Annotated in this window: 52 protein-coding genes and 1 other RNA gene (2 of these 53 only partly in view); 16 read left to right on the forward strand and 37 right to left on the reverse strand. The window is 59.2% G+C overall.

What is annotated here, in order from left to right:
- Positions 1-173, reverse strand: partial view of a transporter substrate-binding domain-containing protein gene (locus ACA056_RS23690; protein WP_497268191.1) — the 5' portion only. It extends 967 nt beyond the left edge of the window; the window shows 173 of its 1,140 coding nt (coding positions 1-173); the start codon lies at positions 171-173; the stop codon falls past the left edge of the window.
- A gap of 142 nt (positions 174-315) precedes the next feature.
- Positions 316-573, reverse strand: coding sequence for a hypothetical protein (locus ACA056_RS23695; RefSeq protein ID WP_008147542.1), 258 nt, complete (start codon positions 571-573; stop codon positions 316-318).
- Positions 574-767: 194 nt separating this feature from the next.
- Here ACA056_RS23695 and bla point away from each other — a divergent pair, with 194 nt between their 5' ends.
- The 8 genes from bla to ACA056_RS23735 all read left to right on the forward strand — a co-directional run bounded on the left by bla (position 768) and on the right by ACA056_RS23735 (position 11,897).
- Positions 768-1,634 (forward strand): subclass B3 metallo-beta-lactamase, encoded by an 867-nt coding sequence (gene bla / locus ACA056_RS23700; RefSeq protein ID WP_497268193.1) that lies wholly within the window; start codon positions 768-770, stop codon positions 1,632-1,634.
- A 247-nt stretch (positions 1,635-1,881) separates the two neighbouring features.
- Positions 1,882-3,042, forward strand: coding sequence for an efflux RND transporter periplasmic adaptor subunit (locus ACA056_RS23705; RefSeq protein ID WP_497268195.1), 1,161 nt, complete (start codon positions 1,882-1,884; stop codon positions 3,040-3,042).
- The gene (locus ACA056_RS23710; RefSeq protein WP_497268197.1) at positions 3,039-6,140 is read left to right on the forward strand and encodes a multidrug efflux RND transporter permease subunit; all 3,102 of its coding nucleotides are present in this window, start codon (positions 3,039-3,041) and stop codon (positions 6,138-6,140) included. Before ACA056_RS23705 ends, ACA056_RS23710 begins: the two co-directional genes overlap by 4 nt.
- Positions 6,141-6,149: 9 nt before the next feature.
- Positions 6,150-6,827: a heavy metal response regulator transcription factor gene (locus ACA056_RS23715; protein ID WP_007916978.1), complete on the forward strand. Its 678-nt coding sequence runs from the start codon at positions 6,150-6,152 to the stop codon at positions 6,825-6,827.
- Positions 6,817-8,181, forward strand: coding sequence for a heavy metal sensor histidine kinase (locus tag ACA056_RS23720; protein ID WP_497268199.1), 1,365 nt, complete (start codon positions 6,817-6,819; stop codon positions 8,179-8,181). The genes ACA056_RS23715 and ACA056_RS23720 overlap by 11 nt, the downstream gene beginning before the upstream one ends.
- Positions 8,182-8,513: 332 nt before the next feature.
- Positions 8,514-8,738, forward strand: coding sequence for a hypothetical protein (locus tag ACA056_RS23725; protein ID WP_497268201.1), 225 nt, complete (start codon positions 8,514-8,516; stop codon positions 8,736-8,738).
- A 195-nt stretch (positions 8,739-8,933) separates the two neighbouring features.
- On the forward strand, positions 8,934-10,253 hold the full coding sequence (locus ACA056_RS23730; RefSeq protein WP_497268203.1) for an OprD family porin: 1,320 nt from the start codon (positions 8,934-8,936) through the stop codon (positions 10,251-10,253).
- 147 nt (positions 10,254-10,400) lie between these two features.
- Complete coding sequence (locus tag ACA056_RS23735; RefSeq protein ID WP_497268205.1) at positions 10,401-11,897, forward strand: diguanylate cyclase; 1,497 nt, start codon at positions 10,401-10,403, stop codon at positions 11,895-11,897.
- Between the two features lie 69 nt (positions 11,898-11,966).
- On the opposite strand, the gene lpxC is transcribed toward ACA056_RS23735, so the two are convergent.
- The 18 genes from lpxC to rsmI all read right to left on the reverse strand — a co-directional run bounded on the left by lpxC (position 11,967) and on the right by rsmI (position 31,472).
- The gene (gene lpxC / locus ACA056_RS23740) at positions 11,967-12,878 is read right to left on the reverse strand and encodes a UDP-3-O-acyl-N-acetylglucosamine deacetylase (protein WP_497268207.1); all 912 of its coding nucleotides are present in this window, start codon (positions 12,876-12,878) and stop codon (positions 11,967-11,969) included.
- 112 nt (positions 12,879-12,990) lie between these two features.
- On the reverse strand, positions 12,991-14,184 hold the full coding sequence (ftsZ, locus tag ACA056_RS23745; RefSeq protein ID WP_033061342.1) for a cell division protein FtsZ: 1,194 nt from the start codon (positions 14,182-14,184) through the stop codon (positions 12,991-12,993).
- Positions 14,185-14,255: 71 nt separating this feature from the next.
- The gene (gene ftsA, locus ACA056_RS23750; protein ID WP_033061341.1) at positions 14,256-15,515 is read right to left on the reverse strand and encodes a cell division protein FtsA; all 1,260 of its coding nucleotides are present in this window, start codon (positions 15,513-15,515) and stop codon (positions 14,256-14,258) included.
- A gap of 15 nt (positions 15,516-15,530) precedes the next feature.
- A complete protein-coding gene (locus ACA056_RS23755; RefSeq protein ID WP_497268210.1) occupies positions 15,531-16,400 on the reverse strand; it encodes a cell division protein FtsQ/DivIB in 870 nt (289 codons plus the stop codon).
- A gap of 4 nt (positions 16,401-16,404) precedes the next feature.
- Positions 16,405-17,373, reverse strand: coding sequence for a D-alanine--D-alanine ligase (locus ACA056_RS23760; RefSeq protein WP_129441379.1), 969 nt, complete (start codon positions 17,371-17,373; stop codon positions 16,405-16,407).
- Positions 17,370-18,830 (reverse strand): UDP-N-acetylmuramate--L-alanine ligase, encoded by a 1,461-nt coding sequence (murC, locus tag ACA056_RS23765; protein WP_497268212.1) that lies wholly within the window; start codon positions 18,828-18,830, stop codon positions 17,370-17,372. The genes ACA056_RS23760 and murC overlap by 4 nt, the downstream gene beginning before the upstream one ends.
- Positions 18,823-19,893: an undecaprenyldiphospho-muramoylpentapeptide beta-N-acetylglucosaminyltransferase gene (gene murG / locus ACA056_RS23770; RefSeq protein WP_497268214.1), complete on the reverse strand. Its 1,071-nt coding sequence runs from the start codon at positions 19,891-19,893 to the stop codon at positions 18,823-18,825. Before murG ends, murC begins: the two co-directional genes overlap by 8 nt.
- Positions 19,883-21,100, reverse strand: coding sequence for a putative lipid II flippase FtsW (ftsW, locus tag ACA056_RS23775; protein WP_403143978.1), 1,218 nt, complete (start codon positions 21,098-21,100; stop codon positions 19,883-19,885). The genes murG and ftsW overlap by 11 nt, the downstream gene beginning before the upstream one ends.
- Complete coding sequence (murD, locus tag ACA056_RS23780; protein WP_497268216.1) at positions 21,097-22,443, reverse strand: UDP-N-acetylmuramoyl-L-alanine--D-glutamate ligase; 1,347 nt, start codon at positions 22,441-22,443, stop codon at positions 21,097-21,099. Before murD ends, ftsW begins: the two co-directional genes overlap by 4 nt.
- A gap of 5 nt (positions 22,444-22,448) precedes the next feature.
- On the reverse strand, positions 22,449-23,531 hold the full coding sequence (gene mraY, locus ACA056_RS23785) for a phospho-N-acetylmuramoyl-pentapeptide-transferase (RefSeq protein ID WP_497268218.1): 1,083 nt from the start codon (positions 23,529-23,531) through the stop codon (positions 22,449-22,451).
- Complete coding sequence (locus ACA056_RS23790; protein WP_497268220.1) at positions 23,531-24,898, reverse strand: UDP-N-acetylmuramoyl-tripeptide--D-alanyl-D-alanine ligase; 1,368 nt, start codon at positions 24,896-24,898, stop codon at positions 23,531-23,533. Before ACA056_RS23790 ends, mraY begins: the two co-directional genes overlap by 1 nt.
- Positions 24,891-26,354: a UDP-N-acetylmuramoyl-L-alanyl-D-glutamate--2,6-diaminopimelate ligase gene (locus tag ACA056_RS23795; protein ID WP_497268222.1), complete on the reverse strand. Its 1,464-nt coding sequence runs from the start codon at positions 26,352-26,354 to the stop codon at positions 24,891-24,893. Before ACA056_RS23795 ends, ACA056_RS23790 begins: the two co-directional genes overlap by 8 nt.
- Positions 26,354-28,093 (reverse strand): peptidoglycan D,D-transpeptidase FtsI family protein, encoded by a 1,740-nt coding sequence (locus ACA056_RS23800; protein WP_497273591.1) that lies wholly within the window; start codon positions 28,091-28,093, stop codon positions 26,354-26,356. The genes ACA056_RS23795 and ACA056_RS23800 overlap by 1 nt, the downstream gene beginning before the upstream one ends.
- Positions 28,093-28,386 carry a cell division protein FtsL gene (gene ftsL, locus ACA056_RS23805; protein ID WP_033053422.1) on the reverse strand — a complete coding sequence of 98 codons (294 nt, stop codon included), beginning with the start codon at positions 28,384-28,386 and terminating at the stop codon, positions 28,093-28,095. The genes ACA056_RS23800 and ftsL overlap by 1 nt, the downstream gene beginning before the upstream one ends.
- A complete protein-coding gene (gene rsmH, locus ACA056_RS23810) occupies positions 28,383-29,330 on the reverse strand; it encodes a 16S rRNA (cytosine(1402)-N(4))-methyltransferase RsmH (RefSeq protein ID WP_046048256.1) in 948 nt (315 codons plus the stop codon). Before rsmH ends, ftsL begins: the two co-directional genes overlap by 4 nt.
- Entirely contained in the window at positions 29,327-29,782 is a 456-nt protein-coding gene (mraZ, locus tag ACA056_RS23815; RefSeq protein ID WP_008147486.1) for a division/cell wall cluster transcriptional repressor MraZ, read from the reverse strand. Before mraZ ends, rsmH begins: the two co-directional genes overlap by 4 nt.
- A gap of 355 nt (positions 29,783-30,137) precedes the next feature.
- Positions 30,138-30,491, reverse strand: an RNA gene (gene rnpB, locus ACA056_RS23820) — RNase P RNA component class A.
- A gap of 75 nt (positions 30,492-30,566) precedes the next feature.
- Positions 30,567-31,472, reverse strand: coding sequence for a 16S rRNA (cytidine(1402)-2'-O)-methyltransferase (gene rsmI, locus ACA056_RS23825; RefSeq protein ID WP_165353260.1), 906 nt, complete (start codon positions 31,470-31,472; stop codon positions 30,567-30,569).
- Positions 31,473-31,648: 176 nt separating this feature from the next.
- On the opposite strand from rsmI, the gene ACA056_RS23830 reads away from it, so the two are divergent.
- The 4 genes from ACA056_RS23830 (at position 31,649) to ACA056_RS23845 (ending at position 35,095) form a co-directional block, all read left to right on the forward strand.
- Complete coding sequence (locus ACA056_RS23830; protein WP_497268226.1) at positions 31,649-33,460, forward strand: penicillin-binding protein activator; 1,812 nt, start codon at positions 31,649-31,651, stop codon at positions 33,458-33,460.
- Entirely contained in the window at positions 33,460-33,822 is a 363-nt protein-coding gene (locus tag ACA056_RS23835) for a YraN family protein (protein WP_497268228.1), read from the forward strand. The genes ACA056_RS23830 and ACA056_RS23835 overlap by 1 nt, the downstream gene beginning before the upstream one ends.
- Positions 33,823-33,926: 104 nt before the next feature.
- Positions 33,927-34,520, forward strand: a complete 594-nt coding sequence (locus ACA056_RS23840; RefSeq protein WP_008025961.1) for a phosphoheptose isomerase — start codon at positions 33,927-33,929, stop codon at positions 34,518-34,520.
- Complete coding sequence (locus ACA056_RS23845) at positions 34,517-35,095, forward strand: BON domain-containing protein (RefSeq protein ID WP_008147477.1); 579 nt, start codon at positions 34,517-34,519, stop codon at positions 35,093-35,095. The genes ACA056_RS23840 and ACA056_RS23845 overlap by 4 nt, the downstream gene beginning before the upstream one ends.
- Positions 35,096-35,145: 50 nt before the next feature.
- Here the strand turns inward: ACA056_RS23845 and ACA056_RS23850 are convergent, their stop codons facing one another.
- From ACA056_RS23850 to rplM, 7 genes are all read right to left on the reverse strand, one after another.
- Positions 35,146-35,559 carry a ClpXP protease specificity-enhancing factor gene (locus ACA056_RS23850; RefSeq protein WP_008155980.1) on the reverse strand — a complete coding sequence of 138 codons (414 nt, stop codon included), beginning with the start codon at positions 35,557-35,559 and terminating at the stop codon, positions 35,146-35,148.
- A 16-nt stretch (positions 35,560-35,575) separates the two neighbouring features.
- The gene (locus tag ACA056_RS23855) at positions 35,576-36,193 is read right to left on the reverse strand and encodes a glutathione S-transferase N-terminal domain-containing protein (protein ID WP_008155978.1); all 618 of its coding nucleotides are present in this window, start codon (positions 36,191-36,193) and stop codon (positions 35,576-35,578) included.
- Positions 36,194-36,341: 148 nt separating this feature from the next.
- Positions 36,342-37,124, reverse strand: a complete 783-nt coding sequence (locus ACA056_RS23860; RefSeq protein WP_458511921.1) for a cytochrome c1 — start codon at positions 37,122-37,124, stop codon at positions 36,342-36,344.
- Positions 37,124-38,335, reverse strand: coding sequence for a cytochrome b (locus ACA056_RS23865; protein ID WP_497268232.1), 1,212 nt, complete (start codon positions 38,333-38,335; stop codon positions 37,124-37,126). The genes ACA056_RS23860 and ACA056_RS23865 overlap by 1 nt, the downstream gene beginning before the upstream one ends.
- Complete coding sequence (gene petA / locus ACA056_RS23870) at positions 38,335-38,928, reverse strand: ubiquinol-cytochrome c reductase iron-sulfur subunit (protein WP_497268234.1); 594 nt, start codon at positions 38,926-38,928, stop codon at positions 38,335-38,337. Before petA ends, ACA056_RS23865 begins: the two co-directional genes overlap by 1 nt.
- Positions 38,929-39,195: 267 nt before the next feature.
- Positions 39,196-39,588, reverse strand: a complete 393-nt coding sequence (rpsI, locus tag ACA056_RS23875; RefSeq protein ID WP_003216038.1) for a 30S ribosomal protein S9 — start codon at positions 39,586-39,588, stop codon at positions 39,196-39,198.
- Positions 39,589-39,602: 14 nt separating this feature from the next.
- Entirely contained in the window at positions 39,603-40,031 is a 429-nt protein-coding gene (gene rplM, locus ACA056_RS23880) for a 50S ribosomal protein L13 (RefSeq protein ID WP_007905295.1), read from the reverse strand.
- Between the two features lie 245 nt (positions 40,032-40,276).
- Between rplM and ACA056_RS23885 the strand changes: the two genes are divergently transcribed.
- Entirely contained in the window at positions 40,277-41,317 is a 1,041-nt protein-coding gene (locus tag ACA056_RS23885; RefSeq protein WP_497268237.1) for an NADP(H)-dependent aldo-keto reductase, read from the forward strand.
- 104 nt (positions 41,318-41,421) lie between these two features.
- Here ACA056_RS23885 and ACA056_RS23890 read toward each other — a convergent pair whose 3' ends face one another.
- Entirely contained in the window at positions 41,422-42,558 is a 1,137-nt protein-coding gene (locus tag ACA056_RS23890) for an acyl-CoA dehydrogenase family protein (RefSeq protein ID WP_150659111.1), read from the reverse strand.
- A 244-nt stretch (positions 42,559-42,802) separates the two neighbouring features.
- Here ACA056_RS23890 and ACA056_RS23895 point away from each other — a divergent pair, with 244 nt between their 5' ends.
- Entirely contained in the window at positions 42,803-43,699 is an 897-nt protein-coding gene (locus tag ACA056_RS23895) for a GlxA family transcriptional regulator (protein WP_173860460.1), read from the forward strand.
- Between the two features lie 223 nt (positions 43,700-43,922).
- On the opposite strand, the gene zapE is transcribed toward ACA056_RS23895, so the two are convergent.
- From zapE to ACA056_RS23910, 3 genes are all read right to left on the reverse strand, one after another.
- Positions 43,923-45,017, reverse strand: coding sequence for a cell division protein ZapE (gene zapE / locus ACA056_RS23900; RefSeq protein ID WP_046053405.1), 1,095 nt, complete (start codon positions 45,015-45,017; stop codon positions 43,923-43,925).
- Positions 45,018-45,108: 91 nt separating this feature from the next.
- Entirely contained in the window at positions 45,109-46,464 is a 1,356-nt protein-coding gene (locus tag ACA056_RS23905) for a tryptophan--tRNA ligase (RefSeq protein ID WP_497268240.1), read from the reverse strand.
- A gap of 24 nt (positions 46,465-46,488) precedes the next feature.
- A complete protein-coding gene (locus ACA056_RS23910; protein WP_497268242.1) occupies positions 46,489-47,118 on the reverse strand; it encodes an alpha/beta hydrolase in 630 nt (209 codons plus the stop codon).
- A gap of 144 nt (positions 47,119-47,262) precedes the next feature.
- Here ACA056_RS23910 and ACA056_RS23915 point away from each other — a divergent pair, with 144 nt between their 5' ends.
- Positions 47,263-47,697: a Z-ring associated ZapG family protein gene (locus ACA056_RS23915; protein ID WP_123365671.1), complete on the forward strand. Its 435-nt coding sequence runs from the start codon at positions 47,263-47,265 to the stop codon at positions 47,695-47,697.
- A 249-nt stretch (positions 47,698-47,946) separates the two neighbouring features.
- Here ACA056_RS23915 and ACA056_RS23920 read toward each other — a convergent pair whose 3' ends face one another.
- Both ACA056_RS23920 and ACA056_RS23925 read right to left on the reverse strand, forming a co-directional pair.
- Entirely contained in the window at positions 47,947-48,657 is a 711-nt protein-coding gene (locus ACA056_RS23920; protein ID WP_497268244.1) for a YiaD family glycine zipper/OmpA-like lipoprotein, read from the reverse strand.
- 117 nt (positions 48,658-48,774) lie between these two features.
- The gene (locus tag ACA056_RS23925; protein WP_046048274.1) at positions 48,775-49,419 is read right to left on the reverse strand and encodes an MBL fold metallo-hydrolase; all 645 of its coding nucleotides are present in this window, start codon (positions 49,417-49,419) and stop codon (positions 48,775-48,777) included.
- A gap of 232 nt (positions 49,420-49,651) precedes the next feature.
- Between ACA056_RS23925 and ACA056_RS23930 the strand changes: the two genes are divergently transcribed.
- Complete coding sequence (locus tag ACA056_RS23930) at positions 49,652-50,470, forward strand: PP2C family serine/threonine-protein phosphatase (RefSeq protein ID WP_497268246.1); 819 nt, start codon at positions 49,652-49,654, stop codon at positions 50,468-50,470.
- Between the two features lie 54 nt (positions 50,471-50,524).
- On the opposite strand, the gene ACA056_RS23935 is transcribed toward ACA056_RS23930, so the two are convergent.
- From ACA056_RS23935 to ACA056_RS23950, 4 genes are all read right to left on the reverse strand, one after another.
- On the reverse strand, positions 50,525-53,263 hold the full coding sequence (locus ACA056_RS23935) for a winged helix-turn-helix domain-containing protein (protein ID WP_497268248.1): 2,739 nt from the start codon (positions 53,261-53,263) through the stop codon (positions 50,525-50,527).
- A gap of 376 nt (positions 53,264-53,639) precedes the next feature.
- Complete coding sequence (locus ACA056_RS23940) at positions 53,640-55,004, reverse strand: DUF1329 domain-containing protein (RefSeq protein WP_497268250.1); 1,365 nt, start codon at positions 55,002-55,004, stop codon at positions 53,640-53,642.
- Positions 55,005-55,032: 28 nt separating this feature from the next.
- Entirely contained in the window at positions 55,033-56,970 is a 1,938-nt protein-coding gene (locus tag ACA056_RS23945) for a DUF1302 domain-containing protein (RefSeq protein ID WP_497268252.1), read from the reverse strand.
- A 336-nt stretch (positions 56,971-57,306) separates the two neighbouring features.
- Positions 57,307-57,671, reverse strand: partial view of a fatty acid--CoA ligase gene (locus tag ACA056_RS23950; protein WP_497268254.1) — the 3' portion only. 1,318 nt of this gene lie beyond the right edge of the window; the window shows 365 of its 1,683 coding nt (coding positions 1,319-1,683); its start codon lies beyond the right edge, outside the window; the stop codon is at positions 57,307-57,309.

A 57,671-nucleotide genomic window follows, 5' to 3' on the forward strand; every position in this document is an offset into this window, starting at 1 on the left:
GCATTGCCCAACTCGACGTTCAATCCGACCAGCTCACCCTTGTCGTTACGGCTCTCGAACGGCGGAACCAGCGCTTCGACACCGAAACGGATCTGTGGATCGGGCGCAAACGACATGCAGCCAGTGGTCAGGACCACTAGCGAAAGGAGAGAGAGGGGTTTTACCAGAGACATTTTGGCGGCCTTCATCAAAAATTCACGGGCATGAATCTTCGACGAGTGGCCACCGACTTTCCCAGAGGGCGAATCGCTCATCCTTGTGGGAACTGTCTCAATGACAGGAAGAACAATTACCGCTCAACAAAACGCCTGACAGTCAGCGTTTACCCATTGAGCGACGAGTGCCAGGAGGCGCTGCGCCGGGGGTCTTGGTATGGCCGTTCTTGGCGCCGTTCTTGTACCAGGGCTGGCTGGCGTTCTTTGCTGCAGCCAGGTCGCCCGGTTTGAACGGGAACTTGAACGCCGGGATCTCGGCTTTGGTTTCGCTGTCTGCGCTGGAGTCGACGCTGTCTGGCAGGTCTGCCTGGTCGTCGCTCAAAGCGTCGGCAACCGGCGGTTGTGTCGGGGAAGTCATGAAAGCTCCGGGTGATGCATAGAGTCGGGCCCGGTCAGCGAGCCGCGAAAGGCGGCAGTATACCTGTCTCGGGAGCCGCAAGCTTCAAGCCGTAAGCGAGTCCGTCGGGTTTTGTGGGAGGGGGCCAAATTTGTAACACTAATTTCTCGCTGCTACGATCGGTGCCCCCGATACCTGCTGAAAAAGGACTTCTCATGCGCCCTGTTAACGCCCTCGCTATCACCCTGTTGTTGTCGCCTCTCACTGCCTTGGCCGATAACACTCCCCTTGCCCAGTTAAAAGCGTACGAGGTCCCCCCGGCCTGGCTAACCCCGATTGCGCCCGTCCAAATCAGCGACAACGTCTGGCAAATCGGCACTGCCAGCCTGACCGTACTGCTGATCAAAACCAAAAACGGCGCGGTTCTGATCGATGGGGGGATGCCGCAACAGGCGAACCTGATCCTCGACAACATCAAACGCTTGGGAATGGATCCGACCGATGTGCGTTTCATCCTCCACAGCCATGCCCATACCGATCACGCGGGCCCTCTAGCCGCTTTGCGTCGGGCCACCGGTGCCACGTTGGTGAGCAACGCCGAATCTGCTGTGCTGCTACAACGCGGCGGTGCGGGTGACTTGCATTTTGGCGATGCCCTCACCTTCGCTCCGGTGCACACCGACCGCTTGGTACAGGACGGCGAGTCCATCAGTCTGGGCGACATGGCCTTCACCGTGCACTTCACCCCTGGCCATACGCCGGGCAGCATGAGCTGGACCTGGACGGACACGCGCGAAGGCAAACCGCTGCGTATCGCCTATGTCGACAGTCTTAGCGCGCCCGGCTACAAGCTTGCCAACAATTCGAGCTATCCCCGGCTGATAGAGGCATTCCGACAGAGCTTCACGACTATTCGTACCCTGCCCTGCGACTTGTTGCTGACGCCACACGCCGAGGCCAGCGGCTGGGACTACTCCAATACTGCCGCCTCCCACCGCGCGCCGCTGACCTGCGCCGCCTATGCGGATGCATCGGAGGGCAAGTTTGATCAACAGCTGGCGCAAGAATCCGCGGCACACTGATCACATGTCCGGCATCGGGCAGTGCCAGTTAAAAACTGTTACCTATGTGCTTGAACTGATTTGTTTCCTATGTGGGAGAGTCATACCGCTTCGCCGCCATCAAGAACAATCTGCCTGCCCACAAAAACCAGAGACAAAACTGACAGCGCCGTCAGTTAGCAGTCACTTTCCTGACGGGCTAAGAGGTTTATAAAGGAAGGTATAAACCTGACAAAACCCCGACCACTTAGCCCGGCGCCTCACTCGCATGCGAATTCAGAAAAAAACCGCCTTGATCGCAGGTCTGCTGATTGCCTTGGCAGCGCTGGGCGCGTGGTACCTCACCAAACCCGCCACGGCAAAACTGGCCGCTCCGACCGCCATCCCGGTGCGGGTCGTCAGCGTCACCGAAAAAGACGTCCCACGCTACATCAGCGGCATCGGCTCGGTGCTGTCGCTGCACAGCGTGGTAGTGCGTCCGCAAATCGACGGCATCCTCACCAAAATCCTGGTCAAGGAAGGCCAACTGGTGAACAAAGGCGACCTGTTGGCCACCATCGATGACCGCTCGATCCGCGCCAGCCTCGACCAGGCACGGGCGCAATTAGGCGAAAGCCAGGCGCAATTGCAAGTCGCGCTGGTCAACCTCAAGCGCTACAAGCTATTGAGCGTGGACGACGGCGTTTCCAAACAGACTTATGACCAGCAACAGGCGTTGGTCAACCAACTCAAAGCCACCGCCCAAGGTAACCAGGCCTCGATCGACGCCGCTCAAGTGCAGCTCTCCTACACACAGATTCACTCCCCGGTGACCGGTCGCGTCGGTATTCGCACGGTGGACGAAGGCAACTTCCTGCGTATGACCGACGCTCAAGGCCTGTTCACGGTGACCCAGATCGACCCGATCGCCGTGGAGTTCTCCCTGCCCCAGCAAATGCTGCCGACCCTGCAGGGGCTGATCAACGATCCGGAAGATGCTCAGGTGAAGGCCTACATCGGCGCCGATACCGACGGCGAAACCGGCAATCTGCTGGGTGAAGGTCATTTGACCCTGATCGACAACCAGATCAACGCCAACACCGGGACCATTCGCGCCAAAGCTGAATTCAACAACCCCAGGCAGAAACTCTGGCCGGGCCTGCTGGTGACGGTAAAAATCCAGACAGCGCTGGAAAAAGATGCGCTGGTGGTGCCGCCTACAGTCGTACAACGCGGGCTTGATCAACATTTCGTGTACCGGGTCAACGGCGACAAGGTCGAGACCGTCACCGTACAAATGGTCTATCAAGGCAGCGGCCAGGACATCATCAAAGGCGTTAAACCGGGCGACGTGCTGGTCAGCGACGGCCAGTCGCGGCTCAAGCCCGGTTCGACGGTGCACGTAGTGACTGACCCACCGCAAGTGGTCCAATCGGAGCCCAAACCATGAAGGGTCATGGCTCGATCTCTGCCTGGTGCATCGATCATCCGGTTGCGACGATTCTGCTGACCTTTGCACTGGTGCTGCTCGGTGTCATCGCCTTCCCGCGCCTGCCCATCGCACCGTTGCCGGAAGCAGAATTTCCGACCATTCAGGTGGCCGCGCAATTGCCCGGTGCCAGCCCGGAGACCATGGCTTCGTCGGTGGCCACGCCGCTTGAAGTGCAATTCAGCGCCATCCCCGGCGTGACCCAGATGACCTCGAGCAGCGCCCTTGGCTCGACCATTCTGACCCTGCAATTCACCCTCGACAAAAGCATCGACACCGCCGCTCAAGAAGTTCAGGCAGCCATCAACACCGCCGCCGGCAAACTACCGAAAGACATGCCGACCTTGCCGACCTGGAGGAAGGTCAATCCGGCCGACAGCCCGGTGCTGATCCTCAGCGTCAACTCGACCCAAATGCCCGGCACCGAACTCAGCGACTTGGTGGAAACCCTGCTCGCCCGTCAGATCAGTCAGATCGACGGCGTAGGACAAATTAACATCACCGGCCAGCAACGTCCGGCGATCCGCGTTCAAGCCTCGGCTGACAAACTGGCGGCCATTGGCCTGACGCTGGCGGACATTCGTCTGGCGATCCAGAGCACCAGCCTCAACCTGGCTAAAGGCGCGTTGTACGGCGAGTCGAGCATCTCGACGCTGTCGACCAACGACCAGTTGTTCCATCCTGAGGAATACAGCCAACTCATCGTTTCCTACAAGGACGGTGCCCCGGTTCACCTCAAGGATGTCGCCAAAGTCGTCAACGGTTCGGAAGATGCCTACGTGCAAGCGTGGGCTGGTGATAAGCCTGGGGTGAACCTGGTGATTTCCCGGCAGCCGGGCGCCAACATCGTCGAAACCGTGGATCGCATTCAGGCCGCCTTACCCGGCCTCGAAGCCATGCTGCCGGCTTCGGTGCAGGTCAAGGTGCTGGTCGACCGCACCCAGACCATCCGCGCCTCGTTGCATGAAGTGGAAATCACCCTGCTGATCGCGATCATGCTGGTGGTGGCGGTGATGGCGCTGTTCCTGCGCCAATGGTCGGCGACCCTGATCGTGTCCGCCGTGTTGGGTGTTTCGCTGATCGCCAGTTTCGCCCTGATGTACATCATGGGTTTCAGCCTGAACAACCTGACGCTGGTAGCGATCGTGGTGGCCGTGGGGTTTGTGGTCGACGATGCGATTGTGGTCGTGGAGAACATTCACCGTCACCTTGAGGCTGGTGACGGCATGCGCGAGGCGGCGATCAAGGGTGCCGGCGAGATTGGTTTCACCGTGGTCTCCATCAGCTTTTCGCTGGTGGCGGCGTTTATTCCGTTGCTGTTCATGGGCGGCGTGGTCGGGCGGCTGTTCAAGGAATTTGCCCTGACCGCCACCTCGACCATCATGATTTCGGTGGTGGTCTCACTGACTTTGGCGCCGACGCTCGCCGCGCTGTTCATGCGTGCACCGGTGCATCACGCCCACAGCAAACCTACGTTTGGCGAACGCTTGCTGGCAGGCTATGAAAAACTTCTGCGCCGCGCCCTCGCCCACCAGAAATTGATGATCGGTGTGTTCTGCCTGTCGCTGGGGCTCGCGATTGCCGGTTACATCTTTATCCCCAAGGGTTTCTTCCCGGTGCAGGACACCGGTTTTGTCCTCGGCACCACCGAAGCCGCTGCCGATATTTCCTACGGCGACATGGTGAAAAAACACCTGGCGATGGCCGAAATCGTCGCCGCGGATCCGGCGGTCGCGGCGTTTTCCCACTCGGTCGGCGTCTCCGGCAGCAACCAGACCATCGCCAACGGTCGCTTCTGGATCTCCCTGAAAAAGCGCGGCGACCGCGACGTCTCCGCCAGCCAGTTCATTGACCGGATTCGCCCGCAACTGATGAAAGTCCCGGGCATCGTGCTGTACCTGCGCGCCGGCCAGGACATCAACCTCAGCTCCGGCCCGAGCCGCGCCCAGTACCAATACGTGCTCAAGAGCAACGACGGCGCGACCCTTAGCACCTGGACCCAGCGCCTCACGGAAAAACTGCGCAGTAATCCGGCGTTCCGTGACATTTCCAACGACCTGCAACTGGGCGGCAGCATCACTCACATCAGCATCGACCGCAGCGCCGCCGCGCGTTTCGGCCTGACCGCCAGCGATGTCGATGAAGCGCTGTACGACGCCTTCGGCCAGCGGCAGATCAACGAATTCCAGACTCAGATCAACCAGTACAACGTGATTCTGGAACTGGATACCAAGCAGCGCGGCAAGGCTGAAAGCCTCAACTATTTCTACCTGCGCTCGCCCCTGAGCGGGGAAATGGTGCCGCTGTCGGCGCTGGCCAAATTCGATGCGCCCACCGTCGGTCCGCTGTCCATCGCCCATGATGGCATGTTCCCCGCCGCCAACCTGTCGTTCAACCTGGCGCCCGGTGTAGCGCTGGGCGATGCGGTGATCATGCTCAACCAGGCCAAGGCCGAAATCGGCATGCCGGCCGCCATGAGCGGCAACTTCCAGGGCGCGGCCCAGGCGTTCCAGAGTTCGCTGGCCAGCCAACCATGGTTGATCTTGGCGGCGCTGGTGGCGGTGTACATCATTCTCGGCGTGCTTTACGAGAACTTCGTCCATCCGCTGACCATCATCTCGACGCTGCCGTCGGCGGGGCTCGGCGCTGTGATCATGCTGTGGATTTGCGGGCAGGACTTTTCGATCATGGCGCTGATCGGGCTGGTGTTACTGATCGGGATCGTGAAGAAGAACGGCATCCTGATGATCGACTTCGCCCTCGAAGCGCAACGCAAGGGCGGGCTGCCGCCGGAAGAGGCGATCTACCAGGCCTGTATCACCCGCTTCCGGCCGATCATCATGACCACCCTCGCCGCCCTGCTCGGCGCGCTGCCATTGATGCTCGGTTACGGCACCGGCGCCGAATTGCGCCAGCCATTGGGGATCGCGGTGGTCGGCGGCTTGCTGGTGAGCCAGGCGCTGACGTTGTTCACCACTCCGGTCATATACTTGTGGCTTGAGCGGCTTTTCCATCAGCCCAAACCAGCTCCGATGCCGGCGCTGTCGACCACAGACTGAGGCGGGGTCATGCGCGTTCTGATTATCGAAGACGAAGAAAAAACCGCGGATTATCTGCACCGCGGCCTGACGGAACAGGGTTACACCGTGGACCTGGCGCGCGATGGCGTTGAAGGCCTGCACCTGGCGCTGGAAAGCGACTACGCGGTGATCGTCCTCGACGTCATGCTGCCGGGCCTCGACGGCTTCGGCGTACTGCGCGCGTTGCGTGCGCGCAAGCAAACCCCGGTGATCATGCTCACCGCCCGCGAACGTGTGGAAGATCGCATCAAAGGCCTGCGCGACGGTGCCGACGATTACCTCGGCAAACCGTTTTCCTTTCTGGAACTGGTGGCGCGCCTGCAAGCGCTGACCCGCCGCAGCGGCGGTCACGAACCGGTGCAGGTGAGCATCGCCGACCTGTGGATAGATTTGATCAGCCGTAAAGCCACCCGCGCCGGTACGCGCCTGGACCTGACCGCCAAGGAGTTCTCGCTGCTCAGCGTACTGGCGCGCCGTCAGGGTGAAATTCTTTCGAAAACCGCCATCGCCGAAATGGTCTGGGACATCAATTTCGACAGCGACGCCAACGTGGTCGAAGTCGCGATCAAACGCTTGCGGGCCAAGCTAGATGGGCCGTTCGACGAGAAACTGCTGCACACGATTCGTGGTATGGGTTATGTGCTGGAGAGCCGTGGTGTCCAGTAATTCGATTGCCCTGCGCCTGAGCGGGATGTTCACGCTGGTGGCGCTTTTGGTGTTTTTGTTGATCGGTTGGGCGTTGTACCAGCAGGTCGATAAAGGCTTGGGCCTGTTACCCGAGGCGGAGCTGGACGCGCGCTACAGCGTGCTCGAATCCACCGTCGGCCGTTACGGCACGCCTGAGCATTGGGTGAAGATCAACAACAAGCTCAAGCTGCTCGGCGAAGAAGACAAGCGCATCAGTTTCTGGATCATCAGCGGTGATCCGCACTACGAATACGGCAACCTGACGCCGCAGATCCGCGCCTTTGCCGAAGGTCCGCTGGGCATGCGCGACTTGAAACTGCCGGATCAGCCTTATCCGCTGAAAGTGCTGGTCAGTCAGTTCCCGGCCAAGGATCAACGCCCGCCGTTGCGCTTCATGATCGGCATCGACACCGAGACGTTTTTGCAGACTCAGCACCATTTGCTGATTGCCCTGATCAGCCTGGCGATCATCGGCGTGTTGCTGGCGTCGGCCCTCGGTTATTGGGTGGCGCGGATCGGTCTCAAGCCGCTGATCAAGTTGTCTCAGGAAGCCCAGCGACTGACACCGCCGTTGTTGTCCGGTCGCCTGCAACTGTCGCCGCTACCACCGGAACTGAATCAGTTCGTCAATTCGTTCAACTCGACACTGGAGCGGGTCGAACAGGCTTACTCACGCCTTGAGTCGTTCAATGCGGACGTGGCCCATGAACTGCGCTCGCCCCTGACCAACCTGATCGGCCAGACCCAAGTTGCGCTGACTCGCGGGCGATCCGCCGAACACTACTTTGAAGTGCTGCAATCGAACCTTGAGGAGCTTGAGCGGCTGCGCTCGATCATCAACGACATGCTATTCCTCGCCAGCGCCGACCAAGGCAGCAAAGCCACCAAACTGACCTCCACATCGCTGGCCGATGAAGTGGCCACGACCCTGGAGTATCTGGATTTCATCCTTGAAGACGCGCAGGTTCAGGTGCAAGTCAGTGGTGACGCGCAGGTGCGGATCGAGATTGCTCATCTGCGCCGGGCGTTGATCAACCTGCTGAGCAATGCGGTGCAGCACACCGAGCCTGGCCAGGTGATTGAGGTGCGGATCGAGGTTGAGGAGCATCAGGTCAGCATCGGGGTTGCGAACCCAGGGTCGCCGATTGCCGGCGAGCATTTGCCGCGGTTGTTTGAGCGTTTTTATCGGGTCGATGCGTCGCGCAGCAACAGTGGCAACAACCATGGGTTGGGGTTGGCGATCGTCAAGGCGATTGCGTTGATGCATGGCGGGGATGTGTTTGTGCGCAGTGATCACGGCATGAATACGTTTGGGATTCATCTTCCCGTCTGACAGAGTTCGACTCGAGATCCCCCTCACCCTAACCCTCTCCCAGAGGTAGAGGGGACTGACCGAGTTGTTCTTGGAGCTACATCGACCTGAACGCCCGAGCCGAACTCAGGTTCGAAAACTACGAAGATCGGCTCCCTTTCCCCCTCTCCCCTGTGGGGCGGTCCGACGTTTCGGGAGGGTTGGGGTGAGGGGGGGCCCTTTCGCAACAACGCAAAGCGCCACTGTTGCTTTAAGCGCAACAGTCCTTTCATGAATCCACTCTTTTTCCCCTCTCCAATCCCCCTTATCGTTGCCGCACCAAACAGCACTTGCCAAGCAAGAAGGTTTTAAAGATGTCCAACACTATGGGTATTGCCAGCGCTTTCGTTTTGTCCTCTTTGTTTCTGTCTCCGTTCGCCATCGCCGAAGAATCGCAGACGTTCGTCGCGAAAAATTCCGCACGCGCTGCTGCATTCGAACAGCATCAGAGCGAAATGACGGCCAAGGCTCAGGAAGCTGCGCAAACCCCTCAAGCATCAAGCACTCAAGCCCAGCCACGGATTGAGAAAGACAGCTGATTGTTAAGTATCGCTTTGTTTCCCTCGACACTTTTCATCGGCTCTTCCCTTTGAAAAGTTGTCTTCAAAGCCGCTGCTATCAGCGGCTTTTTTTCGTTGTGGTTTTAAACAGCTTCAGTTCGTCTCTCCTAACAAGAAACATTTTGAGTCTCAATACAATGAGGCTCTTAGTTGACCCAAGGAGCCTTACCGCTAGTGCGTTTCCCTCTTAGATTCAGCCCGTTATTCATTGCAATTACTGCAACGGTGGCGCCTGCTGCTCACGCCGTAGATGACTCAAACGCCGAAGGTTTCGTTGAAGGATCGAGCCTCAACCTCAACGCCCGTAACTACTACATGAACCGCAACCGCCTGCAGCAGGCGGATGACAACATTGAATGGGGCCAGGGTTTCCTCGGCACCTTCGAATCGGGTTACACCCAGGGCACCGTCGGTTTCGGCGTTGACGCCCACGCCATGCTCGGGCTCAAGCTCGACGGCGGTGGCGGTACCGACGGGTCGAGTATCCTGCCGATCAGCGATGGCAACGGCAAAGCGCCAGGTTCGTTCTCGACGGCGGGCGGCACGCTGAAAATGCGTGCCTTCGATACCGAACTGAAGGCCGGTGACTTGTTTCTCACCAACCCGGTGATCGCCGGCGGGGAAACCCGCATGCTGCCCCAGACCTTTCGCGGCGTCAGCCTGACCAACCACAGTCTCGACGGCTGGATGATTGAAGGTGGCCAGGCGAGTTTCACCAAGCCTTACAACCAGAGCGGACACACCCGAATCGGCACGTCCTACGGCAGCCTGGCCGACGGTGACGAAAGTAAGCACCTGAATTGGGCCGGCGTGGCCTGGAGCGGCCTGCCGGGGTTGACCAGCAGCCTCTATGCTTCCGAACTCAAGGACATCTGGAACCAGTACTACTACGATCTGGACTACACCTACGCGCTGAATGATCTGGTCAGCCTCAACCCGGGCCTGCACGCCTATCACACGCAAGATACCGGCGATGCGCTACTGGGCCACATCGACAACAACACCTACAGCCTGCATTTCACCGTCGGTGTGGGTAACCACAGCGTTACCGCCGCGTACCAGCGGGTCAACGGCAACACGCCGTTCGACTACATCAGCCAGGGCGACAGCGTCTACCTCGACAATTCCCAGCAGTATTCGGACTTCAACGGCCCGAACGAACGCTCATGGAAACTCAAGTACGCCTACGACTTTGTCGGGCTCGGTCTTCCCGGTCTGACCTCGGCGGTCTCTTACTCACGAGGTGAACTGGACTTGACCAAGGTCGATCCGGACAGCCCCGGTTATGCCTCGTGGTACAGCGCTGATGGCAAAAACGCCAGGCACTGGGAACGCGACATTGATCTCAAGTATGTGGTTCAGGGCGGCAAGGCCAAAAACCTGGCGCTGCGCCTGCAATGGGCGACCAACCGTGGAGGCAACGGCTACGGCGCGCTGGATCAGGACACCGATGAATACCGGGTGATCGTCGACTACCCGCTCAATGTCTTCTAAGCTTCAATAAGTAAAAGGCCAGCATGTTTTGCTGGCCTTTTTTTTATCCGGGATTTATACAGGCGCTCCGCACACAAACGGTTTCTGGGATTCTGCCTGAGTCTTGCAAAACACTTTCATAACGCCTCATTAGCAGAAGTCAGAACCATGAGTGTGAGCAGTGCACCATCTCACCATCCGATCCGGTCGACGCGATCGGAGCGGCTTCTGGTTCTCGGCAGTTTGCTGCTGGTGATTGCAATTCTGAGCATCGTGGCGTTCCTGCTCATTCGCGAACGCGCCAATGCTGAACAGTCTGCCACTCGTGCAGCAACCAACATCGTGCAGTTGATTGACGCCGACGTGCTACGCAACGTCGAACTCTATGACCTGTCCTTGCTCGGATTGATCGCTGCCTCGCAGCGCGAAGACCTCAAGAGCGTTTCCCCTGCCATCCGCCATCTGGCCTTGTTTGACCGTGCCACTGCCGCGCCGTACAAGGGCGACATTTTGTTGCTGGACAACAAGGGCGACGTGATCGCCGACTCGGCCTCGGTAGAGCCCAGAAAGGGCAATTTTGCTGACCGCGAATACTTTCAGTCGCACGTGAACAATCGCGACCCGAGCATGCTCATCAGCCGTCCCTTCCGTTCCAGACAGCCTGAACATGAATGGCGAATCAGCTTCAGTCGCCGGGTCAGCGGCTCACAGGGCGAATTTCTTGGCGTGGCCGAAGCCGCCATGCGCTTGAGTTATTTCGATCAACTGTTCAACAGCTTGAGCATCGGTCGTGACAGCTCGGTCAACCTGATCAGCTCGGACGGGATTCTTCTGGCTCAGGAACCCCGCCTGGCCGAAGAGCTTATTGGCAAGGACTTCAGCAACCGCCCCAACTTCCAGCGCATCGTCAAAGAAGGCAACGGCAGCTTCACCGGTGCTTCAAGCCGCTATAAGGACAAACGCCTGTACACGTTCTCCAAGGTGGGCAACTTGCCGTTGATCGTCATCGTTGCACTGTCCAGTGATGAAGTGTTTGCCTCGTGGAAGCGCACGGCGGTGGTGGTTAGCGTTGCGACTATTGCGCTGTGCATCAGCTTGCTCTGGCTGACTTGGCTGCTCAGCCGGGAACTGCGCCTGCGCCACAACGCCGAACAGGAACTGGCGCAACTGGCGGCCACCGATGCCTTGACCGGCCTGGCCAACCGCCGAACGCTGGATCAGGTCCTGCGTCATGAGTGGTTCCGCGCTCAACGTTCCGGCCAGCCATTGTCGCTGCTGATGATTGATGCCGACCACTTCAAGGCCTTCAACGATCGACATGGGCATCAGGGTGGCGATGATGCGTTGCGCTCGGTGGCCAAAGTGATCTCCGACAATGTGCGGCGACCAGCGGATCTGGTCGCCCGTTACGGCGGCGAAGAGTTTTCGGTGATTCTCGCGGAAACAGACAGCCAGGGTGCGCAACAGATTGCCGAACACATCCGCGCGACAGTGGAGCAATTGCCGCTGATGGCAGGTGCCGAGTCGCCGATTACTGTCAGTATCGGTATAAGCACCTGGACCACATCCGCCGAGATCAATCTGGAACAGCTATTGTATGCAGCGGACAAGGCGCTGTATCAGGCCAAGGAAAGTGGGCGTAATCGGGTGGTCGCTGCCAATTGAGGCCTTTCCCGCAGGCATAAAAAAAGGCCACCCGAAGGTAGCCTTTAAAAAACTAGAGAGGTTTTTTACTTACACGGCCGCAACTGGACGCATGTAAGAGATCGGTGCACTGCTGGCGTCTTCGAAAGTCACGACTTCCCAAGCATCTGTCTGCTCAATCAACTTGCGCAGCAGCTGGTTGTTCAATGCATGTCCGGACTTGAAGCCCTTGAACTCACCAATCAGGCTATTGCCCAACAGGTAGAGGTCACCAATTGCATCGAGGATCTTGTGCTTCACGAATTCGTCTTCATAGCGAAGGCCGTCTTCGTTCAGTACACCATCCGCGTCGACCACAATAGCGTTTTCAACGCTGCCGCCGAGTGCGAGGTTGTGCTTGCGCAGGTACTCGATATCACTCATGAAACCAAAGGTACGGGCGCGGCTGACTTCTTTTACAAACGAAGTGCTGGAAAAATCCACGCTTGCACTTTGTGTGCGGTCACGGAAAACCGGGTGATCGAAATCGATCTCGAAGCTCACTTTGAAACCTTCGAAAGGGACGAAAGTGGCGCGCTTGTCGCCGTCTTCCACTGTCACTTCCCGCAGGATCCGGATGAACTTCTTGGCGGCGTCCTGTTCTTCCAGGCCGGCCGATTGGATCAGGAATACGAAAGGTCCAGCGCTACCATCCATGATCGGAACTTCAGACGCGGAGAGCTCGACGTAGGCGTTATCGATGCCCAGGCCAGCCATGGCCGAGAGCAAGTGCTCCACCGTATCCACTTTGGTGTCACCACTGACCAATGTGGTCGACATCGTGGTTTCACCAACGTTTTCCGCGCGGGCAGGGATCTGCACCACAGGGTCGAGATCGGCACGAACAAACACAATGCCGGTGTCGATAGGTGCGGGCTTGAGGGTCAGGTATACCTTCTCCCCGGAGTGCAGGCCTACACCTGTAGCACGGATAATATTTTTCAGTGTGCGTTGTTTAATCATGGCTTGGGCCGCTTCAGCGCAAATTGCGAACTGGTATCAACAAAGGCTGGCGATGATAGCAGACCAGACCTTTGCTGAACACCAATCACCTTCATAGCCCTGATACATTCCATTAATCGGCCTGACGACGCAGGAAAGCCGGGATGTCCAGATAGTCTAGATCATCTTGCGGATTCATCTTCGCGGCAGTCGCAGCACCGGCCTGAGCCTGGTTGCGCATGACGGTCGGACGGTCCAGGTCACGGTAGTTCACAGCAGGCGCTTCCTGACGCGAAGGCGCTTGTTGCTGCGGCTGCGATGCCACGGACGTGTGCATGGTGTTGTCGATAACCTTCACAGGCTTCTCGATTTTCGCGCCCAGACCCGTGGCAACCACGGTCACGTGCAGTTCGTCGCGCATGTCCGGATCGATAACGGTACCGACCTTGACCATCGCGTGCTCGGAAGCAAAGGCTTCGATGATGCTACCCACGTCGGAGTACTCACCCAGGGACAGGTCAGGACCGGCGGTGATGTTCACCAGGATGCCGCGTGCACCTTGCAGGTTCACGTCTTCCAGCAACGGGTTGCGAATGGCCGCTTCGGTGGCCTCACGTGCACGGTTCGGACCGCTGGCGCAGCCAGTGCCCATCATCGCCATGCCCATTTCGCTCATCACGGTACGCACGTCGGCAAAGTCGACGTTGATCATGCCCGGACGCTTGATGATGTCGGAGATACCGCGAACGGCACCGGCCAGTACATCGTCGGCCTTGGCGAATGCGGACAGCAGGCTTGCGTCCTTGCCAAGGATGGTCAGCAGCTTCTCGTTGGGAATGGTGATCAACGAGTCGACGCTTTCAGACAGCAGACGGATGCCTTCATCGGCGATCTGCATGCGCTTTCGGCCTTCGAACGGGAACGGACGAGTCACCACCGCAACGGTGAGAATCCCCATTTCCTTGGCCACTTCAGCAATGATCGGCGCAGCACCGGTACCGGTACCACCGCCCATGCCAGTGGTGATGAACACCATATTGGTGCCCTGCAGGACTTCGGCAATGCGCTCACGATCTTCGAGAGCGGCCTGACGACCTACTTCAGGGTTGGCGCCAGCGCCGAGACCTTTGGTCACGCCGGTGCCCAGTTGCAGGATGGTCCGCGCGCCGATGCTTTTCAGCGCTTGGGCATCAGTGTTGGCGCAGATGAATTCAACGCCTTCAATGTTGCTCTTGACCATGTGGTTGACGGCGTTGCCGCCGCCTCCGCCAACACCGATAACTTTAATAACCGGGCTTGCGGGGATGTTGTCTACGAGTTCGAACATTTTCCCTCTCCTTTCATTTCTCTAGTTTTTTCGCCTACTGCCTGTATCTACAACGGTGCTGCGGTAAATCTTTAGAAGTTGCCTTGTACCCAGCTCTTGAAGCGATCGAGCAAGGCGACTTTCGGCTCTTCATTGCTGTAGCTGTCGCGGCTGCTGATGCCCGAGAACGAAATCCCGTCGGACTGCTTCTGCAGGCCGTACATCAACAGGCCAACGCCGGTGGAATAAATCGGGTTGCGGACCACATCGTCCAGGCCCTTGACGCCATGCGGCACGCCCAGGCGGACCGGCATGTGGAAGATTTCTTCGGCCAGTTCGACCGCGCCTTCCATTTTCGACGTACCACCGGTCAGCACGATGCCGGCCGGGATCAGGTCTTCGTAGCCACTGCGACGCAGTTCGGCCTGGATCAGCGTGAACAGCTCGTCGTAACGCGGCTCGACCACTTCGGCCAGGGCCTGACGGGACAGCTCGCGCGGTGGACGGTCGCCGACGCTTGGGACCTTGATGGTTTCACCGGCACCGGCCAGTTTGGCCAGGGCGCAGGCGTAGCGAATCTTGATTTCTTCGGCGTACTGGGTCGGGGTGCGCAACGCCATGGCGATGTCGTTGGTCACCTGATCGCCCGCAATCGGGATTACCGCGGTGTGACGGATCGCGCCTTCGGTGAAGATCGCGATGTCGGTGGTGCCGCCACCGATGTCCACCAGGCACACGCCCAGCTCTTTCTCGTCGTCGGTCAGGACCGAGTAGGCCGAAGCCAGTTGCTCGAGAATGATGTCGTCGATTTCCAGGCCGCAGCGACGCACGCATTTTTCAATGTTCTGTGCGGCGTTGACGGCGCAGGTGACTACGTGAACCTTGGCTTCCAGACGTACGCCCGACATGCCCAGAGGCTCACGAACACCCTCCTGGTTATCGATCACGTAATCCTGCGGCAGGGTGTGCAGCACGCGCTGGTCAGCCGGGATTGCCACGGCCTGGGCGGCGTCGAGAACTCGCTCGAGGTCGGCGGAGCTGACCTCGCGATCACGAATCGCCACGATGCCGTGAGAGTTCAGGCTGCGGATATGATTGCCAGCCACGCCGACGAACGCCGAGTGAATGCGGCAACCAGCCATCAGCTGCGCCTCTTCGATCGCGCGCTGGATCGATTGCACGGTGGACTCGATGTTCACCACCACGCCTTTTTTCAGGCCACGGGATGGATGGGTGCCGATCCCGACGATTTCCAGCGTGCCGTCGTCCGAGACCTCGCCGACCAGCGCCACCACCTTGGAGGTGCCGATATCGAGACCGACGATCATTTTGCCGCTTTGCACGTTTGCCATGGGTCCTGCCTCTTCTTAATTCTTCGCGACAGCGGGTTGGGCCGTCGTGGGCGCTACAGGTTCCCGCCAGCCAACAGCGAGGCCGTTGGCGTAGCGCAGATCGATGCGCGCAATGTTCGTAATCTGTTCTTTAAGCGTCTTGTCGTAGATGGCAATGAAGCGGCGCATCTTTTCCAGCAGGTTGCCGCGTCCCAGCAACAGTTCGATTCCCGGGCCTGCGCTGCCGGCGCCGGTGGTCAGGAACCAGCTGCCTCGGTCACGCAACTCCAGGCGCGCAATCGAGAAGCCCAACGGCCTGAGCATCTGGCTCAGCACCTGGTATTGCTGCATAACTTGCTGTTGGGCCCGTTGTGGGCCGAACAGCTGTGGCAAGTGTTCGTAGTTTGCCAGCTCCCGCGGGGTGAACGCCTGTCCCTGGTTGTTCAACAGCGCTTCATCGCCCCAACGGGCCACCGGCAGTTGTTCTTCCAGGCGAATCACCACTTGATCCGGCCACACCCGACGCACTTCGGCGTGGGCAATCCATGGCATCGTTTCAAGCTCGGTACGCATGCTCTCCAGGTCAATGGTGAAGAAGCTCGACGCCACGTAGGGGGCGATCCGCTGCTGCACCGCTTGCTGGCTGATGTAACTCAAATCGCCCTGCACGTTGATCTTGGTGATCGGCCGGTCGGCGTACGGCAACAAACGCTGCGCGCCTTCGTAAGTGCCGAAACCCAGCGCTACCAACAGCACTGGCCAGAACAGGCTTTTCAGAAAACCAAAATTGGCTTTCGGCAGGCGCGCAGACATCGGCTCTTTGGCCACCATTCGGCTGGCACCCCGCGGCACCGGCTTGCGGCCAGGTGGTGCGGAGGGCTGATGTCTCAGCTGTGCGCCTTGCATGGTCTTAACCTCGCGGCTCAACATTATTGGCAACGCTAGCGGCCAAAATCGCCAAAACCAGTTGCTGGAAATCCAGACCGGCAGCACGGGCCGCCATCGGCACCAGACTGTGATCGGTCATGCCCGGTGCGGTATTGACTTCCAGGAACCAGAACTGCCCGTCGGCGTCCTGCATCACGTCAGCCCTGCCCCAACCGGCGATACCCAGCGCCTCACAGGCTTTCGCCGTGAGGTCCATCAGTTCTTTTTCTTTGCTGCTGTCCAGGCCACACGGAATCCGGTACTGGGTATCGGAAGCCACGTACTTGGCGTCGTAGTCGTAGAAGCTGTGCGTCGTGCCCAGGGCAATCGGTGGCAACACCTGGTCACGCAGGGTGGCGATGGTGAACTCCGGACCTTGAATCCATTGCTCGACCAACACTTGCGAATCGTAGGTACTGGCCGCTTTCCACGCGTCGATCAACTCCGACGCGGAGGTCACTTTGGCCATCCCGATACTTGAACCTTCATGGGCCGGTTTGACGATCAAAGGGAAGCCCAGTTCCGTCGCCGCCGAAATACAATCGGCCTCGGAGCTCAGCACGGCATGGCGCGGCGTCGGAATACCGAGGCTGTGCCAGACCTGTTTGGTGCGCAGCTTGTCCATGGCCAGTGCCGAGGCCAGAATGCCGCTGCCGGTGTACGGAATACCCAGGCATTCCAGCAGGCCCTGCATGCTGCCGTCTTCACCGCCACGACCGTGGAGAATGATGAAGGCGCGATCGATTTTTTCGTTCAGCAGACGCTGCAACAGGTCATCGCCCACGTCGAGACCAAACGCGTCGACACCGGCGCTTAGCAGCGCGTCGAGAACCGCGTTACCCGACTTGAGAGAAACCTCACGCTCGGCACTCTTGCCGCCGAAGAGCACGGCGACGCGGCCGAAATCTTTCGGCGCAATAGTGGAGACGAGGTTGGCGTAAGCAGCAGTCATTTCAACTTCCCCACACTCGGCGCAGCAACGGCGCCTGCGAACAACGGACTTTTCAACAGTTTCGGTGCAAGACCACCGATGTCACCGGCACCCTGGCACAGCAGGATGTCGCCGGCACGCAGCAGCGGCTTGACGATCGGCGCGAGGTCGACACCGCGCTCGATGTAGATCGGGTCGAGCTGACCGCGCTGACGAATGCTGTTGCACAGCTTGCGGCTGTCGGCGCCCGGGATCGGCTCTTCACCGGCCGGATAGACTTCCATCAGCAGCAGAACGTTGGCGTCGGCCAATACATTGACGAAATCGTCGTACAGGTCGCGGGTCCGGCTGTAACGGTGCGGCTGGTAGACCATCACCAGACGGCGCTCCGGCCAGCCACCGCGCACGGCTTTGATCACTGCGGCGACTTCGGTCGGGTGGTGACCGTAGTCGTCGACCAGCATCACGTTGCCACCTTCTACCGGCAGTTCGCCGTAAACCTGGAAGCGTCGGCCGACACCCTGGAACCCGGACAGGCCCTGGACGATGGCTTCATCGCTGACGCCTTCATCGGTGGCGATGCAGATGGTGGCCAGTGCGTTCAACACGTTGTGGTTACCCGGCATGTTTACCGAGACATCCAGCGGATCGCGATCAGGACGCAGCACGGTGAAGAACGTCTGCATGCCCTGCTGACGCACATTGATCGCGCGCACGTCGCAATCGTCGCCGAAGCCATAAGTGACGGTCGGACGTTTCACCAGTGGCAGGATTTCACGCACCACCGGATCGTCCAGGCACACCACCGCCAGACCGTAGAACGGCAGGTTGTGAAGGAACTCGACGAAGGTTTTCTTCAGTTTGTTGAAGTCACCGTCGTAGGTCGCCATGTGGTCGGCGTCGATGTTGGTGACCACAGCCACCAGCGGCTGCAAGTGCAGGAAGCTCGCATCGCTTTCGTCAGCTTCGGCGATCAGGTAACGGCTGGTGCCAAGCTGAGCATTAGTGCCCGCGGCATTCAGACGGCCACCGATTACGAACGTTGGGTCCAGGCCACCGGCCGCGAACACCGAGGCGATCAGGCTGGTAGTCGTGGTTTTGCCATGGGTACCGGCGACGGCGATGCCGTGGCGGTAGCGCATCAGCTCAGCCAGCATTTCAGCGCGAGGCACCACCGGAATGCGGCGCTCCAGGGCGGTGGCGACTTCCGGGTTGGACGTGTTCACGGCACTGGAGGTGACCAGCACATCGGCGGTCGCGGCGTTCTCGGCGCGGTGGCCGATAAAGATCTGGGCGCCGAAGGACTCGAGACGCTCGGTCACCGGCGAAGCTTTCAGGTCGGAACCGGACACTTCATAGCCCAGGTTCAACAACACTTCGGCAATGCCGCACATGCCCACGCCGCCGATTCCGACGAAGTGGATGCGACGGATGCGGCGCATTTCCGGTTGCGGCATGGCTTTCTGATTCTCAACCATGGGCCACCTCCAGGCAGGTATCGACCACGTTACGGGTTGCATCGGGTTTGGCCAGGCGGCGTGCCGCGGCGGCCATGTCGGTCAGTCGTTGTGGTTGCATCAGGACCTCTGTCAGGCGTGCGGCAAGATCCGCTGCGCCAGTCGTTCTTTGCGGCATCAGGAAGGCAGCGCCTTCACGGGCCAAATAATCGGCGTTGCGGGTCTGGTGATCGTCGATCGCGTGGGGCAAAGGCACCAGCATCGAGGGCAGACCGGCGGCGGCCAGTTCACTGATGGTCAGCGCGCCTGCGCGGCACACCACCAGGTCGGCCCAGCCATAGGCTTGGGCCATGTCTTTGATGAAAGGCTGCACTTGCGCCTCGACGCCAGCCGCGCGATAGCGCTCTGCAGTCACTTCATCGTGATTTTTGCCGGCCTGATGAAACACTTCCGGGCGCAGGTCGGGGGCGACTTGCGACAGGGCTTCAGGCAGCAACTTGTTCAACGGTTCTGCGCCCAGGCTTCCACCCAGGATCAGCAAACGCGCCTTGCGACCGGCCAGAGCCTGTCGCGGTGTTTCGAGGAACAGCTCGGTGCGCACCGGGTTACCGGTGGTCCGACGGCTGCCCGACAGGGTAAAGGTGTCGGGGAACGCTTCACAGACTCGGGCGGCCAACGGCACCAGCAACCGATTGGCGGTACCGGCCACGGCGTTCTGCTCGTGAACGATCACCGGCACGCCGGCCAGTTTGGCTGCAACACCACCAGGACCGGTCACATAACCACCAAAGCCGACGACACACACCGGCCGCAGTTGGCGAATGATCGCCCGCGCCTGCCAGATCGACTTGAGCAACATGAACGGCGCCTTGAGCAGGGACAGCTTGCCCTTGCCACGCAGACCGCTGGCATTGATCCGATGCAGTTCGATGCCGGCCACCGGGACCAGATCGTTCTCGATGCCACGCGGGGTCCCGAGCCAATGCACGGTGTAACCACGGGCCTGGAATTCGCGGGCACAGGCCAGCGCCGGGAACACGTGGCCACCGGTGCCGCCCGCCATGATCAATACGTTAGCGCCCATGGGTCGGCTCCTCGGCGAAGTCGCTCTCATGGAACTCCATCTCTTCGCTGCCCAAATGGGTTCGACTTTCCCATTCGATGCGCAGCAACAAGCCGAGACAGGCACAGCAGATCACCAACGAACTGCCGCCATAACTGAGGAACGGCAGGGTCAGACCTTTGGTTGGCAGCAGACCGACGTTCACCCCGATGTTGATCAGGAACTGACCAATCCACAGGAACGACAAGCCGTACGCGATGTAGGCGGCGAAAAACTGCTTGGCCTTCTCGGCCCAATAACCGATGTACATGCCACGAATACAGACAAAGACGAACAGCGCCACCGTGCACAAAGAACCCACGGCCCCCAACTCTTCGGCCAGGACCGAGAACACGAAGTCGGTGTGGGCTTCTGGCAGGTAGAACTGTTTCTGCACGCTGTTGCCCAGGCCAACGCCCAGCCATTCGCCGCGACCAAAAGCGATCAACGCTTGAGACAACTGATAGCCGGCACCGAACTGGTCGGCCCACGGATCCGCGAAGTTGGTCAGACGCGCCATTCGATACGGCTGCACTTGAATCAACAACACCACTGCTGCGACCGCCAGGACAACCATCAAGGAAAAACGGAACAGCCCGACCCCGCCGAGGAACAGCATCGCCGCAGCGGCGCCCATCATCACGACGGTGGCGCCGAAGTCCGGCTCCATCAACAACAGACCCGCCATTGGCAGCAGAACGATGAACGGCTTGAAGAAGCCCATCCAGCTTTCACGCACTTCTTTCTGGCGACGCACCAGATAACCGGCGAGGTAGATCACCACGAAAACCTTGGCGATCTCGGAAGGCTGAACGTTGAAGAAACTGAAGCCGATCCAGCGCATCGAACCGTTCACTTCACGGCCGATCCCCGGGATGATCACCATCACCAGCAAACCGAACGCACCCATCAGCATCAGCCAGCCCAGGCGTTGCCAGGTGGCGATCGGAATCATCATGGTGACGATGCAGGCACCCAGGCCCAGCACGATGTAGATAAGGTGGCGAATCATGTAATACAGGGCACTGCCCGACTGCACAGCCGCCACTTCGGTCGAGGCCGATGCAATCATGACCAGCCCGAGGCCGATCAATGCGAGGCAGCCGGCGAGCATCGGGAAGTCGAGGTCGATGCCGCGCCCGGTGATGATCGGCGACGGATAGGGTTTGATGATGTTCATCAGACTCATACCAGATCCTCCACAGCGCGGACGAACTGGTGACCACGGTCTTCGTAATTCTTGAACATGTCGAAACTGGCGCAGGCCGGGGACAGCAGCACGGCGTCGCCCGTCTCTGCGATGGCGCGGCATTGCTCGACCGCTTCGATCAGCGAGTTGACGCGAATCAGCGGCACGGCATCGCCGATGGCCTGAGCGATCAGCTCGGCGTCACGGCCCATCAACACCACGGCGCGGCAGTTGGCCACCACCGGATCACGCAGATCCTTGAACTCGGCACCCTTGCCGTCGCCACCGGCGATCAGCACGAGTTTGCCGTCAATGTCCGCGCCCAGGCCTTCGATGGCAGCCAGTGCGGCACCGACGTTGGTGGCTTTGGAATCGTTGTAGTAGCTCACGCCATTCAGGTCACGGACCCACTGGCAGCGATGCTCAAGCCCGGCGAAGGTGCGCAGGCTCGACAGCATGGCGTCGAACGGCAGGCCGACGGCGTGGCCCAGGGCCAATGCCGCCAGGGCATTGGACTGGTTGTGGGCGCCGCGAACTTTCAACTCGCGCACCGGCATCAGGTTCTGGAATTCGAAGGCCAGGTATTTCTCGCCGTCTTCTTCGCGGATACCGAATGCCTTGAAATCAGGTTTGCTCAAACCGAAGGTCCAGCACGGCTGGCCTTCGCCCATCAGCGGACGGCTCAGGGCATCCTGACGGTTGACCACAAACTGCTTGGCACCCCGGAAGATCCGGTGCTTGGCCAGGTGATAAGCCGGCAGACCGCTGTAGCGGTCCATGTGGTCTTCGCTGACGTTGAGCACGGTCGCCACTTCGGCGTTGAGCTGATCGGTGGTTTCGAGCTGGAAGCTCGACAGTTCCATCACGTACAGCTCGACGTCGTCGCGGAGCAGGTCCAGCGCTGGCGTGCCGAGGTTGCCACCAACGGCGACACGCTTGCCGGCCGCCGCAGCCATCTCGCCGACCAGTGTGGTGACGGTGCTTTTCGCGTTGGAGCCGCTGATGGCGACGATCGGCGCCTTCGCGTTACGCGCGAACAGCTCGATGTCACCGGACAATTTCACGCCACGGGCGGCGGCAGCCTGCAGGGCCGGGGTCGCCAGCGCCAGGCCGGGGCTCACGTAGAGCTCGTCGGCGCGGCACAGGAATTCGACGTCCAGCTCGCCACAACGCACTTCCACGTGCGGATAGTCACGCTTGAGCGTGGCAAGTTCCGGTGGATTTTCCCGCGTATCGGCGACAGCAAACGACGTGCCCCGGTTCGCCAGGAAGCGAACCAGGGACATGCCGCTCTTGCCGAGGCCGACAACGATGCGGAAGTGGTCAGAAGCGATCAGAGACACTCGTTCTACCTCAGCTTCAGGGTGGCAAGGCCAACCAGCACGAGAATCACGGTGATGATCCAGAAACGGACGATCACGCGTGGCTCGGGCCAGCCCTTGAGTTCAAAGTGGTGGTGAATCGGTGCCATGCGGAACACACGGCGACCGGTGAGCTTAAAGGAGGCAACCTGAATGACGACTGACAGTGTCTCCATCACGAACACGCCGCCCATGATGAACAGGACGATTTCCTGACGGACGATCACCGCGATGGTGCCCAGTGCCGCGCCCAGCGCCAGTGCGCCGACGTCGCCCATGAACACCTGAGCCGGATACGTGTTGAACCAGAGAAACCCGAGGCCCGCGCCGATCAAAGCGCCGCAGAAAACGATCAATTCGCCTGCGCCCGGCACATACGGAATCAGCAGGTATTCAGCGAATTTCACGTTACCCGACAGGTAGCAAAAAATGCCCAATCCGCCGCCGACCATTACGGTGGGCATGATCGCCAGACCGTCGAGGCCGTCAGTCAGGTTGACCGCGTTGCTCGAGCCGACGATCACGAAGTAGGTCAGTACGACGAAGCCTATGCCCAGCGGAATGCTGTGATCCTTGAGCATCGGCAGGATCAGGGTGGTTTCCACCGGTGTCACTGCGGTCATATAAAGGAAGATCGCCGCGCCCAAGCCGAACACCGATTGCCAGAAGTACTTCCAGCGGCTCGGCAAGCCACGGGAGTTCTTCTCGATCACTTTGCGGTAATCGTCGACCCAGCCGATCGCGCCAAACAACAAGGTCACCAGCAGAACGGTCCACACATAACGGTTGGTCAGGTCAGCCCAAAGCAAAGTACTGACGCCGATGGACGACAGAATCAGCGCGCCACCCATGGTCGGGGTGCCCGACTTGGACAGGTGCGATTGTGGACCGTCGTTGCGAACGGACTGACCGATCTGACGGTTCTGCAAAGTGCGGATCATCCTCGGGCCATAGCACAGCGACAAAACCAGCGCGGTCAGCACACCGAGAATCCCGCGCAGGGTCAGGTACTGAAAGACCGCGAAGCCTTTGTAGAACTGTTGCAGATACTCCGCTAGCAGCAGCAGCATTAATGTTTCTCCAGGCTGGTCCCGCACAAAGCGGCGACGATGTTTTCCATCGCAGCGCTGCGCGAGCCCTTGATCAAAATAGTGGTGTTTGTGTCTTGCTCGGCGCCGAGGGCCTTGATCAGTTCAGCCTGAGTGCTGAAGTGAAAGGCCTGTGGACCGAAAGCGTTCACGGCGTGAGCCATCATTGGCCCGACAGCGTAAAGCGCGGAAACCTTGCCACGGGCGTACTCGCCCACGTCGCGGTGCCCCTGCTCCGCCCAATCGCCCAATTCGCCGATATCTCCGAGCACCAGAACGGTGCGGCCGGAAAAGCCGGCGAGTATATCAACGGCGGCGCACATGGAGGTGGGGTTCGCGTTGTACGTGTCATCAATCACGCGCATGCCATTGGTGGCCAGTTGCGCGACGGTGCGACCTTTGACCGGTTGCACCGCGCCCAGACCAGTGGCGATGCCGAACAGCGACACGCCCAGCGCATGGGCGGCGGCGGCGGCGGCCAAGGCATTGGCGACGTTATGGGTGCCGAGCAGGTTCAGTTGAACGCGCTCCATACCTTCAGGACTGTGCAGGTTGAACGCCGGGCAACCGCGAGCGTCGCGGTCCAGATCGCTGGCGTAGAAATCGGCACTGACATTGCTCAGGGCGAAGGTCAGCACTTTGCGACCGGCAGCGCGAGTCTTCCAGATGTCGAACGCCTTGTCGTCAAGATTGAGAACGGCGACGCCATCGGCATCCAGCCCTTCAATAATCTCGCCCTTGGCTTCAACGATTTTTTCCGGCCCGCCGAACTCGCCGACGTGGGCGGTCCCGGCGTTGTTGAGCACGGCCACATGAGGCTTGGTCATGTCGACGGTGTAAGCAATTTCGCCGAGCCGCGAAGCACCCAGTTCAATCACCGCAGCGGTATGTTCCGGTGCGAGTTCGAGCAGGGTCAACGGAACGCCGAGGTCATTGTTCAGGTTGCCACGGGTCGCCAACACCGGACCGCGCGTGCGCAGGATGCTGGCGAGCATTTCCTTGACCGTGGTCTTGCCGCTGGAACCGGTGATCGCTGCGACAGGATGGGTGTAAGCCGCACGGTTCAACGCGCCGAGTTGCCCCAGCGCCTGACGAGTATCTTTCACCAGCAATTGCGGCAGCGTGCTGTCGGCGACTTCACGCTCGACCAGCGCCGCTACGGCGCCTTTTGCGGCAACGTCATTGAGATAGTCATGACCATCGAAACGCGGGCCGACCAGGGCAATAAAGAGTTGGCCTGGTTTGATCGCGCGGCTGTCGATGCTGACGCCGTCGAAGCTGGCATCGGCAGTGACCATGCGGGCATTCAGCGCGCCGGTCAGTTCACTCAGTTTCAAGGCCTTAAGCATGGGCCACCTCCCACGCGGTCAAGGCGTGATCGGCCTCGACCAGATCGGAGAAAGCGTGACGCTGGCCGTTGATTTCCTGATAGTCCTCGTGACCTTTACCGGCCAGGATAATCACGTCATCCGCCGAAGCGCTGGCGATCAGCTGGGCAATCGCCTGGCCACGGCCAGCGACGAAGGTGACTTTATCCACAGCGGTAAAACCGGCGCGGATGTCGTCGAAGATCACTGCCGGGTCTTCGGTGCGCGGGTTGTCATCGGTCACCAGCACGCCGTCAGCCAGACGCTCAACCACTTCAGCCATGAGCGGACGTTTGCCACGATCGCGATCACCACCGCAACCGAACAGGCACAGCAAACGGCCTTTGGCGTGAGGACGCAGGGCCATCAAGACTTTTTCCAGCGCATCCGGTGTGTGGGCGTAATCGACCACGACCAGCGGCTGAGTGCCGCCGCCGAGGCGCTGCATGCGTCCGGCCGGGCCTTCGAGTTTCGGCAGCACATTGAGGATTTCGTCCAGCGCGTAGTCCAGTCCGAGCAAGGCGCCAACCGCGGCCAGCACATTGCTCAGGTTGAAACGACCGAGCAAGGTGCTGCGCAAGTGATGCTCGCCCTGCGGCGTGACCAGCGTGGCGCGCACGCCTTCGTCATCGAATTGCGCTTCACGGCAATAGAGGTAGGCGCGGGCATCTTCCAGGCTGTAGGTGATCAAGCGCGACTCGCGTTTATCGGCTGCCAGTTGGCGGCCGAATTCGTCGTCGAGGTTAACCACCCGGCACTTCAAATCATTCCAGGCAAACAGCTTGGCCTTGGCTTCACCGTAGGCTTGCATCGTGCCGTGGTAATCCAGGTGATCGCGGGACAGGTTGGTCATCACCGCCACATCGAACGCCAGTGCGGTCACGCGGCCTTGATCCAGACCGTGAGACGAAACTTCCATGGCGACCGCTTTGGCGCCGGCCTTTTTCAGGTCAGCGAGGGTCGCTTGCACGGCGATCGGGTTCGGCGTGGTGTGCAAACCGCTTTCGAGCGCGCCGTAAAAACCGGAGCCCAACGTGCCGACAATGCCGCAGTGCTGGCCGAGCAAATCCAATGCTTGCGCAACCAACTGCGTCACGCTGGTTTTCCCGTTGGTGCCGGTCACGCCGATCAGGTTCAGGTGACGACTAGGGTCACCGTAAAAACGCCCGGCGATGTCCGACAGCTGCGCCGCCAGGCCTTTGACCGGAATCAGCGGAACATCGGTAATCGGCAATACGGTCGCGCCTTCGACTTCATACGCCACAGCGGCAGCGCCGCGTTGCAGGGCGTCGGCAATGTGCGCGCGACCGTCGAACTTGCCGCCAGGAACGGCGAGAAACAGATCGCCAGCCCGCACGTTGCGGCTGTCCAGGGTCAGTTCGCGGATCAACAGATCGCGGCCGGCGTGGGCGAAAATCTTGTTCAGACTCAGAGACATCAGCCTCGCCCTCCATTGGCTTTCAGCGGAACGACCGGTGCTGCGTTCGCTTGTTGAGTAGGTGGCAGGTTGTCCGGGGTGATGTTCATCAGGCGCAAGGTCCCGGACATCACTTTGCTGAACACCGGGGCCGATACCAGACCACCGTAGTAACCGGCTTTGGTCGGCTCATCAATCACCACCACAATGGCGTAGCGCGGATCGCTCATCGGGCCGAAGCCGGCGAACAGCGAGCGGTAGGAATTCTCGGCGTAGCCTTTGGTGCCGACCGACGTTTTACGCGCGGTACCCGACTTGCCGCCCACGTGATAGGCCGGCACTTGCGCACGGAATACACCGCGCGGGGCTTCGATCACTTGTTGCAGCATGGTTTGCATGGTTTTCGCGACAGCTTCCGGCAATACCTGTGTGGTTTGCGGCGCCTTGTCGGATTTGATCAGGGTCAGCGGCGCGAGGCGACCATTGTTGGCCAGGGCCGAGAAGGCGTGGACCAACTGGATCGCGGTCACCGAGATACCGTAGCCGTACGACAGCGTGGCGGTTTCAGCCTTGCGCCATTCGCGGTAGTTCGGCAGGTTGCCGACGCGCTCGCCCGGGAAGCCCAGGCCGGTGTCCTGGCCGAGGCCGACTTTTTGCGCCAGACGGAAAATCGTTTCGCCGCCGATATCGAAGGCGACCTTACTCATGCCGACGTTACTGGAGTTGATCAGAATGCCGGTGAGGTCGAGCACCGGGCCTTCGCTCTTGGATACGTCCTTGATGGTGTATTTACCGATCTGCAAGGTGCCCGGGTACACCTCAACGGTATCGGTTGGCTTCCAGCGCCCGGTTTCAATCGCGGCGCTCATGGAAATCGCTTTCATGGTCGAACCCGGTTCGAACACGTCGATCATCGCGCGGTTACGCATCATCGCCGGTTGCAGGTTGCGACGGTTGTTCGGGTTGTAGGTCGGCTGGTTGACCATGGCGAGGATCTCGCCGCTCTTCACGTCCATGATCACCAGGCTGCCGGCCTTGGCGCCGTTCTCGATGATCGCGTTACGCAGTTCACGGTTGGCCAGGTATTGCAGACGCAGGTCAATGGACAACGCCAAGGGCTTTCCGGCCTTGGCGTTTTTGGTGACCTGAACATCCTTGATGAGTCGACCGCGCCGATCCTTGATCACCTGTCGCTTGCCGGGGACCCCGGCCAGCCATTCGTCGTAGGCCAGCTCGACGCCTTCACGACCGTGGTCATCGATGTCGGTAAAACCGACCATATGGGCAGTGACTTCACCGGCCGGGTAGAAACGCCGGAATTCTTCGATGCCATAAACGCCCGGCACTTTCAGATCGAGCACGGACTGGCCCTGCTCGGGGGTCAGCCCGCGCACCAGGTAGATGAATTCTTTATTGGCTTGAGCCTCGAGACGTTCGGCCAGGGCTTTAGGGTCTTGGCCCAGAGCAGCCGCCAGTGCAGGCCACTTCTCTTTGGCCGTTTGCATTTCCTTGGCATTGGCCCAAAGGGTGGTGACCGGGGTACTCACGGCCAAAGGCTCGCCGTTACGGTCGGTGATCAGACCACGGTGAGCCGGAATCGGGATATGACGAACACTGCGCGCATCGCCCTGACCTTTAAGAAAGGCACGGTCGACTACTTGCAGATCGATAATGCGCCAGGCAATCGCCGCGACCATGACGCCGAGCAAACCCAGCACCAGGCGGAACCGCCATGGAAAGAGTGCGCCCTCGAGTTTCATCATGGCGCCACCATCTGCACTTCAGCGGCGCCAGGAATGCGCATCTTCAGTTGCTCGGTCGCCAGGACTTCGATACGGCTGTGGGCAGTCCAAGTGCTCTGTTCGAGAATCAAACGGCCCCACTCCGCTTGCGCCTTGTCGCGCACGCTCAACTCGTTGTACAGGGAGTTCAGCAGTTGACGGTTCCAGTGGGCGCTGTAGGAAACGCCGATGGCCGACACGAGCACGCCAATAAACAGCAGAAACATGAAAAAGCTTCCGCCGGGAAGTGGCTTGGCGAAAAGCTTGCTCACCGCAGCTTCTCCGCGACGCGCATGACGGCGCTACGGGAACGTGGGTTGGCTTTTAGTTCGGCCTCGGAGGCGGACTGTGCTTTGCCATGGATTTTGATTATTGGTTCGAAGGCGACGTGACGTACCGGCAGGTTGCGCGGCAGGTTGTCGGCTTCACCTTTTACCAGTTTGCGCATGAACAGTTTGACGATGCGGTCTTCCAGCGAGTGGAAGCTGATGACGACTAGACGGCCGCCGACTTCCAGGCATTCCAGCGCGGCTTCGAGGCCGGCTTCCAGATCACCCAGTTCGTTGTTGACGTGAATACGCAAGCCCTGGAACGCACGGGTCGCCGGGTTTTTGCCCTTTTCCCATGCAGGGTTGGCGACTTTCAGGACTTCAGCCAGATCGGCAGTACGCTCGAACGGCTTGATGTCGCGACGCTCGGCCACGGCACGGGCCATGCGGCCGGAGAAACGTTCTTCGCCGTATTGCTTGAACACCCGGGCGATTTCTTCCACCGGGGCGGTGTTGACGAATTCGGCAGCGCTGATCCCGCGGGACGGATCCATGCGCATGTCCAGCGGGCCATCGTTGAGGAAACTGAAGCCGCGCTCAGGGTCGTCGAGCTGCGGCGAGGACACGCCGAGGTCGAGCAAAACGCCGCTGACCTTGCCGTCCAGACCACGTTCAGCAACTTCCGAACCGAGCTCGGCAAAGCTGCGCTGCACAACGACAAAGCGGCCGTCTTCGGCCGCTAGCGTTTGCCCGGTGGCAATCGCTTGAGGATCTTTGTCGAATCCGAGTACCCGACCATCGGGGCCGAGCTGGCTGAGGATCAACCGGCTGTGTCCGCCGCGCCCGAACGTACCGTCCAGATAGCAGCCATCAGGACGTACGGCGAGAGCCTCCACGGCTTCGTCAAGCAGTACGGTGATGTGGTTAAAGCCGCTATCAATAGTCACAGGATCAAATCACGCAGTTCATCAGGCATGGCGCCCGGTTGTTGAATGGCAGCCAGGTCAGCGGCAGAAACCGCATCCCAGGCATCCTCGTCCCACAATTGGAACTTGTTCAGTTGGCCTACCAACATCGCGCGCTTATCCAACTTGGCATATTCACGAAGACGCGGCGGAACCAGAAAACGACCACTGCCATCGAGCTCGAGGTCGACGGCATTACCAATCAGTAAACGTTGCAGGCGGCGGTTCTCTTCGCGAAGCGAAGGCAGTGCGCGCAGTTTGGTTTCAATAATTTCCCACTCATCGAGGGGGTAAACACACAAACACGGATCAACGGCATCAATTGTGACGATTAACTGACCGGAACTACGCGAAACGAGCTCGTCACGGTACCGGCTCGGCATAGCGAGACGGCCCTTTGCGTCGAGACTGATAGCGTTAGCTCCGCGAAACACGTCAGCGTTTCTCCAAATATTAGCGTTTTGAGCTCAAAAAACCCACTTCATGCCACTTTCCGCCACTTGCGCACACTATAGGAATGCGGCCACCGCACCGTCAAGGCGCGGATTAAAGGAAAACCCTTACAGAACTGAGATTTAGGAGTGCAAAAGGAGGGGTAGCGAGAATCTGACGTGTCATCCTGCTCAATAACTTGAACCAGCACTGAAGGCTGCGCTCGAAAGTTAAAGTAATTTGTTAAGAGTAAGATTTTTTTGGTATTACGAAAGTGCTTCTGCTGTTGATTCTGTAAGGAGGGAAATTGCTACTACAGGCGCCCTGCTCAATGATTAAAGCAGGGAGGGGAAAAAGGTGGAGAGTCGATCTGTAAGCCGGGTTCTGTCTTGAACAGTCATTCGTCTACGATGGCCATCACTGGACATCTTTAGCAACCTACCCGGTCCCAGCGCGGGCCACGCCTTGGGACCCTATTTGGTCTTGCTCCAAGTGGGGTTTACCTAGCCACGAACTGTTGCCAGACGTGCGGTGCGCTCTTACCGCACCTTTTCACCCTTACCGGCGCCGAAGCGCTTAGGCGGTTATTTTCTGTGGCACTTTCCGTAGGCTCACGCCTCCCAGGCATTACCTGGCACTTCGCCCTATGGAGCCCGGACTTTCCTCCCCCCCCTAATTTTCATAGAGGGCAGCGACTGTCCGATCGACTCTCCGCCGCGAAGATTAACGGCAGAGCAGCCGAAGGACAAGTGCTAAACGCCTAGGGCTACGCCTGCACGTCGGTTTTTACTCGCCCTTCTGTTTATCCAGCGCGACCTGATAGAGCACATTCTTGCGCTCGCCGGTAATTTGCGCCGCCAACGCTGCGGCTCGCTTGAGCGGCATTTCTTCAAGCAACAGATTCAGAATGCGCATCGCTTCACTGCTGACGGCGTCCTCGGTCTCGGGGGCAGACCAACCCGCCACCAACACCACGCACTCCCCGCGCTGCTGATTGCTGTCTGACTCGACGAACTCGCGCAACTCGGCCAGCGGCAAGCCCTTAAGGGTTTCAAAGGTTTTAGTGATTTCACGGGCCAGCAAAGCCGGGCGCTCCCCACCGAACACCAGTTCCATATCTTGCAGACATTCAAGGATGCGGTGTGGCGCCTCATAAAAAATCAGCGTGCGCGGTTCTTCCTTTACCAACTCAAGACGGGCACGCCGACCGACAGCCTTGGCCGGCAGGAAGCCTTCGAAGATGAAACGGTCCGACGGCAACCCCGCCGCCGACAACGCTGCGATCAACGCGCAGGCGCCCGGAACCGGCACCACATTGATACCCGCAGCACGCGCCTGACGCACGAGGTGATAACCAGGATCGGAAATCAACGGCGTGCCGGCATCTGAAATCAGCGCCACATCGTCGCCGGCGAGCAAGCGAGTGATAAAGCGGCTACCTTCATCCCGCTCATTGTGTTCATGACAGGCCGCCAGGGGTGTAGGAATGCCGAAATGCTGCATCAATCGCTGTGAGTGACGGGTATCTTCGGCGGCGATCAGGGCGACCTCACGCAGGATTTTCAGCGCACGCGCACTGATGTCGTCCAGGTTGCCGATGGGCGTCGCCACCACATAAAGCGAGCCAGCAGCGGAATTCAAAGCACCTGGAGCAGTCAAAGCGCACACCTCATGATCGGTAAAAGCCGCCATTGTAGCGCGTCGCGACGTTCGCGATACGCGCAAGCAACCCTCGGTTTTGCAGCCTTTTGTGCAGTGCCGCAACATTTGCACGAGCTAAATTGATCGATTCACACCAGTAACATCGCGCCCCGGCCAGTGCTTGGGTACAATTCCACGCTAATTTGATCGAGTATCAGGAACACTACATGATCGCTTGCCTGCGGCTGTTCACTGCCCTCTGCCTTGCTGCCTTGCTGGCGGCTTGCGCCAGCTCGCCCTCCTCCAGCCTTGGCGAACTTCCACGGACCCCGGATGCCAGTATCGAGCAATTGCTCGCACAGGCCGCTCAAAGCAAAGACCCGGAAAAAGCCTCCCTGTTGCGCCTGAGCGCGGCAGACCTGGCCTATCGTCAGGGTAATGCCGGCCAGTCCGCGCAAATCCTGCAACAAGTCCCCGTCGAGACACTCAAGCCTGGCCAACAGGTTTTCGCCAGCACCCTGGCGGCTGAACTGGCCATGGTTCGCAATCAGCCCAAAGCGGCGCTGACAGCCTTGAGTCATCCGAGCCTGCAACGCCTGAGCGAACTGCCGGTTGAGCAACAGGTTCGCACCGGCACAGTCCATGCCCGCGCCCTTGAAGCCGATGGCCAGACGCTGGCCGCCGCACGGGAGCGGATCTTCATCGCGCCAATGCTTGAAGGTGAAGCCGCGAGCAAAAACCACGAAGCGATCTGGACCCTGATCGCCTCGTTGCCGACCGATCAATTGCAGCCGAACACCACCGACGACCTCGGCGGCTGGATGGGCCTGGCGCAGGCGGTGAAAACTGCCGGCACCCTGGAACAGCAGCAAGCCGCGATCGACAACTGGCGCGCACAGAATCCAAAGCACCCGGCCGCCATTCAATTGCCGCTGCCACTGACCAAGCTCAAGGAACTGGCCAGCCAGCCCCTGAGCAAAATCGCCCTGCTGCTGCCACAAGACGGCCCGCTGGCGTCGGTCGGCAAAGCACTGCGCGAAGGTTTCATGGCTGCTCACTACCAGGCCCAACAAGCCGGGCAGAAGCCGCCAGCCATCGAGTTCTATGACAGCTCGCGCCTGACGTCCCTCGACGAGTTCTATCGCAAGGCCCAGGCCGACGGCGTGCAACTGGTCGTCGGCCCGCTGGAGAAACCGCTGGTCAAACAGCTCAGCGCTCGCCCGCAACTGCCGATCACCACCCTGGCGCTGAATTACAGCGAAGGCGCACAAGGTCCGGCCCAACTGTTCCAGTTCGGTCTTGCGGCTGAAGACGAAGCCCGCGAAGTGTCCCGCCGCGCTCGCGCCGATGGCCTGCATCGCGCAGCCATCATGGTGCCGAAAGGCGAATGGGGCGATCGCGTCTTGAAAGCATTCAGCCAGGATTGGCAGGCTAACGGTGGCAGCATCGTCGCCACCGAACGCGTCGACCAACCGGTTCAACTGGCCCAGCAGATTGCCGACATGTTCCAGCTGCGTCAGAGCGAAGGTCGTGCCAAGAGCCTGCAAAGCACCGTTGGCGGGCAGGTAGCCGCCCAGCCTTCGCGTCGCCAGGACATCGAGTTCATCTTCCTGGCTGCAACGCCTCAGCAAGCCCAGCAGATCAAGCCGACCCTGAACTTCCAGTACGCCGGTGATGTGCCGGTTTATGCCACCTCCCACGTGTTCAGCGCCAGCGGCGATGTGAATCAGTACAACGACATGAACGGCATTCGCTTCTGCGAAACCCCATGGTTGCTGGAGGCCAACGATCCACTGCGCAAACAAGTAACCGCTCAATGGCCACAAGCTGCTGGCAGCCTGGGCCGTTTGTATGCGATGGGTGTTGATGCCTATCGCCTGGCACCACGCCTGGGGCAACTCAAGGCTCTGCCGGACAGCCGCATCGAAGGTCAATCGGGCAGCCTGGGCATGACTCAGAACCAACGCGTGGTCCGCCAGTTGCCGTGGGCACAGTTCGTCAGCGGCCAGGTTCAACGCCTGCCGGACACCCCGCGCTGATGCCCGACAGGTCACGCCAGCAAAGCGGTAAAGATGCCGAGCGCCATGCGCTCGAGCATCTTCAACAACAGGGTCTGCGCCTGCTGGCGCAGAACTGGTTGTGTAAACGCGGCGAGCTTGATCTGGTCATGCTTGATGGCGATACAGTAGTATTCGTTGAAGTCCGCTACAGAAAAAACACTCAATGGGGTGGCGCGCTCGGTAGCATCGATGAGCGCAAACGGCAGAAACTGATACTTGCCGCGCAGTATTTTCTTCAGCGCGAGTCGCGTTGGGCCAATTCCCCTTGCCGTTTCGACGTGGTTGCCATCGACAGCAAACTCGATCAGTTGAACTGGTTGCAGAATGCCTTCGACAGCTGATCGCGTGCGCCCCGAACCGGACACTTTCACCCAACACTTTTGCTCTTTGCTTTGCGGGCTGCACATTCATGTGCCGAGTAGCCGCGCTAATTAAGGTCACACAGATGGACATGCAATCCCGAATTCGCCAGCTTTTTCAGGCCAGTATCGATACCAAGCAAATGGCGATGGACGTACTTGCACCGCACATCGAGCAAGCCAGCCAGGTGATGGTCAACGCCCTGCTCAACGAAGGCAAAATGCTGTCCTGCGGCAACGGCGGCTCTGCCGGTGATGCCCAGCACTTCTCATCCGAGCTGCTCAACCGTTTCGAGCGCGAGCGTCCGAGCCTGCCAGCGATTGCGCTGACCACCGACAGCTCGACGATCACCTCGATCGCCAACGACTACAGCTACAACGAAATCTTCTCCAAACAGATCCGCGCCCTCGGCCAGCCTGGCGACGTATTGCTGGCGATTTCCACCAGCGGCAACTCGGCAAACATTATTCAAGCGATCCAGGCCGCACATGATCGCGAAATGATTGTCGTAGCATTGACCGGTCGCGATGGCGGCGGCATGGCGTCGCTGCTATTGCCCGAGGACGTCGAGATTCGCGTACCGGCCAACGTCACCGCACGTATTCAGGAAGTCCACCTGCTGGCGATCCATTGCCTTTGCGATTTGATCGACAGCCAACTGTTCGGGAGTGAAGAATGACCCCTAATCGCCTAGGCCTTCTGGCCTTGACCCTGTGCCTCGGCATCAGCGGCTGCACCTCGGTGGTTAACGCCAGCCGTGAAGCACCGATTGAAGATGACCGCGGCACCCGCACCTTCGGCAGTAAGATCGACGACTCTCTGATCGACACCAAGGTCGGCGTGAACATTGCCAAGGCCGATCCAGCCCTGGATAACGACTCGCACATCGTCGTCACCAGCTTCAATGGCGTCGTGCTGCTTGCCGGGCAAACCCCGCGCGCAGACCTCAAGGCCAAAGCCGAACAGGCCGCTGCGGCTGTTCAGCGCGTGAAGACAGTCCACAACGAACTGCAAGTCCTGCCACCTTCCGGCTTCCTTGCCCGCCAGAACGACACCTGGCTGACCTCCAAGATCAAGACCCAGATGCTCACCGACCCGAACATTCCGGGCTCGCGCATCAAGGTTGTCACCGAGAACGGCATCGTCTACCTGCTGGGTCTGCTGACCAAGCAGGAAGCTGCCCAAGCCACCAATTTGGTGCAGGGCGTTTCCGGGGTGCAGAAAATCGTGAAGCTGTTTGAGTACATCGACTGACACGCAACACACAGGCACAAAAAAGGCGATCCATCCGGATCGCCTTTTTTTTACTTCACCACTTTCAAACTGGGTCGACCGCTGGGACGCGGCGGCTCGCTGTCGGGTGGCGGAATATCGTCATCCGGCTCGATCTCTTCCTCGTCTTCCATAGGCGATTCCAGATCAAACACCATGCCCTGACCGTTCTCCCGGGCGTAAATGCCCAGGATCGATGCGATAGGCACGTACAGGGTGTGCGGCACGCCACCGAAGCGCCCTTCGAAGCTGACCGCTTCGTTGTCCATGTGCAGATGACGCACGGCTGCCGGCGAAACGTTCAGGACAATTTGTCCGTCACTGGCAAAACCCTGAGGCACCTGCACCGACGGATACTCGGAATTGACCAGCATGTGCGGGGTGCAATCGTTGTCCACAATCCACTCATAGAGCGCGCGGACCAGATAAGGTCGACTGGAGTTCATAGCGGCTCCTTAAGCCTTAGCGCATATCGCGTTCGACACCAGACAGACTCGCCTGGAAAGCCTCACGCGCAAACGAGCGCTCCATGTAATCAAGCAGCGGCTTGGCAGGCCGCGGCAGTTCTATACCCAGAATCGGCAATCGCCAGAGTATTGGCAATAGGCAGCAATCCACCAGGCTTTGTTCCTCACTGAGGAAAAACGGCTTGTCGGCAAACAACGGCGACACGCCAGTCAGGCTTTCGCGCAGCTCTTTACGAGCCACAACGCGGGCTGCTTCCTTGGACCGGGAATCCAGGATCAGATCCACCAGACCACACCAGTCACGCTGAATACGATGAATCAGCAGACGGCTGTTGGCACGCGCCACAGGATAAACCGGCAGTAAAGGCGGGTGCGGGTAACGCTCATCCAGATATTCCATCACCACGGTCGACTCCCACAACGCCAGGTCACGATCGACCAGGGTGGGCAAGCTGCCGTAAGGGTTCACTTCAATCAGTTTAGGCGGCTGGCGACCAGCTTCCACGTAAATGATCTCGGCGCTGACACCCTTCTCTGCAAGTACGATACGCACTCGGTGGGAATAGTGGTCGGCGGGGTCGGAGTAACAGGCCAACCGATTGGTCACGCCCATGGCGGTCCTCCTCGCTTGTTGAAATTATCGGAAACGGAAAAACGCGCGCGCCCAGAGGGCGCCTCCCGTAACGCCTGGATCACCAGGCTCGTTACACCTTCAGAGACGCCCTTGGGCGCGCGCGATTGACAGCAATTTTACAGCAATATCAATGGACGTCTTTCCAGTATTCACGCTTGAGCAAGTATGCGAATACGAAGAAGAACGCCAGGTACAGCAACACATAGGTACCGATGCGCTGATGCTGCAGCTTCACCGGGTTGGCCGAGTAGGCCAGGAAGGTCACCAGATTCTTGACCTTCTCGTCGAACTGCTCTTCGTTCAGCGTGCCGGTTTTGGGCAGTATGGTCAGCTGGTCGCAGGCTTCATGAGTCAAAGCCGTGCCAGTCAGCGGATCGTATTGCTTCTTGCCGTCTTCGACGATTTGAACTTGTTTACAGCCTACCACCTGACGACCCTGCAGGCCGACCAGAACGTTAGGCATCCCGACGTTCGGGAATACCTTGTTGTTCACGCCCCAAGGACGCGATGGGTCTTCGTAGAAAGATTTCAGGTAACCGTAGAGCCAGTCAGTGCCACGAACGCGGGCGACCAGGGTCAGGTCGGGCGGCGCCGCACCGAACCAGGTCTTGGCGTCAGCCGGCTGCATGCCGATGCTCATGTGGTCGCCGATCTTGGCACCGGTTAACACCAGCTTCGAGAGCATCAGGTCGTGCGGAATGCCCAAGTCATCGGCGACACGCTCGTAACGCTGGAACTTGGCGCTGTGACAGCCCATGCAGTAGTTGGCGAATGTACGCGCGCCATCCTGCATGGCAGCCTGGTCGGAAACGTCGATGTCGACCTTTTCCAATTCAGGAGCACCGGCTGTCGACGCGAACGAGAACACAGGCATAGCAGCAAGAATCAGTACAGCAAATAGCTTTTTCATCAGCCAGTCACCCTTTCCGGAACCGGTTTGGTCTTCTCGAGCCTGGTGTAGAACGGCATCAGAATGAAGTAGGCGAAGTACAGGAAGGTACAGACCTGCGACAGCAGCGTACGGCCTGGAGTCGGAGCCAGAACACCCAGCACACCCAGGATCACGAACGAGATGCAGAACACCCAGAGCCAGATCTTGCTCAGCCAGCCTTTATAGCGCATCGACTTGACGGGGCTACGGTCGAGCCAAGGCAGGACGAACAGCACAGCGATGGCCGCGCCCATGGCGATAACGCCCAGGAGCTTGTCCGGAATCGCCCGCAGAATCGCGTAGAACGGCGTGAAGTACCAGACCGGAGCAATGTGTTCTGGCGTCTTGAAGGCGTTCGCCACTTCAAAGTTCGGCTTCTCGAGGAAATAACCACCCATTTCCGGGAAGAAGAACACGATCGAGCAGAAGATGAACAGGAACACCACCACGCCGACGATATCTTTCACGGTGTAGTACGGGTGGAAGGCAATGCCATCCAGCGGTACGCCGTTTTCGTCTTTGAATTTCTTGATGTCCACGCCGTCCGGGTTGTTCGAACCGACTTCGTGCAGCGCCAGAACGTGCAGCACCACCAGACCGAGGATCACGATCGGCAAGGCCACAACGTGCAGGGCGAAGAAGCGGTTCAGGGTAATACCGGAAATCAGGTAGTCACCACGAATCCACTGGGTCAGGTCGTCACCGATGACCGGGATCGCACCGAACAGCGAGATGATCACCTGGGCACCCCAGTAGGACATCTGGCCCCACGGCAGCAGGTAACCCATGAAGGCTTCAGCCATCAGCGCCAGGTAGATCAGCATGCCGAAGACCCACACCAGCTCACGCGGCTTCTGGTACGAACCGTAGAGCAAGCCACGGAACATGTGCAGATAGACCACGATGAAGAACGCCGAGGCGCCGGTGGAGTGCAGCAGACGCAGGATCGAGCCGTACTCGACGTCGCGCATGATGTATTCGACGGAAGCAAACGCCTCTTCCGCCGACGGGGTGTAGCTCATGGTCAGCCAGACACCGGTAACGATCTGGTTGACCAGAACGAGCAGTGCGAGGGAACCAAAGAAATAGAAGAAGTTGAAGTTCTTCGGGGCGTAGTACTTGCTGAGATGGTCTTCCCACATTTTGGTCGCGGGAAAGCGCGCATCAACCCAATCCATGAACTTGCTCATCACGCTTTCTCCGTATCGACGCCAACGACAATGATGTCATCGGTCTCATAGGAATGCGGGGGAACTGGCAGGTTCAAAGGCGCAGGTTGCGACTTGTAGACGCGGCCAGCCAGATCGTAGTGGGAACCGTGGCAAGGGCAGAAATAACCACCTACCCAGTCCTTGCCCAGATCCGCAGGTGCCACTTCTGGACGGAAGGTCGGCGAGCAACCCAGATGTGTGCAAATACCGATCAGCAGCAGAACCTCTGGCTTGATCGAACGCGTTTCCGGGTCGACATAAGTCGGTTGTGTCGAGTTCTTGGAGGTTGGATCAGCGAGCTGGCCCTCGATCTTTTTCAGATTCCCCAGGATTTCCTCGGTACGGCGGACAATGAACACCGGCTGACCGCGCCACTCAGCAATCATCTGCTGGCCTGGCTCGATTTTGCTGACATTCACCTTCACCGGTGCACCTGCGGCTTTCGCCTTGGCACTGGGAAACCATGACCCCACGAACGGGACCGCAGCCCCCACCGCTCCTGCAGCACCCACCACGGATGTGGCTGCTACCAAGAAGCGACGCCGGCCTGCATTCACGCCGTCATTGCTCATTCAGTCCTCTCCCATCAGCTTTGTGGCCTGTTAAATCAGGCGTCTACTAAGTAAAAATCTGAACTTATAAAAATTTTGCCGAATGGTAATGAAAAGCCCCAATTCTGACAAGGTAATTACCGAGGGGCTCCACTGCCAAGCCTTGCAGTATAGGGCTTCTACGGCTGTGGCAAGTTGTCACAGAGCAATTCTTTGATAAATCGCACCCATAAAAAAACGCCCAGCTTCGCGAGGAAACTGGGCGTTCTTTTTGAACGTAAAAGCGAATTAACGCTTCGAGTACTGCGGACGCTTACGCGCTTTACGCAGACCAACTTTCTTACGTTCAACTTCACGTGCATCGCGAGTAACGAAGCCAGCTTTGCGCAGAGCGCCACGCAGGGTTTCGTCGTACTGCATCAGTGCGCGAGTGATACCGTGGCGGATTGCGCCAGCTTGACCACTTACACCACCACCGATCACGGTGACGTAGATGTCGAACTTCTCGACAGTCTCAGTCAGTTCCAGCGGCTGACGAACTACCATGCGGGCAGTTTCGCGGCCGAAGAAATTTTCCAGGGTGCGGTTGTTGATGGAGATGTTACCAGTACCCGGACGCAGGAAAACGCGTGCGGTTGCGGTCTTGCGACGGCCAGTGCCGTAATTTTGAGTCGCCGACATAATGAACTATTCCGTTAAAACTTCAGTTCTTGGGGCTGCTGAGCAGTATGAGGGTGTACAGCGCCCGCATAGACTTTCAGCTTACGATACATGTCGCGACCCAGCGGGTTCTTAGGCAGCATGCCTTTGACCGCGGTCTCGATCACGCGCTCAGGGGCTTTAGCGATCAGCTTTTCGAAGTTGATCGACTTGATGCCGCCCGGGAAACCGGAGTGGGAGTAGTAGATTTTGTCGGTGGTTTTAGCACCGGTTACACGAATCTGCTCGGCATTGATAACGACGATGTAATCGCCGGTGTCAACGTGAGGAGTGTACTCAGCTTTATGCTTGCCACGCAGACGGCTCGCGATTTCGGTGGCCAGACGACCCAGGGTCTGACCTGCAGCGTCGACGACAAACCAGTCGCGCTGTACTGTTTCCGGTTTAGCAGTAAAAGTTTTCATTCTTTATAGCCTCAGGGGCCGCCCTGTAAATTAGACGGCGGATCTTACTGAATAGTGCGTACTTTGACAAGTCAAAGGCAGCCGGATACAGACGCTTTCGGGGGCTCGGGTCGGCGCGTCCGTTCAACGGCAAGATTCTTCGGCGGCGGCGCATCACTTCCACTGCAGAAAGAGGTGCGCAATTATGCAGATTGCGAAAAATAATTCAACCTGCTTTTATGATTGTTTTGCTCAAGGAGCACCCGATGGACTATCGCCAGCTAGGCCGAACCAATCTGAACGTGAGTGCAATCTGCCTCGGCACCATGACCTGGGGCGAGCAAAACAGCGAGGCTGAAGCCTTCGCCCAGATTGAACGGGCCAAGAGCGCCGGGATCAATTTCATCGATACCGCCGAGATGTACCCGGTGCCGCCCAAGGCCGAAACCTACGCCACCACCGAGCGCTACATCGGCAATTACTTCAAAAGCCGTGGTGATCGCGCTGACTGGATTCTCGCGAGCAAGATCGCCGGCCCCGGCAACACCATCGATTACATCCGCGACAAAAACCTGCGGCACAACCGCCAGCACATCACCGAAGCTGTGGATGCCAGCCTCAAGCGCCTGCAAACCGACTACATCGACCTCTATCAACTGCACTGGCCGGAACGCAGCACCAATTTCTTCGGCCAACTGGGCTACAAACACCAGACAGAGGCCAATCTGACGCCACTGGAAGACACCCTCGAAGCGCTGGACGAACAGGTCAAGGCCGGCAAGATCCGCCACATCGGCCTGTCCAATGAAACGCCATGGGGCACCATGCGTTTCCTCGCCCTGGCCGAAGCCCGTGGCTGGCCACGCGCCGTGTCGATCCAGAACCCGTACAACCTGCTCAACCGCAGCTTCGAAGTCGGTCTGGCGGAAATCGCTATCCGCGAACAGTGCGGCTTGCTCGCCTATTCGCCGCTGGCGTTCGGTTTCCTGTCGGGCAAGTACGAAGGTGGCGCGCGTCCGCCTAAAGGTCGCCTGAGCCTCTACAGCCGCTTCAGCCGCTATTTCAACCCGCAGTCGGAAGCAGCGTGCAGTCGTTATGTGGCACTGGCGCGCGAACACGGCCTGGACCCGGCGCAAATGGCGTTGGCGTTTGTCACTCAGCAGCCATTTGTGACCAGCAACATCATCGGCGCGACGACGATGGAGCAGCTTGAAAGCAATTTAGCGAGCTTCGAGCTGAAACTATCCGATGAAGTGCTGGCGGGAATCGAGGCGATTCACAAGGATCACCCGAACCCGGCGCCTTGATCGATTCATAAACCCAATCGCGAGCAAGCTCGCTCCCACAGGTTTTGCGCAATCCCTGTGGGAGCGAGCTTGCTCGCGATGGCGGTCTAACAGTCACCGCAAGGTCAAAGCGACCGCGCAATAATCTCCTTCATGATTTCATTGGTGCCGGCATAAATCCGTTGCACCCGCGCATCCGCCCACGCCCGGGCGATCGGGTATTCCCACATGAAACCGTAGCCGCCATGCAACTGCACGCACTCGTCGAGCACCTTGCATTGCAGGTCAGTGCCCCAGTACTTGGCCATCGCCGCTGTCGGCACGTCGAGCTTGCCTTGCAGGTGCAGTTCCAGACAGCGATCGACGAAGACCCGACCAATCTGAATCTCGGTCGCCATCTCCGCCAGCTTGAAGCGGGTGTTCTGGAAGTCGGCGATCGCCTTGCCGAATGCCTTGCGCTCGCGGGTGTAATCCAGCGTCCATTGCAACGCAGCTTCAGCTGAAGCAAGCCCGCCGATGGCAACGGTAAGACGCTCTTGAGGCAATTCCTGCATCAGGTACGCGAAGCCCATCCCGGCCTGCCCCAACAGGTTCTCCTTGGGCACCCGAACGTCCTGGAAGAACAGTTCCGACGTGTCCTGAGCCTTCATGCCGACTTTTTCCAGACGCTTGCCCTTGGCGAAACCCGGGGTGTTGGCTTCCACCAGAAACAGGCTGGTGCCTTTCGCGCCCGCCTTCGGATCGGTCTTGGCCACGACAATCACCAGGTCAGCGAGAAAGCCGTTGGTGATGAACGTCTTCGAACCGTTGATCACATACTCGTCGCCATCGAGCACCGCGGTGGTTTTCACCCCTTGCAGGTCGGAACCGGCACCCGGCTCAGTCATGGCAATCGCCGTGACCATCTCGCCAGACACCAGTTTCGGCAGGTATTTGTGTTTCAGCGCTTCACTACCGTAATGCAGGATGTAAGGCGCGACGATGTCCGAATGCAGGGAAAAACCGATACCGGTCAGGCCGAGTCGACCGATCTCTTCGATCACCACCGCGCTGTAGAGAAAGTCCGCCCCCAGTCCACCGTACTCTTCCGGCAGATGCGAACACAGCATCCCCGCCTCGCCTGCCTTGTTCCAGAGTTTGCGGTCGATATAGCCTTGTTTTTCCCATTGCCCATGAAGCGGCACGGCCTCTTTTTCGAGGAACGTTCGCACGCTGTCGCGAAAAAGTTCGTGCTCGGAGCTGAACAAGGTTCTGGGGATCATGCGGCACCTGTCGTTATTGTTAGCCGGAATTGACCTTCAGAGACTATGCCTCGCATCCGACACAGGACACTGGACACATCAGACAAAAAATAAGACGATCCCGCCGTCTGGTGACCACTTTCCCCTATAAGAATAAAGTTGAATTATGTCTAACCAAGCCTCCACGCCCTTGCGGCGCGTCAGTATCCTGGCTATCGACCGGGTTTTCGCTTCCACCCTCATGCAAGCCAAGGATTTCTTCCACCTGGCCAGCCTGCGTTACGGCAAACAACTGGGCCAAGGCCTGACGCCGGCGTTCGAAACCCGCCTGGTCAGCCCCGACGGCAAGCCGGTGAACAGCTTCAGCGATGTGATCATGCCGGTGGACGGCGGCCTGGAAAACGCCGACATCATTGTCCTTCCAGCGTTCTGGGACGATTTCGACACCCTCTGCCAACGTTATCCACAGGTCCTGCCTTGGCTGCGCCAGCAACATGCTCGCGGTGCGGTACTTTGCGGCGAAGCCACCGGGGTGTTCTGGCTGGCCGAGGCCGGGCTGCTCGACGGCAAGGAAGCGACCACTTACTGGCGCTTCTTCAATGCGTTTGCCGAACGCTTCCCACGGGTTCAGCTCAATCAGGACAAGCACCTGACCGACGCCGACAACCTGTACTGCGCTGGCGGAACCACCTCGGCCTGCGACCTTTACATTTACCTGATCGAACGCTTCTGCGGCGCCAACGTGTCCCAGGCCGTGGCGCGGGACATTCTTTATGAAGTGCAGCGCAGCTACTCGCCAGGACGAATCGGTTTCGGCGGTCAGAAGCTGCACCAGGATGTGATCATCCTGCAGATCCAGCACTGGCTCGAAGAACACTTCGCCGACAAATTCCGCTTCGAAGACGTGGCTCGCGAACACGGCATGAGCATCCGCAACTTCATGCGGCGCTTCCAGACCGCCACCGGCGACAAGCCGCTGCATTACCTGCAGCGACTGCGTATCGAAACCGCCAAGGGCTTGCTGTCCGGCAGTCGCAAGAGCATCAAGACCATCAGCTATGAAGTCGGTTACGACGATGCGAGCTTCTTCGCGCGGTTGTTCCGCCAGCACACCGAGCTGTCGCCGAACCAGTATCGACAGCAGTTTCAGCAAGCTGCTTAATACTCAAATCCAACACACATCCCATGTGGGAGCGAGCCGGCTCCGGGCGGCGTTCCGACGATAGCGGTATCACATTAAACATTGATGTGACTGACACACCGCAATCGTCGGAACGCCGCCCGGAGCCGGCTCGCTCCCACAGGGGATTTTGGTGTGCCAGAGAGTTTCTACAACGCATAAAAAAAGGCCTGCAATGCAGGCCTTTTTTAATTTCCGAAATGTCCTATGGCTTATGCGCCCGGGACAGGAATTCGTGAGACTGCATTTCCAGCAGACGACTCAGGGTGCGCTGGAACTCGAAGTTCAGGCGACCGCCGGTGTAGAGGTCTTTGAGCTCGACTTCAGCTGAAATGATCAGCTTCACGTTGCGGTCGTAGAACTCGTCGACCATGTTGATAAAGCGTCGGGCAATGTCGTCGGTGGTGACGCTCATCTGCTCGACACCGCTGAGCAACACGGCGTGGAAGATCTTGCCCAGTTCGATGTAATCGTTCTGGCTGCGCGGGCCGTCGCAGAGTTCGCGGAAGTCGAACCAGGCCACGTCATCACACGTACGCAAGGCGCGAATTTCGCGGTTCTCGATCATCAACACATCGTTCTCGATGGCTGCCGTGCATTCCGGCGTCAGGGCGCGGAAGCTCTTGCGCAGGCTTTCGTGGGACGCTTCATCCAGCGGAAAGTGGAACAGCTCCGCTTGCTCAAGGTGACGCAGACGATAATCGACGCCGCTGTCGACGTTGACGATCTCGGTGTTCTGCTTGATCAGCGCAATCGCCGGCAGGAAGCGCGCACGTTGCAGGCCGTCCTTGTACAGACCGTCCGGCACGATGTTCGAGGTCGCGACCAGGGTCACGCCGTTCTTGAACAGCTCTTCCATCAGCGTGCCGAGGATCATCGCGTCGGTGATATCGGACACGAAGAACTCATCGAAACAAATCACCCGGGCTTCGTCAGAGAAACGCTTGGCGATGATGGTCAGCGGGTTTTTCTCGCCGCCGAGGGTCTTCATCTCTTCGTGCACGCGCTTCATGAAGCGGTGGAAGTGAGTGCGGACCTTTTCCTTGAACGGCAGCGCTTCGAAGAAGGTGTCGACCAGATAGGTCTTGCCACGGCCGACGCCGCCCCAGAAGTACAGACCCTTGACCGGTGCCGCGTCTTTCTTGCCAAACAGTTTGCCGAACAGACCCGGTTTGCTGTGCGAGGCTGCGACCAGATCGTCGTACAGGCGCTGCAAATGGCGCACCGCAGTTTCCTGCGCGGCGTCATGGAAGAATTCCGGGCGTTTCAGATCAGCTTGATATCGTTCTAGGGGCGTCATAATTCGTTAGCAAGGCAACAAAAACGGGCCGTCACTGTAGCGACGGCCCGTGGGAATGGCAATCGGCCCTTGGTCGGGCCGAGCCGCTGATTTATTCCTGAACCGGCGTCAGAGCAACCCGCAAGGTGTCGATGGCGACGTCGCGAGCGGCGTTGTCAACAAAAGTCGGGCTGTCGGCCACGCATTCGCCTTCCAGCCAGACGCTGAAACTGCGGTCTTCACTACGCACATCCAACGGTTGACCCGATTGCAACTGTTTGGTCACTTGACCTGCGGTTTTGCCGTCGGCGAAGTTACGCGACAACAACAGCTGCTCGCCATCGGCCGCCAGCAGACGGAAACGGAAGCTGCTGTCTTCTTCGCGGAAACTGACAAAACGCGCGGCTTTCGCGGCTTTCTTCTTGGTGGTGGTCGCGACCTGGGTCTGAGCGACGAAAGAGCGCAGGCCAACCGCTTCACGCAGCTCGTGAAGGAACGGTGTCGCCACCGAACGGGCCTTCTTGGCGCCGATCTGCAGGATGTCTTCCAGATCCGCCGGGCGTTCGATCAACTGGTGATAACGCTCGCGGGACTCACCCAGCTCGTTGTCCAGCAGCTGGAACAGACGATTCTTCGCCTCGCCCCAACCCAGGCCCTGCAACAATTCGCTGCGGAACTCGTCGGACTGCACCGGGGTAGCGAAGGCCTGGAACAAGGTGAACAGGTGCGAGTTATCCGGATCTTTCGCCTCGCCCGGCGCACGGGAGTCGGTGACGATCCGCGAAATCGCGTCCTTCATTTCCTTGGCGCTGCTGAACAATGGAATGGTGTTGTCGTAGCTCTTCGACATCTTGCGACCGTCGAGGCCTGGCAGCGTGGCGACGCTTTCTTCGATCAGCGCCTCGGGCATGGTGAAGAATTCTTTGCCCTGTCCGAACAGATGGTTGAAGCGCTGGCCGATGTCACGGGCCATTTCCACGTGCTGGATCTGGTCACGACCGACCGGCACCTTGTGGGCGTTGAACATCAGAATGTCCGCGGCCATCAGCACCGGGTAGCTGTACAAACCCATGGTGATGCCGGCGTCCGGGTCTTCGCCGGTTTCGACGTTCTTGTCCACCGAAGCCTTGTAGGCGTGGGCGCGGTTGAGCAGGCCCTTGGCGGCAACGCAGGTCAGCAGCCAGGTCAGCTCGGGGATTTCCGGGATGTCGGACTGGCGATAGAAGGTTACGCGGTCCACATCCAGCCCACCGGCCAGCCAGGTCGCGGCGATTTCCAGACGCGAGCGCTGGATGCGCAGCGGGTCATCGCATTTGATCAGGGCGTGGTAGTCAGCCAGGAAGTAGAACGAATCGGCATTGCTGTCACGGCTGGCGATGATCGCCGGGCGGATGGCACCAGCGTAGTTGCCCAGGTGCGGCGTGCCGGTGGTGGTGATGCCGGTGAGGATACGGGTACGAGTCGTCATGGGTAATCGCTTGTCAGACTGCAATCAATTCGAAAGACGCGGCAGGATCAGATCCTTGAGATCGGTCAGCTTGCCATGAAAAAAGTGTCCGCATTCTGCCACTTTCAGCAGCTCATGGGGGCGCTCGAGTTTCGAGGACCAGTCGTAGACAGCTTGCGGATCGATGACTTCGTCGGTTTCCGGCTGGATCAGGGTCAGCTCGCCTTGCTGCGGGAGTTGATCCTGGTCGCCCAGACGCATCACCGCGGGCGCGACCATGAACAGGTGCTTGAGCTGCTCACCCTTGGCTTCCAGACGTCCGCCGAGACTTGCGGCAACAAAACCGCCGAAGGAGAATCCGAACAGCGTCAGCGGCAACTCGGGGTGTTTGGCTCGTAGCCATTCGGCAACGGCTTGGGCGTCGTCGACTTCGCCGGTGCCCATATCGTGGGTGCCTTCGCTGGCACCCACGCCGCGATAGTTGAAACGCAAAGTAATCAAACCGGCGTCACGCGCAGTGCGCTGCAAGGTCGAGACGACTTTGTTGAGCATGGTGCCGCCCTGCACCGGGTTGGGGTGGCAGATCAGCACCAGGCCGCGGGGCTGGTCGTTGTCCAGGTAAAGAGCTTCCAGTTGGCCGACCGGGCCATCAATCACTACAGGGGTTTCGCGCATAAGCAAGGAAGGAACTCCGTGACCTCGAATCGGGTCGACTCGTCTAGCAAATTGTCTGTGCCAATCTATTGCGAGTGAATCGCGGTATACAGCGCAGGTTCGAGCCGTTAACGTAAAGCAAAGCCGTTTATAGAGGAAGGACTCGTGGAACACTCGCTCTTAGTTTGGTTGTTGCCGACTCTTGCCCTGGTTGTGGGTGTCGCCATAGGTTTCCTGATCGCTCGCCTGGTGCCGAATGCCGCTCCTAGCAGCACGCAACGTCAGCTGGATGACGTTCAGGAACGTTTCGACAGTTATCAGAACGAGGTGGTCACCCACTTCAACAGTACTGCAACACTGGTCAAGAAGCTGACTCAGAGCTATCAGGAAGTGCAGGATCACCTCGCCGAGGGTGCCAACCGCCTGGCCCTGGACGAGCAAACCCGCCAACGCCTGCTGGCCTCGCTGCACGCCGATGCGGCAGCCGCCCCACGGGAACGCCTGACGCCGCCGCGCAATCAGGAGCCGCCTCGCGACTACGCTCCCAAAGCCCCGAACGCGCCGGGCATGCTCGATGAGCATTACGGCCTGAAGAAATAATCAGGTTTCGCGCGATACAAAAAGCCTCCGGATGAGTGATTGTCCGGGGGCTTTTTAATTGCTGATGGTTTTTTGTTGCCTGCTCTGGCCCCATCGCGAGCAAGCTCGCTCCCACAGGGGAACGCATTCCAAATGTGGGAGCGAGCTTGCTCGCGATGGGGTCAGAGCTGTCGATACAAAAAAGCCCGCCCGATCTGTTGAGGATCGGGCGGGCTTTTTTACGCCTGGGGTTCAGTCAGGCAGTTAATGTTACTGCTGGGTCGGTTGCGAATACTGCTGACCCGGAATCGCCTTCAAATTGACCTCGACCCGGCGGTTCTGCGCCCGACCATTGGCATCACCGTTGCTGGCAATCGGGCTATCCGGCCCGGCACCGCGAGCCGACAGGTTGGCACCGCTCACGCCCTGAGACGTCAGGTAAGTCGCCACGCTCTGGGCGCGACGCTGGGACAGGTCCATGTTGTGCTGGCGGCTGCCGGTGCTGTCGGTGTAGCCAACGATCTCGATCTGGTTCTGGCTGAACTCCTTGAGCGAGCCCGCCAGGTTGTTCAGCGGCTGATAGAAACCCGACGCGATGTTCGCCGAATCGGTGGCGAAGGTGATGTTACCCGGCATGATCAGTTTGATCTGATCACCCTGGCGCTGCACTTCCACCCCGGTGTTGGCCATGCTGGCGCGCAGCTTTTTCTCTTGCTGGTCGGCGTAATAACCGTAACCGGCAGCGGAAGCACCCACCACCGCAGCGCCAATCAGCGCGCCCTTGCCACGGTTATCGTGACTGATGGCGGCGCCGGCCAGAGCACCGGCCAGAGCGCCGAGGCCACCGTATTTAGCGGTTTTGCTCATGCCCGTGGAACCACCGTCGGCCTGGCCCTGGTTGTCGTAAGGGTTAGGCGTGGCGCAGCCAGACAGCAAGGCCACAGCCGTAGCGACAATAATCAAACGCTGCTTGGTGAACATGAAGAGCTCCTACTTTTTGCATTCTGTGGTGCAACGGACTAAGGCATTAAACCTTTGCGGGCGTTGGATCATGTGGGATGAAAAAAATTCCGCGGTGCGTCTTCCCAACTGCAGAAATCACGCCCGCACAAAAGGGTTCTCGCGCATTTCATCACCCAGCCGTGTGTCCGGACCATGCCCGGTTACCACCGTCGCTTCTTCGTCGAGGGTGTACAGCCGCTGCTTGATCGACCGCACGATGGTCGCCTGATCGCCACCCCACAAATCCGTGCGCCCTACCCCGCGACGAAACAACGTGTCACCGGCAATCAGCAGCTTAGCCTCTGAAAACCAAAAGCTCATGGAGCCCGGCGTATGACCCGGCGTGTGCAACGCCACGCCGCAACCACAGGCCAGCTCTTCATCATCGGCCAGCCAGCGATCCGGCGGCGGCACCGGCGTGTAAGGCACACCGAACATCTGGCACTGCATCTCCAGGTTGTCCCACAAAAATTGATCTTCTTTATGCAGGTGCAGGGTTGCACCGGTTTTTTCCTTCAACTGACCGGAAGCCAGGAAGTGATCGAGGTGCGCATGGGTGTGAATGATGCTGACCACCTTCAAGCCCAGTGCGTCGAGCCGCGCGAGGATCAGTTCGTGATTACCGCCCGGATCGACCACGATGGCCTTTTTGGTGATCGGATCGCCGATGATCGTGCAGTTGCACTGCAAAGGGCCGACGGGAAAGGTTTCGCGGATGAGGGCTGTATTCGGGGTTTGCATAGGGTTAATCCTGGTGCCAAGGCTGGGTACTGCGGTTATGATCCGCAAAATTGATAGGTTATCCTCGCGCCGCGCCTAATTTGAAACAAGACGGCAGGAAGCCAATGCCTGGTTCAAACGACTCTTGAAGCATTTTTTGTAACGCTCAGCCCAAAAAGGATATTCCGTGCAAGAAGACTATCTCCTTCGTCAGGACATCAAAGGTATTGAAGCCCGGGCACAGGTCTGAACCATGCCTGAGATCCCGGAAGACTTCAGCTGTAAAACGACCTGCGCGTTTGTGGCAGGACGCTCGCACCTCGAGACTCAGATGCCTTGCCAGGACTATGTCGCGGCCAGAGAGTCCAACGAGGTGACCTGCATTTCATTTGCCGATGGGGCTGGCTCCAGAGCCAGATCCGACATCGGCGCCCAGGTAGCGGTCACTGCGACCCTGGCCTTTGTCTGCAAAAACTTTGAAAGCCTCTGGCAAAACATGGACAAACACAACGCGAAGGCAGCCCAGCGACTGGTTAATCGCTGCCTGGACGCGTTCAGACGCAAATCTGCAAAGCTTGGCGGCGATATCAACGACCTGGCCTGCACCTTGTCGTTCGTCGCTTACTCACGAGGCCGCTACCTGGCAGGCCACTTGGGCGATGGCGTCATCGCAAGCGTTGATGCGGACGGACAACTTCAGGCCCTTTCTCATCCAGAAAATAGCGAGTCGGCCAATACCGTCCCGTTGCTGACTGACCATAAAGCGGCGTCGCGGCTCAGGTTGTACCGTGGGCAAATCGAAGCCATCACTGGCTTCGCGATCATGAGCGACGGCACCGCAGAAAGCCTCTATGACAAATCCAGCGGAGTCCCCGCCCCGGCGATCCAAGAGCTGCTGGAGTGGAATGCAACGTTACCCAGAAAAAAAATGAGGGAAGTGTTGGGTGACAACCTGCAACAGTCCATTGCCAGTAAAACCGAAGATGACTGCTCCATAGGCTTACTGTCGATCCTGAAGCACTCCATCGACGTGGGGCAGACATCCGGAGTGACTGTCTCAGAGGATAAATGACCGAAAACCTCTGATCGCAAGGCCCAACTTGTTTCGGAGGTCTTCAAACGGCGATTACTGCAATACACCCAACTCTTTCGCCCTGGCGACCGCTTGCGTGCGCCGTTCAACCCCAAGCTTGCTGTTGATATGGCTGGCATGGGTTTTCACCGTGTGCAGCGAAATAAACAACTGATCGCTGATCTCCTGATTCGAACAGCCTTGGGCGATCAGGCGCAGGACAGCCATTTCCCGCGTACTGAGTTGTTCCGCGGCGGCAGATGACTCCACTGCGGGACGGGCTGCCACTGTCGGAAGTTGTTCTGTAAGGCTTTGTGAAACGGGCGTCGGCGCACCGAGTTGAAGTTGGCTACGCAGCCAGTCCGGATGTTCAGCCAATAACCTGTCAAACGGTTGCAGCACTCCACCGGCCGCCGCTTCCAGCGCCTGACTCAGGGCCTTGCGGGCCTCGGGTTCGCGTCCGCACCCCAGCAATAACGTCACTTTCTGAGTCAGTGCCATCACGCTGAGCAGCTGCCTGCCCGTTTGCTGCCCATGCTCAAGCAACGCGCTCAATCGTCCTTCGGCCAGCATCGGCTGCCCTTGAATAACCTCCAGCAAGGCCTGCTGCAACTCGATATGCAGTGGCAGTTGCGGATGGAACTCCGGAGGGGCTGCCGCGTGTTCGCCGTTGTAGGTCTGCCCCAATCGAGCGAGCCAGGCTTCGGCCAGGTCGGTACGACCCTGAGACAGCCAGAGTTCACATTTGACCAGGGTGATCATCGCCAGGTAGTAGATTGGTGGCACGTCCCAGATGTGCATCAGGCGCTCGGCTTCGGCGAGTTCAGCGAAGGCTTTGGCGAATTCGCCGCTGATGCCCTCAAGCCTGGCGATCACGCAGTGGCCGATCAATACGCTGATATCGCGACAGGCGCGTGCTTCATTCAAACCGGCTTGCAAGCGTGCCCGCGCGGCTTGGGGCTGCAAGCGCAGGGCTAACAAAAAGCCTTCGTACAAGGTCAATCGGGCGCGTACGGCATACAGCCGTTGCGGGGATAACCCTTGCAGGCGTTGCAGCCCCTGACGCACTTCATCCAGCGCACGAAGGATTTCCCCTCGCGCTTGCAGCACGCGAGCGCGGTCGTAATGGGCCAGCGCTTCGAACAGCGGGTTGCCGACCCGTTGCGCCAACTCCAGAGACTCACGGTTCAACCCGCGGGCACGCCACAAGTCGCCGTCGGCAATGGCCAGGTTGGACAGGGTCGAGAGGCACATCAGGCGTTGCCCGTAGCGTTTGGCGGGCAGGCTCTCCTGCGCTTCGGTGCAATAAAGCAGCGTCAGCTCGCGATTGCCGCGTCCGCGGGCGATGATCCCGCTCAGGGCCAGCCATTGCGCCAGCATGGATTTCTGCGCAGTGGCCGACGGGGCCGGCAGGAAGCGGCTCAAATGACTGGCCAGCTCCTCGGCGGCGTCCAGCTGACAAGCCAGCCCCAATGCCCAGCTGTACAGCACGATCAGCCGTGGCGTGCTGACCAGCAGGCTGTCGGGCAAGTCCATTTTCCAGCGCAGCAACATGCCGACGTTCTGTTCGGCCAACAGTTGTTCTTCGGAGAGGTTCTGCACCAGGTTCGCCGCGACGTCCAGGTGCCCGGCGCGCAATGCCTGCTCCACCGCTTCATCGAGTAGCCCCTGGGCATTGAACCAGCGACAGGCGCGCAGGTGCAGGCTGGCCGCCGGTACCATCGCCTGAGCCGTAGGCCGGGTGCGCAACAGGTCGGAAAACAAGTGGTGGTAGCGATACCAGTGGCCGTTTTCATCCAGTGGCACCAGAAACACCTGGTGGGCCAGCAGAAAACGCAGGATCTCGGCACTGTCATGGGCTTCGCGAACGGCATCGCACAGTTCGCTGCAAAAGCGTTCCTGAGGTGCGGTGTCGTAAAGGAATGACTGCACCTCGGCGGGCAGACAATCGATGACTTCTTCCAGCAGATAATCGCGGATCAGCCCTTCCCCGCCATGCAAGGCCTGCGGCAAAGCACCCTGAGAGCCCGCTTCAGACGCCGCCAACAGCCAGAAACGCAGCCCGGCAACCCAACCTTCGCTGCGCTGGATGAGACTCTCCAGCGCTTCGCCGCGCAAGGAACTGCTGTGCCGATCAAGCAGGGTCAGGGCTTCATCGTGAGTCAGGCGCAAGTCCTGTTCATTCAACTCGAGCAGTTGCCGCGATAGCCGCAGGCGCGCCAGATGCCAGTCCGGACGCTGCCGACTGGTGACCATGACCAGCAAGCCGTCTGGCAGGTGATTGAGGAAAAATTGCAGGCAGCGATCGAGAACCGGGCCCTGCGCCAGATGGTAGTCATCAAGCACCAACAGCAGAGGCGTACTCGCAGACAGGTGTACGGCCAACTCATCGAGCAAACCGTCCAGCCATTCTTCAAAGGCAAACGGCTGGTGCCGCTGGCGCATTTTCAGCAGGCCGAGGGACTTGCTGCCCAGTTGCGGAAAAAAGTCCTGGAGGCCTTCGAGCAACCGCTCAAGAAAACGTCCGGGATCGCTGTCTCGTGGACTCAACCCCAGCCACAGACTTTGCCAGTGAGCCGGCAAGCCCTGACAGAACTCCACCGCCAACGAACTCTTGCCAAACCCCGCCGGTGCGCTGACCAGCAACAACCTGCCACCGAGGCCCGCACTCAGGCGCTCGCACAAACGAGGCCGCAGCACATGGCCGTCAGGCAACGGAGGCCGAAAAAAACGCCCGTCCAGTGCCGCGACGGCAACGCTTGCAGGGCCCGGGTGTGGGGACAGATCAGTCATGGCCGGCTCTTGTTTGAATGGCGGTTGGCGGCGTTGCAGATGTCCGCAGCCTAGCGGTAAACGAAGAGGGAATGAAGGTTATTGCTACAAATGGCTACAAAAAGAATACAAGCAGAAGTGTCGAGCAAACCCGACAGTCACACCGCCCTCGTAGCAGCTGTCGAGCTTGCGAGGCTGCGTCCGGCTGCGAAGCAGTCGTAAAACCTGAATGCAAGGTTGCCCTGAAACACCGCAGCGTCTGACCTCACGCCTGCTTCGCAGCCGGACGCAGCCTCGCAAGCTCGACAGCTGCTACAACGATCGTTATGAAATTCAAAAAAAACGCCCCGAACCAGTCGGGGCGTTTCTCGAGGATGCGGCCTCTGTTCAGGGCAGCTTAGCGAACACCATCCTGGCGCAGAGCGGCCGGAGTGAAGTCGCTGGTGGTGGCGGTGAAGCCGAAGTCATACGCCGATTTCTCTTCGTTCTTCATGCCCAGCGCCAGGTAGCGGCCCGATTGCAGGTCGTACAAGGTTTCCAGGGTGTACCACGGCACTTGAACGTTGTAGTAATTCTGGGAGTGAGCTTCCGCCACACGCCACAGTTGATTGCGACCGTCGTAGTGGTCGATCACGGCCGCTTGCCAGGTGTCTTCGTCGATGTAGAAGTCACGCTTGGCATAGATGTGACGCTGACCTTCCTTCAAGGTAGCCACAACATGCCAGACCCGGCGCAGCTCGTAACGAGCCAGGTCCTGGTTGATGTGACCGGCCTTGATGATGTCGTCGTACTTGAGTTGCGGCGAGTCGAGTTTGTAGCTGTCGGAGGCGATGTACATCTCTTTCTTGCCTTCGAGTTTCCAGTCGTAACGATCCGGTGCACCGTTGTACATGTCCAGGTTGTCGGAGGTACGCAGGCCATCGGCGGCGGTACCCGGCCCGTCATAGGACACTTGTGGTGCGCGACGCACACGACGCTGACCGGCGTTGTAGACCCACGCCGAACGTGGCTCTTTCACCTGGTCGAGGGTTTCGTGCACCAGCAGCACACCACCGGCCAGACGTGCCGGCGCGGTCACTTTCTGCTTGAAGTAGAACAGGATGTTGCCCGGGTTCGCCGGATCGTAATCCTTCATCTTGTCGCGGAACACGAACTGGTCCTGGAAGTACACCAGGCTGTACGAACCGTTCGGCTGCGGCGTGGCCTGGGTCACCAGACGAGTCACGCTGCCACCGCGATAGCGGGTGATGTGGTTCCAGATGACTTCGACGCCGGTCTTCGGAATCGGGAATGGAACTGCGGTTTCGAAGTTCTCCAGACCGTTGCCGCCGGATACCAGGTTAGTGGCGGTGGCGTTTTTCTTGATGGAGGCAAACACGGCATCCGGCACGGTCGCGCCGCGATGGGACGGGTAGACCGGCATTTTGAAGGTTTCCGGGTAGCGCTTGAACATCGCGTACTGGCCCGGTGCGAGTTTTTCCTTGTACTGGTCGACGTTCTGCGCGGTGATGGTGAACAGTGGTTTTTCACTGGCGAACGGGTCGGACAGGAAACCTTTGCCATCCACGTTGCCGGCGTTTTTCGCCATCGGTTTCCAGGCTGGGATCGATCCGTCAGCGTTGCCTGCCATCTCGGCACCCATCGGGGTCAGGCTCTTGCCCAGTTTGTCCGCTTCGGCCGCAGGGACCGCCGCCATGACGCCGGTCGCCAGCAGCGAAAGCCCCAGAACACCGACGTGGAACAGACTCTTTGTTATTTTCATAGGTGTGTTCGTCCTGATAATGCAGTGCTTAGAAGTTCACGCCGAAGCTGAGCGCAACGAAATCGCGGTCATCAACGGTGGTGTACTTGCCATCAAAGAAGTTGGTGTAAGCCAGGCTCGCGGTGTAGGTGTTCTGGTACTCGGCATCGACGCCCAGGCTCACCGCTTTGCGACCTTCCTCGAAGTTGCCGCCAGGGCCAGGCGAGTAGCCTTCCACGTCATGAGACCAGGCCACGTTCGGCTTGAGGTTCACACCGGCGAATACGTCGTTGTATTCCCAGATGGCACGACCACGGTAGCCCCAGGAGTTTGCGGTGGTGAACCCGTCGTTTTCGCAGTAGCGACTCACGTTGTTTTGTGGTCCGCCTGCCAGGGTACCGGTGTTCAATGCCACGCACTGACCACTTGGCAATGGACCAGGGCCGTAGCTCGGGTCACGGCCGTAACGCGCTTTGTTAGTGCTTTCCAGACCACCAACGTGAGTAAAGCCGACCTCGCCCACCAGGGTCAGTCGCTCAGCGCCCATCACCTGGTCGAAGAAGTGAGTAAGGGTCGTCTGGAGCTGGGTGACTTCCTTGCGGCGATAGCCTTTTTGATCCGCCCCTGGCGTACCCTGGAGTACGGAAACGTTAGGGTTCAGAGGTGTCAGACCGGAAAAGAGAATGTCGGTGGTGTTGAGCTGAACCGGAGCATTCGGCCGGTAGCTGACTTCACCACTCCACGCAGTACCTGTCGGTAACGTCGTAGAGAAGCTCAAGCCATACAGGCGAATATCTTCAGGGTACTCGACGTAGTAGCTGGAGTTACCGGCCACATTCAATGGCAACAAGGTCGGTGCCAGGTTACGCGCGACAGCGAGAGGAACACCCCTGGCCACCAGCGACCCCACCAGGCCCGCCGCGCTGTAAGCGCTCGCCGGAGCACCTTGGCCGCTGAAAATCGGCGCACGGCTGTGGTAGTTCATGAAGTAGGCGCCGAACTCGGTGTCCAGCGGATCGAACATGTATTTGAAGGACACGCCAAATTGACCGCTGTCACGGGCATCGCGATCCGGGCCGCGACGAACGATTACGCCTTCATCCGGGTCACCCCAGTTCACGCCCCTGGCAGCCAGGGTGTTGATGGTGGCATTACGCAGCGAAGCCGGCAGCCCTGCAGACGTCAGTGCGCTGTTGAGTCCGTTACGGGTGCGCAGTACGGCCAGGTTGTTGTCGCAGCCATCCGAAATCACGTCCGGTTGCGAGAAGAAGGTGCCGCAGTTGTCGGTAACGGTCTGGTCCCATTCGAGCTGGTAGAAGGCTTCGGTCGAGAGGTTCTCGGTGAGGCTCTGGGACACGTAGAACATGTTGACCGGGATCAGGCCTTCCTTGATCTCGGCACCGGGGCGACGGAACGCGGACACGTCGATCGGGTTGATCGAGTTGATGCCGCCGCCGATGAAGGTACTTTCACCCCAACTCACTACTTGCTTGCCCAGACGCACGGAGCCCGGCTGATCGGCAACGGAATAGTTGTGGTAGACAAAGGCGTCGAGTATCTGGCCGCCGGAGGACTTGGCGCCTTCCTTGCGGTTGCTGTCGCTGATGTCCTTGAACGGACGGCTTTCGTCCTTGAGTTCGAAGTCGTACCAGTATTTGCCACGGACGAAAACGCCGGTATCGCCATATTTCAGTTCAAGGTCATGGATGCCCTTGAAGATCTTGGAGAACGTTTCGCCGCTCTTGAAGTTCAGGTGACCGTCGTCGGAAGTCTGGGACAGGCCACGGCCGCCGTTGTTGACGCCGATAAGGTTCTCGTTGGCACTTTCAGTCGACCAACTGGCACCGATCGACAGGGACGAGTCGAACTGACCTTCGATTTCACCAACGTTGAAACTGACGCCGAATGCTGGCCCGGCGAGCGTAGAGGCAAGACTGACCGCCAGGGGCAGTTTAGCCCGGCGCCAGAACTGGTTTACTGATGTCATCGACGCTACTCCATGTGCATTATTGTTATGGCAGTGAGCACTTCTAAAAACGCTGTGGATGACTGGGAGCCAAGGTGTCCCTAAGTCATGCCAAAGTTGCATCGCCCCGGTTTGTGCGTTTGCTCCGTTCTTAAAAATCCTTGAGCGGACTATAGCCAGCAGGTAGTACTGCTTGATCCCTCTAAAGTGTGATTTGCAGCTGCCAGCCACTCTGGAACAGTCCTTTGCCAAGCCGACGCCCGTCGGCACGGCAAGGATGGCTGAAATTTCAGATTTGACAAGCCAAGCGCTTGCTTGGTGGGGCTGGCGTGCCCTTTTGGGCACGCCAAGTGACGCTTAAAGCGTCGAGAGGAAGGTGCTGTTGTTGGCTTGCCATTCGGTGATGTCGACGCGAATACGCTTCTTGTCGAGTTTGCCGACACTGGTCTTGGGAATTTCAGTAACAAGGGCGATCTGGCTCGGGATGGCCCACTTGCTCAGGTGCCCCAGTTCCACGAACGGTTTGAGGTGCTCCTTCAGTTCTTTGGCCCCGATCTCATGGCCTTCGCGGACCACCAGCAGTGCGAACGGACGTTCGCCCCACTGCGGATCGGCGATGCCCACAACTGCTACTTCGCGTACCGCAGGGTGGCGGCTGATCAAGTCTTCAAGGTCCAGGGAGGAGATCCACTCGCCGCCGGTCTTGATCACGTCTTTGATCC

It is taken from the genome of Pseudomonas sp. LBUM1666 (assembly GCF_059695775.1).

Coding starts and splice junctions, on each gene's coding strand:
- ACA056_RS23695 (WP_008147542.1), bottom strand. CDS start 573: ATGACTTCCCCGACACAACCGCCGGTTGCCGACGCTTTGAGCGACGAC.
- bla (WP_497268193.1), top strand. CDS start 768: ATGCGCCCTGTTAACGCCCTCGCTATCACCCTGTTGTTGTCGCCTCTC.
- ACA056_RS23860 (WP_458511921.1), bottom strand. CDS start 37,124: ATGAAAAAGCTATTTGCTGTACTGATTCTTGCTGCTATGCCTGTGTTC.
- petA (WP_497268234.1), bottom strand. CDS start 38,928: ATGAGCAATGACGGCGTGAATGCAGGCCGGCGTCGCTTCTTGGTAGCA.
- mraY (WP_497268218.1), bottom strand. CDS start 23,531: ATGCTGCTGCTGCTAGCGGAGTATCTGCAACAGTTCTACAAAGGCTTC.
- ACA056_RS23840 (WP_008025961.1), top strand. CDS start 33,927: ATGGACATGCAATCCCGAATTCGCCAGCTTTTTCAGGCCAGTATCGAT.
- ACA056_RS23795 (WP_497268222.1), bottom strand. CDS start 26,354: ATGTCTCTGAGTCTGAACAAGATTTTCGCCCACGCCGGCCGCGATCTG.
- rplM (WP_007905295.1), bottom strand. CDS start 40,031: ATGAAAACTTTTACTGCTAAACCGGAAACAGTACAGCGCGACTGGTTT.
- ACA056_RS23790 (WP_497268220.1), bottom strand. CDS start 24,898: ATGCTTAAGGCCTTGAAACTGAGTGAACTGACCGGCGCGCTGAATGCC.
- ACA056_RS23940 (WP_497268250.1), bottom strand. CDS start 55,004: ATGAAAATAACAAAGAGTCTGTTCCACGTCGGTGTTCTGGGGCTTTCG.
- rpsI (WP_003216038.1), bottom strand. CDS start 39,588: ATGTCGGCGACTCAAAATTACGGCACTGGCCGTCGCAAGACCGCAACC.
- lpxC (WP_497268207.1), bottom strand. CDS start 12,878: ATGATTAAACAACGCACACTGAAAAATATTATCCGTGCTACAGGTGTA.
- ACA056_RS23735 (WP_497268205.1), top strand. CDS start 10,401: ATGAGTGTGAGCAGTGCACCATCTCACCATCCGATCCGGTCGACGCGA.
- ACA056_RS23760 (WP_129441379.1), bottom strand. CDS start 17,373: ATGACTGCTGCTTACGCCAACCTCGTCTCCACTATTGCGCCGAAAGAT.
- murG (WP_497268214.1), bottom strand. CDS start 19,893: ATGGGCGCTAACGTATTGATCATGGCGGGCGGCACCGGTGGCCACGTG.
- ACA056_RS23725 (WP_497268201.1), top strand. CDS start 8,514: ATGTCCAACACTATGGGTATTGCCAGCGCTTTCGTTTTGTCCTCTTTG.
- ACA056_RS23945 (WP_497268252.1), bottom strand. CDS start 56,970: ATGACATCAGTAAACCAGTTCTGGCGCCGGGCTAAACTGCCCCTGGCG.
- ftsZ (WP_033061342.1), bottom strand. CDS start 14,184: ATGTTCGAACTCGTAGACAACATCCCCGCAAGCCCGGTTATTAAAGTT.
- ACA056_RS23705 (WP_497268195.1), top strand. CDS start 1,882: ATGCGAATTCAGAAAAAAACCGCCTTGATCGCAGGTCTGCTGATTGCC.
- ACA056_RS23920 (WP_497268244.1), bottom strand. CDS start 48,657: ATGTTCACCAAGCAGCGTTTGATTATTGTCGCTACGGCTGTGGCCTTG.
- ACA056_RS23925 (WP_046048274.1), bottom strand. CDS start 49,419: ATGCAAACCCCGAATACAGCCCTCATCCGCGAAACCTTTCCCGTCGGC.
- ACA056_RS23855 (WP_008155978.1), bottom strand. CDS start 36,193: ATGGGCGTGACCAATCGGTTGGCCTGTTACTCCGACCCCGCCGACCAC.
- murC (WP_497268212.1), bottom strand. CDS start 18,830: ATGGTTGAGAATCAGAAAGCCATGCCGCAACCGGAAATGCGCCGCATC.
- ACA056_RS23830 (WP_497268226.1), top strand. CDS start 31,649: ATGATCGCTTGCCTGCGGCTGTTCACTGCCCTCTGCCTTGCTGCCTTG.
- ACA056_RS23905 (WP_497268240.1), bottom strand. CDS start 46,464: ATGACGACTCGTACCCGTATCCTCACCGGCATCACCACCACCGGCACG.
- ACA056_RS23845 (WP_008147477.1), top strand. CDS start 34,517: ATGACCCCTAATCGCCTAGGCCTTCTGGCCTTGACCCTGTGCCTCGGC.
- ACA056_RS23715 (WP_007916978.1), top strand. CDS start 6,150: ATGCGCGTTCTGATTATCGAAGACGAAGAAAAAACCGCGGATTATCTG.
- ACA056_RS23710 (WP_497268197.1), top strand. CDS start 3,039: ATGAAGGGTCATGGCTCGATCTCTGCCTGGTGCATCGATCATCCGGTT.
- ACA056_RS23850 (WP_008155980.1), bottom strand. CDS start 35,559: ATGAACTCCAGTCGACCTTATCTGGTCCGCGCGCTCTATGAGTGGATT.
- zapE (WP_046053405.1), bottom strand. CDS start 45,017: ATGACGCCCCTAGAACGATATCAAGCTGATCTGAAACGCCCGGAATTC.
- ACA056_RS23835 (WP_497268228.1), top strand. CDS start 33,460: ATGCCCGACAGGTCACGCCAGCAAAGCGGTAAAGATGCCGAGCGCCAT.
- ACA056_RS23910 (WP_497268242.1), bottom strand. CDS start 47,118: ATGCGCGAAACCCCTGTAGTGATTGATGGCCCGGTCGGCCAACTGGAA.
- ftsW (WP_403143978.1), bottom strand. CDS start 21,100: ATGAGTCTGATGAACATCATCAAACCCTATCCGTCGCCGATCATCACC.
- ACA056_RS23865 (WP_497268232.1), bottom strand. CDS start 38,335: ATGAGCAAGTTCATGGATTGGGTTGATGCGCGCTTTCCCGCGACCAAA.
- ACA056_RS23935 (WP_497268248.1), bottom strand. CDS start 53,263: ATGACTGATCTGTCCCCACACCCGGGCCCTGCAAGCGTTGCCGTCGCG.
- ACA056_RS23755 (WP_497268210.1), bottom strand. CDS start 16,400: ATGCAAGGCGCACAGCTGAGACATCAGCCCTCCGCACCACCTGGCCGC.
- ACA056_RS23890 (WP_150659111.1), bottom strand. CDS start 42,558: ATGATCCCCAGAACCTTGTTCAGCTCCGAGCACGAACTTTTTCGCGAC.
- rsmI (WP_165353260.1), bottom strand. CDS start 31,472: ATGGCGGCTTTTACCGATCATGAGGTGTGCGCTTTGACTGCTCCAGGT.
- ACA056_RS23930 (WP_497268246.1), top strand. CDS start 49,652: ATGCCTGAGATCCCGGAAGACTTCAGCTGTAAAACGACCTGCGCGTTT.
- ACA056_RS23885 (WP_497268237.1), top strand. CDS start 40,277: ATGGACTATCGCCAGCTAGGCCGAACCAATCTGAACGTGAGTGCAATC.
- ftsA (WP_033061341.1), bottom strand. CDS start 15,515: ATGGCAAACGTGCAAAGCGGCAAAATGATCGTCGGTCTCGATATCGGC.
- ACA056_RS23800 (WP_497273591.1), bottom strand. CDS start 28,093: ATGAAACTCGAGGGCGCACTCTTTCCATGGCGGTTCCGCCTGGTGCTG.